Annotated in this window: 53 protein-coding genes (2 of these 53 only partly in view); 18 read left to right on the plus strand and 35 right to left on the minus strand. The window is 62.2% G+C overall.

What is annotated here, in order from left to right; translation table 11 throughout:
- The 7 genes from IGB42_RS01010 to IGB42_RS01040 all read right to left on the minus strand — a co-directional run.
- Window positions 1-617: the 5' portion of an ABC transporter substrate-binding protein gene (locus IGB42_RS01010; RefSeq protein ID WP_159665285.1), read on the minus strand. 481 nt of this gene lie to the left of the window's left edge; the window shows 617 of its 1,098 coding nt (coding positions 1-617); it begins with the start codon at window positions 615-617; its stop codon lies beyond the left edge, outside the window.
- 31 nt (window positions 618-648) lie between these two features.
- Window positions 649-1,464 carry an ABC transporter permease gene (locus IGB42_RS01015; protein WP_159665288.1) on the minus strand — a complete coding sequence of 272 codons (816 nt, stop codon included), beginning with the start codon at window positions 1,462-1,464 and terminating at the stop codon, window positions 649-651.
- Between the two features lie 12 nt (window positions 1,465-1,476).
- The gene (locus tag IGB42_RS01020; protein WP_159665291.1) at window positions 1,477-2,334 is read right to left on the minus strand and encodes an ABC transporter permease; all 858 of its coding nucleotides are present in this window, start codon (window positions 2,332-2,334) and stop codon (window positions 1,477-1,479) included.
- Window positions 2,331-3,581: an MFS transporter gene (locus IGB42_RS01025; protein WP_159665294.1), complete on the minus strand. Its 1,251-nt coding sequence runs from the start codon at window positions 3,579-3,581 to the stop codon at window positions 2,331-2,333. Before IGB42_RS01025 ends, IGB42_RS01020 begins: the two co-directional genes overlap by 4 nt.
- A 3-nt stretch (window positions 3,582-3,584) precedes the next feature.
- A complete protein-coding gene (locus IGB42_RS01030; RefSeq protein ID WP_159665297.1) occupies window positions 3,585-4,646 on the minus strand; it encodes an ABC transporter substrate-binding protein in 1,062 nt (353 codons plus the stop codon).
- A gap of 71 nt (window positions 4,647-4,717) precedes the next feature.
- Window positions 4,718-5,788 (minus strand): ABC transporter substrate-binding protein, encoded by a 1,071-nt coding sequence (locus IGB42_RS01035; protein WP_159665300.1) that lies wholly within the window; start codon window positions 5,786-5,788, stop codon window positions 4,718-4,720.
- 78 nt (window positions 5,789-5,866) lie between these two features.
- Window positions 5,867-7,357, minus strand: a complete 1,491-nt coding sequence (locus IGB42_RS01040) for a DUF3138 domain-containing protein (protein ID WP_159665303.1) — start codon at window positions 7,355-7,357, stop codon at window positions 5,867-5,869.
- A 488-nt stretch (window positions 7,358-7,845) separates the two neighbouring features.
- On the opposite strand from IGB42_RS01040, the gene IGB42_RS01045 reads away from it, so the two are divergent.
- The 12 genes from IGB42_RS01045 (at window position 7,846) to IGB42_RS01100 (ending at window position 19,652) form a co-directional block, all read left to right on the plus strand.
- Window positions 7,846-8,817: a D-2-hydroxyacid dehydrogenase gene (locus IGB42_RS01045; RefSeq protein WP_159665306.1), complete on the plus strand. Its 972-nt coding sequence runs from the start codon at window positions 7,846-7,848 to the stop codon at window positions 8,815-8,817.
- Between the two features lie 100 nt (window positions 8,818-8,917).
- Window positions 8,918-9,844, plus strand: coding sequence for a TauD/TfdA family dioxygenase (locus IGB42_RS01050; RefSeq protein ID WP_159665309.1), 927 nt, complete (start codon window positions 8,918-8,920; stop codon window positions 9,842-9,844).
- 245 nt (window positions 9,845-10,089) lie between these two features.
- Complete coding sequence (locus tag IGB42_RS01055; RefSeq protein WP_159665313.1) at window positions 10,090-11,451, plus strand: LLM class flavin-dependent oxidoreductase; 1,362 nt, start codon at window positions 10,090-10,092, stop codon at window positions 11,449-11,451.
- Between the two features lie 73 nt (window positions 11,452-11,524).
- Window positions 11,525-12,091 carry an NADPH-dependent FMN reductase gene (locus IGB42_RS01060; RefSeq protein ID WP_159665315.1) on the plus strand — a complete coding sequence of 189 codons (567 nt, stop codon included), beginning with the start codon at window positions 11,525-11,527 and terminating at the stop codon, window positions 12,089-12,091.
- 68 nt (window positions 12,092-12,159) lie between these two features.
- A complete protein-coding gene (gene mdtD, locus IGB42_RS01065) occupies window positions 12,160-13,566 on the plus strand; it encodes a multidrug transporter subunit MdtD (RefSeq protein WP_159665317.1) in 1,407 nt (468 codons plus the stop codon).
- Window positions 13,567-13,600: 34 nt separating this feature from the next.
- Window positions 13,601-14,029, plus strand: coding sequence for an OsmC family protein (locus tag IGB42_RS01070; protein WP_159665319.1), 429 nt, complete (start codon window positions 13,601-13,603; stop codon window positions 14,027-14,029).
- A complete protein-coding gene (locus tag IGB42_RS01075) occupies window positions 14,026-14,727 on the plus strand; it encodes an HAD family hydrolase (protein WP_159665321.1) in 702 nt (233 codons plus the stop codon). The genes IGB42_RS01070 and IGB42_RS01075 overlap by 4 nt, the downstream gene beginning before the upstream one ends.
- Window positions 14,728-14,777: 50 nt before the next feature.
- Window positions 14,778-15,380: a nucleotidyltransferase family protein gene (locus tag IGB42_RS01080; protein ID WP_201799783.1), complete on the plus strand. Its 603-nt coding sequence runs from the start codon at window positions 14,778-14,780 to the stop codon at window positions 15,378-15,380.
- Between the two features lie 190 nt (window positions 15,381-15,570).
- Window positions 15,571-16,368 (plus strand): dienelactone hydrolase family protein, encoded by a 798-nt coding sequence (locus IGB42_RS01085; protein ID WP_159665323.1) that lies wholly within the window; start codon window positions 15,571-15,573, stop codon window positions 16,366-16,368.
- Between the two features lie 129 nt (window positions 16,369-16,497).
- Entirely contained in the window at window positions 16,498-17,298 is an 801-nt protein-coding gene (locus IGB42_RS01090; RefSeq protein ID WP_159665325.1) for an inositol monophosphatase, read from the plus strand.
- 239 nt (window positions 17,299-17,537) lie between these two features.
- Entirely contained in the window at window positions 17,538-18,911 is a 1,374-nt protein-coding gene (locus IGB42_RS01095) for an LLM class flavin-dependent oxidoreductase (RefSeq protein WP_159665327.1), read from the plus strand.
- A 120-nt stretch (window positions 18,912-19,031) separates the two neighbouring features.
- Window positions 19,032-19,652, plus strand: coding sequence for a hypothetical protein (locus tag IGB42_RS01100; RefSeq protein ID WP_159665329.1), 621 nt, complete (start codon window positions 19,032-19,034; stop codon window positions 19,650-19,652).
- 129 nt (window positions 19,653-19,781) lie between these two features.
- Here the strand turns inward: IGB42_RS01100 and IGB42_RS01105 are convergent, their stop codons facing one another.
- The 4 genes from IGB42_RS01105 to IGB42_RS01120 are packed head-to-tail and all read right to left on the minus strand — an operon-like array spanning window position 19,782 to window position 24,097.
- Window positions 19,782-20,297 carry a transporter suffix domain-containing protein gene (locus IGB42_RS01105; protein ID WP_159665332.1) on the minus strand — a complete coding sequence of 172 codons (516 nt, stop codon included), beginning with the start codon at window positions 20,295-20,297 and terminating at the stop codon, window positions 19,782-19,784.
- Window positions 20,298-20,328: 31 nt separating this feature from the next.
- The gene (locus tag IGB42_RS01110; RefSeq protein ID WP_159665335.1) at window positions 20,329-21,366 is read right to left on the minus strand and encodes a DUF2955 domain-containing protein; all 1,038 of its coding nucleotides are present in this window, start codon (window positions 21,364-21,366) and stop codon (window positions 20,329-20,331) included.
- Window positions 21,356-22,561: an HlyD family secretion protein gene (locus IGB42_RS01115; protein ID WP_159665338.1), complete on the minus strand. Its 1,206-nt coding sequence runs from the start codon at window positions 22,559-22,561 to the stop codon at window positions 21,356-21,358. The genes IGB42_RS01110 and IGB42_RS01115 overlap by 11 nt, the downstream gene beginning before the upstream one ends.
- A 6-nt stretch (window positions 22,562-22,567) precedes the next feature.
- Window positions 22,568-24,097 carry an efflux transporter outer membrane subunit gene (locus IGB42_RS01120; protein ID WP_159665341.1) on the minus strand — a complete coding sequence of 510 codons (1,530 nt, stop codon included), beginning with the start codon at window positions 24,095-24,097 and terminating at the stop codon, window positions 22,568-22,570.
- 380 nt (window positions 24,098-24,477) lie between these two features.
- Here IGB42_RS01120 and IGB42_RS01125 point away from each other — a divergent pair, with 380 nt between their 5' ends.
- Window positions 24,478-25,611, plus strand: a complete 1,134-nt coding sequence (locus IGB42_RS01125) for an AI-2E family transporter (protein ID WP_201799784.1) — start codon at window positions 24,478-24,480, stop codon at window positions 25,609-25,611.
- 80 nt (window positions 25,612-25,691) lie between these two features.
- Here the strand turns inward: IGB42_RS01125 and IGB42_RS01130 are convergent, their stop codons facing one another.
- From IGB42_RS01130 to IGB42_RS01155, 6 genes are all read right to left on the minus strand, one after another.
- Entirely contained in the window at window positions 25,692-27,344 is a 1,653-nt protein-coding gene (locus IGB42_RS01130) for an arylsulfatase (protein ID WP_159665344.1), read from the minus strand.
- A 233-nt stretch (window positions 27,345-27,577) separates the two neighbouring features.
- Window positions 27,578-28,546 carry a TauD/TfdA family dioxygenase gene (locus tag IGB42_RS01135; RefSeq protein WP_159665347.1) on the minus strand — a complete coding sequence of 323 codons (969 nt, stop codon included), beginning with the start codon at window positions 28,544-28,546 and terminating at the stop codon, window positions 27,578-27,580.
- A 380-nt stretch (window positions 28,547-28,926) separates the two neighbouring features.
- Window positions 28,927-29,574 carry a dihydrofolate reductase family protein gene (locus tag IGB42_RS01140; protein WP_159665351.1) on the minus strand — a complete coding sequence of 216 codons (648 nt, stop codon included), beginning with the start codon at window positions 29,572-29,574 and terminating at the stop codon, window positions 28,927-28,929.
- A gap of 351 nt (window positions 29,575-29,925) precedes the next feature.
- Entirely contained in the window at window positions 29,926-30,630 is a 705-nt protein-coding gene (locus IGB42_RS01145; RefSeq protein ID WP_159665354.1) for a glutathione binding-like protein, read from the minus strand.
- Window positions 30,631-30,761: 131 nt separating this feature from the next.
- Entirely contained in the window at window positions 30,762-31,736 is a 975-nt protein-coding gene (locus IGB42_RS01150; RefSeq protein WP_159665357.1) for a TauD/TfdA family dioxygenase, read from the minus strand.
- Between the two features lie 110 nt (window positions 31,737-31,846).
- Window positions 31,847-33,364 carry an amidohydrolase family protein gene (locus IGB42_RS01155; RefSeq protein ID WP_159665360.1) on the minus strand — a complete coding sequence of 506 codons (1,518 nt, stop codon included), beginning with the start codon at window positions 33,362-33,364 and terminating at the stop codon, window positions 31,847-31,849.
- 353 nt (window positions 33,365-33,717) lie between these two features.
- Between IGB42_RS01155 and IGB42_RS01160 the strand changes: the two genes are divergently transcribed.
- A complete protein-coding gene (locus IGB42_RS01160) occupies window positions 33,718-34,266 on the plus strand; it encodes a glutathione peroxidase (RefSeq protein ID WP_159665363.1) in 549 nt (182 codons plus the stop codon).
- Between the two features lie 125 nt (window positions 34,267-34,391).
- On the opposite strand, the gene IGB42_RS01165 is transcribed toward IGB42_RS01160, so the two are convergent.
- The 8 genes from IGB42_RS01165 to IGB42_RS01200 form a co-directional block, all read right to left on the minus strand.
- Window positions 34,392-35,486 (minus strand): aliphatic sulfonate ABC transporter substrate-binding protein, encoded by a 1,095-nt coding sequence (locus tag IGB42_RS01165; RefSeq protein ID WP_159665366.1) that lies wholly within the window; start codon window positions 35,484-35,486, stop codon window positions 34,392-34,394.
- 158 nt (window positions 35,487-35,644) lie between these two features.
- Window positions 35,645-37,030: an LLM class flavin-dependent oxidoreductase gene (locus IGB42_RS01170; protein WP_159665369.1), complete on the minus strand. Its 1,386-nt coding sequence runs from the start codon at window positions 37,028-37,030 to the stop codon at window positions 35,645-35,647.
- Between the two features lie 190 nt (window positions 37,031-37,220).
- Window positions 37,221-38,309, minus strand: coding sequence for an aliphatic sulfonate ABC transporter substrate-binding protein (locus IGB42_RS01175; RefSeq protein ID WP_201799785.1), 1,089 nt, complete (start codon window positions 38,307-38,309; stop codon window positions 37,221-37,223).
- A 22-nt stretch (window positions 38,310-38,331) separates the two neighbouring features.
- Window positions 38,332-39,429 (minus strand): ABC transporter substrate-binding protein, encoded by a 1,098-nt coding sequence (locus IGB42_RS01180; protein WP_159665372.1) that lies wholly within the window; start codon window positions 39,427-39,429, stop codon window positions 38,332-38,334.
- Between the two features lie 25 nt (window positions 39,430-39,454).
- Window positions 39,455-39,598, minus strand: coding sequence for a hypothetical protein (locus IGB42_RS01185; RefSeq protein WP_159665375.1), 144 nt, complete (start codon window positions 39,596-39,598; stop codon window positions 39,455-39,457).
- 50 nt (window positions 39,599-39,648) lie between these two features.
- A complete protein-coding gene (locus IGB42_RS01190) occupies window positions 39,649-40,254 on the minus strand; it encodes a histidine phosphatase family protein (protein ID WP_159665378.1) in 606 nt (201 codons plus the stop codon).
- 99 nt (window positions 40,255-40,353) lie between these two features.
- The gene (locus IGB42_RS01195) at window positions 40,354-41,307 is read right to left on the minus strand and encodes an aldo/keto reductase (protein ID WP_159665381.1); all 954 of its coding nucleotides are present in this window, start codon (window positions 41,305-41,307) and stop codon (window positions 40,354-40,356) included.
- Between the two features lie 99 nt (window positions 41,308-41,406).
- Window positions 41,407-42,810, minus strand: a complete 1,404-nt coding sequence (locus IGB42_RS01200; protein WP_159665384.1) for an LLM class flavin-dependent oxidoreductase — start codon at window positions 42,808-42,810, stop codon at window positions 41,407-41,409.
- Between the two features lie 613 nt (window positions 42,811-43,423).
- Between IGB42_RS01200 and IGB42_RS01205 the strand changes: the two genes are divergently transcribed.
- Window positions 43,424-45,622, plus strand: coding sequence for a glycosyl hydrolase family 18 protein (locus IGB42_RS01205; RefSeq protein ID WP_374705041.1), 2,199 nt, complete (start codon window positions 43,424-43,426; stop codon window positions 45,620-45,622).
- A gap of 127 nt (window positions 45,623-45,749) precedes the next feature.
- Here IGB42_RS01205 and IGB42_RS01210 read toward each other — a convergent pair whose 3' ends face one another.
- From IGB42_RS01210 to IGB42_RS01240, 7 genes are all read right to left on the minus strand, one after another.
- Window positions 45,750-46,337 carry a nitroreductase family protein gene (locus IGB42_RS01210; RefSeq protein WP_159665387.1) on the minus strand — a complete coding sequence of 196 codons (588 nt, stop codon included), beginning with the start codon at window positions 46,335-46,337 and terminating at the stop codon, window positions 45,750-45,752.
- Between the two features lie 15 nt (window positions 46,338-46,352).
- On the minus strand, window positions 46,353-47,348 hold the full coding sequence (locus IGB42_RS01215; protein ID WP_159665390.1) for an aldo/keto reductase: 996 nt from the start codon (window positions 47,346-47,348) through the stop codon (window positions 46,353-46,355).
- Window positions 47,349-47,373: 25 nt separating this feature from the next.
- On the minus strand, window positions 47,374-48,525 hold the full coding sequence (locus tag IGB42_RS01220) for a GFA family protein (RefSeq protein ID WP_159665393.1): 1,152 nt from the start codon (window positions 48,523-48,525) through the stop codon (window positions 47,374-47,376).
- Window positions 48,473-49,231 (minus strand): SDR family NAD(P)-dependent oxidoreductase, encoded by a 759-nt coding sequence (locus IGB42_RS01225; RefSeq protein WP_159665396.1) that lies wholly within the window; start codon window positions 49,229-49,231, stop codon window positions 48,473-48,475. Before IGB42_RS01225 ends, IGB42_RS01220 begins: the two co-directional genes overlap by 53 nt.
- Window positions 49,232-49,332: 101 nt before the next feature.
- Window positions 49,333-50,307, minus strand: a complete 975-nt coding sequence (locus tag IGB42_RS01230; protein ID WP_159665399.1) for a TauD/TfdA family dioxygenase — start codon at window positions 50,305-50,307, stop codon at window positions 49,333-49,335.
- 237 nt (window positions 50,308-50,544) lie between these two features.
- On the minus strand, window positions 50,545-51,135 hold the full coding sequence (locus IGB42_RS01235) for a malonic semialdehyde reductase (RefSeq protein WP_159665402.1): 591 nt from the start codon (window positions 51,133-51,135) through the stop codon (window positions 50,545-50,547).
- Window positions 51,136-51,261: 126 nt separating this feature from the next.
- Window positions 51,262-52,623 (minus strand): LLM class flavin-dependent oxidoreductase, encoded by a 1,362-nt coding sequence (locus tag IGB42_RS01240; protein ID WP_159665404.1) that lies wholly within the window; start codon window positions 52,621-52,623, stop codon window positions 51,262-51,264.
- Between the two features lie 386 nt (window positions 52,624-53,009).
- On the opposite strand from IGB42_RS01240, the gene IGB42_RS01245 reads away from it, so the two are divergent.
- Window positions 53,010-53,402, plus strand: coding sequence for a DUF3224 domain-containing protein (locus IGB42_RS01245; RefSeq protein ID WP_159665407.1), 393 nt, complete (start codon window positions 53,010-53,012; stop codon window positions 53,400-53,402).
- Between the two features lie 94 nt (window positions 53,403-53,496).
- On the opposite strand, the gene IGB42_RS01250 is transcribed toward IGB42_RS01245, so the two are convergent.
- The 3 genes from IGB42_RS01250 to IGB42_RS01260 all read right to left on the minus strand — a co-directional run bounded on the left by IGB42_RS01250 (window position 53,497) and on the right by IGB42_RS01260 (window position 55,481).
- On the minus strand, window positions 53,497-53,913 hold the full coding sequence (locus IGB42_RS01250) for a YdeI family protein (protein ID WP_201799787.1): 417 nt from the start codon (window positions 53,911-53,913) through the stop codon (window positions 53,497-53,499).
- Window positions 53,914-54,099: 186 nt separating this feature from the next.
- A complete protein-coding gene (locus IGB42_RS01255; RefSeq protein WP_159665410.1) occupies window positions 54,100-54,465 on the minus strand; it encodes a hypothetical protein in 366 nt (121 codons plus the stop codon).
- Between the two features lie 101 nt (window positions 54,466-54,566).
- A complete protein-coding gene (locus IGB42_RS01260; RefSeq protein ID WP_159665413.1) occupies window positions 54,567-55,481 on the minus strand; it encodes a polysaccharide deacetylase family protein in 915 nt (304 codons plus the stop codon).
- A 168-nt stretch (window positions 55,482-55,649) separates the two neighbouring features.
- Between IGB42_RS01260 and IGB42_RS01265 the strand changes: the two genes are divergently transcribed.
- Together IGB42_RS01265 and IGB42_RS01270 are read left to right on the plus strand one after the other, a co-directional pair.
- Window positions 55,650-56,537, plus strand: a complete 888-nt coding sequence (locus IGB42_RS01265; protein WP_159665416.1) for a LysR family transcriptional regulator — start codon at window positions 55,650-55,652, stop codon at window positions 56,535-56,537.
- 146 nt (window positions 56,538-56,683) lie between these two features.
- Window positions 56,684-57,026, plus strand: partial view of an alpha/beta fold hydrolase gene (locus tag IGB42_RS01270; RefSeq protein ID WP_159665419.1) — the 5' portion only. Its footprint extends 74 nt past the window's final position; only the first 343 of its 417 coding nucleotides appear in the window; the start codon lies at window positions 56,684-56,686; its stop codon lies off the right edge, out of view.

Raw genomic sequence — 57,026 nt, forward strand, 5'->3', positions numbered from 1 at the left:
TCGAGGTCCTTGGTGCTCAGCGCTGCCTGCGATGTGGCGGTATCCAGGTTGATGCCACGGATGTCGCGTTCGGTCAGGTTATTGGCCTTGAGCACGCGGTTGATCGGCAGTTGCGAATTGGTGCCCTTGAAGATCGACACCCGCTTGCCACGCAGGTCCGCCACCGATTTGATGGTGGAATCCGGCGGCACCGCCAGGTAAATGTTGGCGCGCACGCTTACCGGCAGGATCAAGCGGGTTTTCAGCCCGGCAGAGCGCCCCACCAGCGATGGCAAATCACCCTGGAACACGAAATCGAGCTGCTTGTTGGTCAGCGCCTCGTTCACCGCCGGGCCGGCACCCTTGAAGAAAAACCATTCAACTTTGGTGCCGGACGCCTTGAATGCGTCGTCGATCCAGCCTTTCTGGCGTGCCACGCCGATGGTGCCCACCGAATACACCGGTGGGCTACCCACGGCTGGCGAAGCAATGCCGATACGGATGACAGGCGGCGGCGCTTCTGCCCGCGCCGGTGCGGCGATCAGGCCCAGCAGCGCGGTGATGGCAAGCAGGCCATGCTGCAGGCGCTTGAGTGGTGTAGATGTAACGGGTGTGGATATGAAGGAATTGTTTTGCATGGTCAGCCCTTTGGTTTGCTTGCAGGAGCGCTCAACGGCGCACATCACGCCAGCGCAGCAAACGCGCTTCGATACGGGCGGCAATCTGGTTGAAGAAAGCGCCGACAAACCCGATGATCAGCATGCCGAACACCACCAGCGGCACGTTGAACGCTGCCTTGCCCTGGATCACCGCATCACCCAGGCCCGGGCCGGATTTGGCCAGCAGGTATTCGGCACCGATGGTAGCCAGCCACGCGTAGATCAGCGCCAGGTGGAGCCCCGCCAGGATTTGCGGCGATGCCGCCGGCAGCACCAGCTTGAACAGCAGTTGCCAGCGGTTGAACGCATACACCCGGGCCACCTCCAGCTGCGCACGCGCAATCCCCTTCACGCCTTCCAGCGTGCCCAGTGCCACCGGGTAGAAAGCGGACAACGCCACGAACAGGATCTTGGCCACATCGCCCTGCCCCAGCCAAGTGGAAATCAGCGGCAGCCAGGCAAACAGCGAGATGTGCTTGAAGGTATGGAAAGTGGGGCCGACGATGCGGTTGGCCCAGCGCGATACCCCCACCAGCGCGCCGAATGCCACGCCGGCAAGGCTGCCGATCACGAAGCCGGCACCATCGCGCCACAGGCTGGCACCCAGGCCATCAAAGAACGTACCGCCAGTGATGAAGCGGTATGCAGTGGTGACCACATCCGCCGGTGGAACGATCAGTTTGGTGTTGACCAGGCCCAGCGTGGTGACTGCCCACCACACCAGCACGAAAGCCAGCGGCAGAACCAGCCCGCGCCAATCCTTGCGCAGCAGTGTTTGAATCGTGCCTGCAGGTGCTGGCGCTTGAAATGTCGATTGCTCACTCATGATGGCCTCCGGTCAGAATGCGCCACGGCGCCAGGTTTGCAAGCGGGATTCGATCAGGCGCAGGCTCAGGTCCAGCACCACACCCACCGCGCCGATCACGATCATCCCGACGATGACGAGATCGAGCTGCAGCAGCTGGCGGCCCCATACCATCAGGTAGCCGATGCCCTCGCTGGACGCGAGCAGCTCGACGAACACCAGCGACAGCCACGCCTGCATCACACCCTGGCGGATGCCGCTGAACAGGCTGGGCAATGCTGAGGGCAGTACCACGCGCCATACCACCTGGGCAAAGCTGTAGCGATACACGCGCGCCACATCGAGCAGCGAGCGCGGAATGTTGGCAATGCCCTTGTAGGTGTGCACGGTGACCGGCACGATCACCGCCAGCGAAATCGCCGAAATCTTCAGCGCTTCATCAATGCCGACAAAAATGATCAGCAGCGGAATCCAGCCCACCACCGGAAACTGCGATACCACTTCGAAGGTGGGGTACACATAGGCCTTCACCGTACGTGACAGCCCGATGGACAGCCCCAGCACCAGCCCGCCGCCGATGCCGATCAGGCAACTCCAGCCTATGCGTGACAGGCTGATGGCCAGGTGGCTTTGCAAGTCACCCGCTTGCCACAGATCCAGCAAGGACTCCCACACCAGCTTGGGCGGCGGCAGGATCTGTACCGCCAGCCAGTGCTTGTCGACCGCGTGTTGCCACAGCGCCAGCAGCGCCAGTGGCAGCAGCAAGCCCACCGCTGCCAGCGTCAGTTTCGTTCCCGCGTTGGCCAGCCAGTTGCCCAGTGCGGCAGAGGGCTGCGTAGCAGGCAATGGGCGCGGCAGAACCGCCGTATTCTCAGAACTTGCAATGCTCATGTTTCACTCTCTAATTGCACCGCCGGCAAGCCGGCGGGAACCGGCAGCGGCGACATTGCGCGTGTCACCAACCGCCAGCCAAACACGATAAACAGGGGCACAAACATCAGAAACACCGCTTGCAGGCCCAACCAGCTACCCAGCACCCCACCGACGATGCTGCCGGCAAGGCTGCCGGACGGGCCGACAAAGGCATTGATGCCGGCGATGCTGCCACGGCCCGCCCGCGCACCGATTGCGGCAAAGCGCGAGATATTCACCGTCTGCAGCATGCCCAGCCCCAACCCCAGACAGAGCCCGCCCACCCACAGCAGTGCCGGCACGCGGCTGAGCCCCAGCACCAGCAGCGCCACGGCGGTGGTGGCAAAGCTCGCCAGGTAGAAGCGCTGCTGTCCCAGCCGTGGCACCAGCGCCCCCAGGGTAAACAGCGCCAGCACGAACGCCGCGCCCTGCGCGGAAACCAGCCCCGCCGCGGTGCCGGAGGCAAAGCCGTATTCCTTGATGGCAATTGCCACGATGAAAAAGGTGTAGAACTGGTTGATGGCCTGCGTGGCGAACTCGATCACGCATACACCGCGCAGCTCCCTGTCCTGCCACATCAGCGCAAACTGCGCGGCCAGCTCCGCCACCGTGAGCTTGCGGCCGGGCCCGGCCGGGCGCTGGTAATGGTTCATCACCACCGGGCCCAGCGCTGCCGTGGCCACGAAGCTCAGCGCAATCAGCCAGTAGGTGCCGGTAAAGCCCGCCTGCGCCAGGATGGCCACCGCAGCCACCGGGCCCAGCAGGAAAAAGCCGATCATGTGGGTGCCGCGGAACCAGCCGGCCCGCGCCACGCCCACCTTGTCGAGCTGCTGCATGAACACCGCATTCATCGAAACGAAGCGGCAAGGCATGCAGAAGCTCACCAGCATCGAGCACACCGCCAGGTACACCGGCGAGTGCACCGCCGGCACCAGGATGTAGCCGAGGCCGGCCAGGAAAGAGCCGATCATGAACAGCCGCTTGGGGCCGAACTGATCCACCAGCACGCCGATGGGCATGCTCATCGCCAGCACGCCCACGCTCTGCGCACCGGCAATCAGGCTCAGTTGCGTTGCCGTGGCATTCAGGGCCAGCGCGTAGAGCGAAGTGGTGATCTTGGCCACCCCCACGCTCAACCCTGCCAGCGCGTTGAGCAGCACGAAGCAGACGATGAAGCGGTTGCGTTCCAGAAAGGATGCGGCCTTCCCGGCCGTGGCTGATGTCATCGCTTATTTCTTGACGTTGCCGTCGGCATCGTTAGCCTGCCAGTAGTTCTCCAGCTTGAGGTCCTTCAGCGCCTGGTTCAGGTACTTGGGCTCAAGCCAGCCGTTGATGTCCACGTTGCTGCGGGTCAGGCGGAAGCGTTTGGCTTCGTCCACGGCCTTTTTCAGCGATGCCACGTAGTAGTCGTCCAGCAGCGGGCTGTTGCGCTCTTTCAGCGTGTAGCCGGCCCAGGTCTTCACGTAATCGCTGTATGGCGTGCTGCCTGCCTGGCCCCACAATTTGAACAGCGCATCGCGGTTCTTTTCATCCGAATCCCACTGCGCTTCCTTCACGAGGGTAGTCACCACGCGCTGCACGATCTGCGGGTATTTGGCTTCGAATTCTTCGGATACCCAGAATGTGCCCACGCTGGTCACTTTCGGGTCGCGCTTGATTTCCAGCAGGCGCTTGGCGATGCCACGGGCTTCCAGATCGAACGGCGTGGTGATGTAGCCATCGATATCCTTGGTGGCCAGCGCGGCCTTGGCGGTGTCACCGTCCATGCTGATCACCTTGAAATCCTTCTCGGTGAAGCCGTATTTCTCCAGCACGCGGTTCAGCGTGAGCTGGCCGGCGGTGCCCTTGAAGGTAGCGATGCGCTTGCCCTTCAGGTCTGCAAGGGTTTTGGCTTCCGAGTCCGACGGCACCATGAAATAGGTATTGCCGAAGCGCCCCAGGCTGAGCAGGATCTTGTGCTTGAGGCCGGTTGCGCGGCCCACGACCAGCGGCAAGTCGCCGTGGTAGGCAAAGTCCACCAGCTTGTTGGCGAATGCTTCATTGGTGGCAGGGCCGGCGCCGGGGAAGAAACTCCACTTCACCTTGATGCCATCCGCCTTGAACTCTTGCTCCAGCAGGCCCCGCAGGTGTGCGGTAGCCACGATGGTGCCGCTGGAGAGCGGGCGGCCACCGGTACCCGCGCCAGAATAGGCGACGCGGATTTCTACAGGTTTGTCCTCGGCATGTGCCAAGCCAGCCAAACCGGAAAACGCCACGATGGCGCTTGCAAACAAGACAGCTATTTTTTTCATGAGATGCTCTTATGGTTGAAACAATTGCTGCGCCACCGCAGCCATGGCTGCGGTGGCGCCAATCACGGTCATTACGATTTGGGATTCCCGTTCGCGTCGTATTCGGGCCAGAAGCCTTCCAGCTTCAGCTCCTTCAAACCGGCGTTCAGGTACTTGGGTTCGATCCAGCCATTGATGTCCACATCACGACGGATCAGCTTGTAGCGGCGTGATTCATCGATCGCCTTCTTGAGGCTGACCACGTAGTACTCGTCCAGCAGCGGGCTGTTGCGCTCCTTCAGCGTGTAACCTTCCCAGCTCTTCACGTAGTCGGCGTACGGCGTGCTGCCCGATTGCGCCCACAGCTTGAAAATCTGGTCGCGGTTCTTCTCGTCCGCATTCCACACCGCGGATTTCAGCAAGGTGTTCACCACGCGCTGCACGATCTGCGGGTACTTCTTCTCAAACTCTTCCGACACCCAGAATGTGCTCACGCTGGTGATCTTCGGATCGCGCTTGATCTCGAACAGCCGTCTTGCCACGCCACGCGCTTCCAGATCGAAAGGCGAAATCAGCGCGCCATCGATATCACCGGTGGCCAGCGCGGCCTTGGTGGTGTCGGTGTCCATGCTGATCACCTTGAAATCCTTCTCGGTGTAGCCGTACTTCTCCAGCACACGCGCCAGCGACAATTGCCCCGCCGTGCCCTTGAAGGTGGCAATGCGCTTGCCTTTCAGATCCGCCAGGCTTTTGGCCTGCGAGCCTGCCGGCACCACGAAGTAGGTGTTGCCGAAACGGCCGTAGCTCAGAATGATCTTGTGCTTGAGGCCGGTAGAGCGCCCCACGATCAGCGGCAGATCACCATGCCCGGCAAAATCCACCAGGCCGTTGGCATACGCCTCATTCACAGCCGGCCCGGCACCGGGGTAGAAATTCCACTTCACCTTGATACCGTCAGCCTTGAATTCCTGCTCCAGCGCGCCCTTTAGGTGGGCGGTGGCAAAAAAGCTGCCGGTGCCCAGCGGGCGGCCACCGGTGCCGGCACCCGGATAGGCGATGCGGATTTCAGCGGGTTTGTCTTCAGCCCGGGCGGGTGTGCCCAGTACGGCAAACAGCAGCGTGCTGGTCAGCACGATCAAGCTTTTGATGCGGGCAATGCTCATCGGGATCACCTCTGTCGCGTTGTCTATCGGCATGGATCGGTTTGGCGGCTGGCAGGGGCTGCGCCCCCGCAACCTGCTTTAGAAGCCGTACTGGAATTGCGCCAGCAACTCGTTGTTGGTCTTGAGCACCGGGTTGCCGTAGTGGTACTGGTTCAGGTTGACCTGCAGCTTGGTGGTCTCGGCAAAGAACACATTCAGGCCCAGCGTGTAGATGGTGGTGTCATCCTTGCCCACATCGAGATTCGGGTCCCATTTGTCCCAGCGCACGAAAGCCTGGTAGGAAGTCGGCCACCAGTCGTCGTACTTGGCCTGGCCCTTGTAGCTCTTCACCCATTGCTGGCCCCAGGTATAGAAGCCGGTAAAGGTCTGGCCACGGCTGCTCACTTCCCTACCCTTGCGGGTGGTTGCGGCTTGCGTGGTATTGATCAGCAAATCATCGCGGCCTTCCACCTGTTCGTAGGTAAAGCCGATCGGATCGTGGTTGTAGTAGATATCCACGCCATAACGGTCGCTCTTGCCGGTGGCGCGCAGCGTGGCCGTGCCGGCACCCGCGCCGATGGTTGGTGTAGCAACCAGGTTCTTGGTGCCCTTGTAGTAGGACGCGCCAAACTTCAGCTCACGCAGCCAGCTGTTGTAGTCCACCGGCAAGGTGAACGCGAGGCGGGCCAGGTAATCCTGATCGCCGTTATCGTCCAGCTTGTTGGTGGAGCTGCCGTTGACGATGCCCAGTGCGTATTCGATCAGTGGCGCACGGTAGTTGAAGCCGTAGTCCACATACGGGTCGTAGTCGCCACGCAGGATCAGGCCGATCTGCCGGTTACCCACGCCACTGGCATTGACGAACTGGGCCGAGTTGATCACCGGGCGCAGTTCTTCGGCCGCCTGGGCTTCCAGGCCGAACGGAATCTGCTGCTGGCCGAAGGTGGCGGTCAGCTTGGGCTCTTCGAGGCCAGCCACGGTGGGGAAGAAGCTGTAAACCAGGTAGGCATCGGTCAGGTTGAGCTGGCTGCCATTGGGGGCTACTGTTGCCAGCACGCTGCCCGAGTTGACGTTCTTGGCGTACGAGAAACCGATCTTGTAATCGAGGTTCTTGCCTTCCGAATAATCCTTGAACAGGCTGCCGGAGAGGTTGAGCAACACCGACGGCACGTCGAACGTGGTGTGGCGCGGTTCGGCCGTTGCGGTGGTGCCCGATGTGGTCTGCTGGCTTTGCGAGCTGGCACGCACCTGCACGGTACCTGCCAGCGTCAGCGCACGCTTGGTCAGCGCGGTCTTGGTATCGCGGTTGCGCTGCTGGTCATACTTGTAGTTTTCCAGGTCGGCACGGATACCATCGATATCCTGCTTGGTGGCCACTTCAACCGGCTCGGCATCTGTTGCTGCAGCCACGGCAGCAGGTGCTGCAGCAGCTTCGTTCGTCTTGGCTTGCAATTGCTGCTTCAGCGCATCCACAGCCTGTTGCAGCGCCTGGATCTGCTTTTGCAGATCCTCATTGCTGGGCGCCGCAGCACCTGCAGTGCCAGCGAGCGCGATCAGGCCGGCCCCCAGCCAGTGCTTGCTCGTATGCATCGGTAATACTCCCTGTTATATCGACTTGGCCTCTGCGGGCTTTGCCGTTCTGGTCGAACCGGCTGTACCGGCGTTTCGGATCGATATAAGCAGAAGTCATGCCAGTCGTTTTTCATAGATAAATTGAGCATAAAGTGCCGAAGCGCTGCTGCGAGCACAACAAAGCGTCCCTCCGGCTGGTGAAATATCAACAAAGCGTTGCTTGCATCACTGCTTTGCGGCAACCCGCACAGCACCGCAGTGAACCCGCACAGCACCGCAGTGAACCCGGCTGCATTCGCGCGCCATCAAACGCCTCCACATCCACTCGCTAGCCGCCTTGAAGCGGCGGTCTTTCTAGGCGCCGGCCGGCCATGCGGATCAAGCCGGAGCGTTGTGTAACGCGGCCACACAGCCCGTGCAAATCTGCACCAGACCCATGGCAACGCCGGTTGGCACGCTTCCTGCATCGGTAAGCGCATTGACTGCACGCAGGAAGGATTAACCCCATGCCCAAGCTTGACCGTTTTGTGCTTGCCCATCCGCTGGGGGACGCCGCGCTGGCACGCCTGCGCTCGGCCGCACCGGGTATCGAAATCGTGGCGGCAACGCCGGAAGAATTGCCGCAGGCGTTGACTGGTGCGCAGGGCGCGCTGATCGGCCGGCCCGGCGGGCGCATCGACCAGATACTGGAAGCAGCGCCCGAGCTGGCATGGATACACACGGTAGGCGCGGGCGTGGACAAACTGCTGACGCCCAGGCTGATCGCCAGCGATGTCATCGTTACCAACAGCAGTGGCGTGCATGGCAACAACATGGCCGAGCACATCCTTGGCCTGATGCTGAGTTTTGCGCGCCAGTTGCCCACCTTGTGGCGTGCGCAACAGCAGCAACACTGGATCGGCCCGCCACTGGCGGGCACCTTCGAGCTGGCCGGGCAAACGCTGGCCATCGTCGGCCTGGGTTCCATCGGCGAAGCGCTGGCCGAGCGTGCGCATGCGCTGGGTTTGCGCGTGCTGGGCGTCCGCCGCCAGCCCGGCGGCGTGCCGCCATCCGGCGTGGAGCAGGTGTTTACCAGCGCCCAGCTTGATGAGGTATTGGCCCGGGCCGATCACGTCGCCGTGGCGCTGCCACTTACCCCGGATACCACCGGCTTGTTCGATGCCGCGCGTATCGCCGCCATCAAGCCCGGTGCGTATTTCTACAACGTCGGCCGGGGTGAGCTGGTGGATCAGGATGCACTGTTTGCCGCGCTGCAAGCCGGCAAGCTCGGCGGCTTGGGGCTGGATGTGACCACACCCGAACCGCTACCGGCCGCATCCCCGCTGTGGCAGCACCCCAAGGTGCTGATCACTGCGCACACCTCCGGTGGCACGCCGCATTACAACCTGCGCGTGGCTGACCTGCTGGCGGAAAACCTGCAGCGCTACCGAACTGATCAACCGCTGATCAATGTCGTCGACAAGCACGCCGGCTATTAGCCGCTGACGTTCATTCAACGCCCTTTTTATTCAACCTGGCAAAACGAAGCAAACCTCAATGACTGCTTCCCCCCAACACCCTCATCACACAAGGAAAACCATGAGCTACCCGCTGACCACCCAGCTATCCCGCGCCTTGCAACAGGCATCACAACAGCGCACCACCGCGCAAACTCCGGACGATGTCGTCATCACCACCACCGGCGGCGCGCTCGGCGCCGTAGTACGTGGCCTGGATGGCAACCGCCCGCTCTCGCCGGCACTGGTGCGCAAGCTGAAAACCGCGCTGGATGACCACCACATCCTGATCTTCAAGCAGCAGACGCTGAGCGATGAAGCTTTCCTCGCCTTCACCACCTATTTCGGTTCCGTATTCCGTCCGCCGGAAGACATCCCTGTGCTGGCCTCCGCCACCAACGATGGCATTCCGCCCGATGTGGTCCCTGTTGCCAACGTGGAAGGCGGCTATACCGGCCACGGCGAGCTCACCCCGCATATCGACCACCAGTGGACGCCGCTGCCCTCTGCTGGCTCGCTGCTCTATGCACTGGAAGTACCCAACGCCGGTGGCGATACCAGCTGGTACAACATCAATGCTGCATATGAAGCGCTGGATGCCGATACCAAGGCGCGAATCGCCGATTTGCAGCTGATCACCTACAACCCCTTCCTGCGCACCAAGGGCCAGAGCCGTCCACGGTATCGCACCCCGGAAATCGAGCCGCTGGGCCCCGGCTTTCCGCACCCGCTGGTACGCACGCATCCATCGTCCGGCAAGCCGCTGCTGTTCCTGTCCACCCATACAGAGGCCGAACTTGTCGGTGTGGACCCCGCTGAAGGCGCCGCGCTGATCGCCCGCTTGCGCGAGCACATTGCCGAAACGCGCTTCCGCTACGAGCATAAATGGGAAGTGGGCGACATCGTGTACTGGGACAACCAGGCCACGCTGCATTCGCGCACCGCATTTGCCGAAACCGAACGCCGCGTGCTCAAGCGCGTAAGCCTGGCAGGTAGCCGTCCGTTCTGAGCAGTACCGGACCAACGAACCCCGAAGCTACTTCTTCGCCCGCATTTGCGGGCGATGTTGTTTCCACGCGCAGCAGGTCTGTTTGCCGTGCAGCAATCAGCACACTGCTGATAAGCCAACACCGCGCAGCCACTTCTGGGTGAAATCCAACACCGGTTCCAGCATTGGCCGCCGTGGAACGCCCGTTTACGCATGGCATGTTTCCTGCATTGGCTTGCGGCATTCACCGCAACAGGACAACCGCCATGAGCCAACGTCAGCTCCGCCTCAATGCCTTCATCCCCGCCACCGGTCACCACGTTGCCGCGTGGCGTCACCCGGACGCCCAGGCCGACGGCGGCCTCAATTTCAAGCATTACGCCCGCGTGGCGCAAGCTGCCGAAGCGGCCAAGTTCGATGGCGTATTCCTTGCCGACAGCGCTGCAGTGTGGGGCGGCGGCGGCGTGGATGGGCTCGACTCGCTGGCGCGCAGCGCACGCAGTTCCAATTTCGAGCCGATCACCCTGCTCTCCGCGCTCTCCGCCGTCACCAGCAAGATCGGCCTGATCGCCACCGTCACCACCACTTACAACGAGCCCTATCACCTGGCGCGCAAGTTCGCGTCGCTCGATCACCTCTCCAACGGCCGTGCCGGCTGGAACCTCGTCACTTCCGCCAACCAGCACGAAGCACAAAACTTCGGCCTGGATCAGCATGTGCAACATGCAGACCGGTACGCCCGCGCAGAGGAGTTCATCGATGTGGCGAAAGGCCTGTGGGATAGCTGGGAAGACGACGCCTTCCTGCGCGACAAGACTTCCGGCGTGTATTTCGACCAGCACAAGCTGCACACCCTCAACCACAAGGGCACGCATTTCTCGGTCAAGGGCCCCCTCAATGTAGGGCGCCCGCCACAAGGCTACCCGGTGCTGGTACAGGCCGGCTCCAGCGAGCCGGGCAAGGAGCTGGCTGCACGCACTGCCGAAGTCATCTTCACTGCCCAGCAAACGCTGGCCGATGCGCAGGCGTTCTACAGCGATGTGAAGGGCCGGCTGGCCAAATACGGTCGCCACCCGGACAGCCTGAAAATCCTGCCCGGCATCTTCCCGGTAGTGGGCCGCACCGAAGCAGAAGCGCAAGCCAAGTTCCAGCAACTGCAAGACCTGATCGACCCGGTGGTAGGGCTCTCGCTGCTGTCCGGCATGCTGGGCGGCTTCGATCTGACCGGCTACCCCATCGATGGCCCGCTGCCGGACCTGCCCGAAAGCAACGGCGGAAAAAGCCGCCAGGCACTGCTGATCCAGAAAGCCCGGCGCGAGAACCTGACCATCCGCGATCTGTACCTCGGCATTGCCGGTGCACGTGGCCACTGGCAACTGGTGGGCTCGGCCGAGCAGATCGCCGATCAGCTGCAGCTGTGGTTTGAAAATGGCGCGGCGGATGGCTTCAACGTGATGCCGCCGCACCTGCCGGGCGGCCTCGATGATTTCATCGAGCTGGTGGTGCCCATCCTGCAACAGCGCGGCCTGTTCCGTACCGAGTACACGGGCAATACGCTGCGCGAGCACCTGGGCCTGGCCCGCCCGCACAATCACCACCTGGCTGCCAGCCAGGCCGTGGCGGCCTGATTCTCACTGCCATCTCCCAACCACTGGCCTGCCTGCGTGCAGGCCAGTATCCACACCCATCAGGATCAACACCATGAGTTTGCTCGTCCTTTCCGGCAGCGTGCGCCGCGATTCCTTCCACACCAAGCTGGCCAATGCCGCTGCTGAAGAACTGGGCCGCCAGGGTCAGGCGCATACGGTGCTCAATCTGGCGGATTTTCCGCTGCCGCTGTACGACGGCGATCTGGAAACCCAGGGCCTGCCCGCCAATGCCAAGCACCTGCGCAAACTGTTTGCGGAGCACGATGGCTTTGTGATTGCCAACCCGGAATACAACGGCTCGATCACCCCATTGCTGAAAAACGTGCTGGACTGGGTATCGCGCAAGGATGCCGATAGCCAGCAGTTTGAACCGTATGCCGGCAAGACCGCGCTACTGCTGTCCACCTCGCCGGGTAGCCTGGCCGGCCAGCGCGCGCTGCGCCACACGCGCGAAATCCTCACCTCGCTCGGCGCCATCGTACTGCCGCAACATGTGGCGGTGCCGGTCGCCCATCAGGCATTTTCCCCCGAGGGCAAGCTGACCGATGCCAAGCAATTGCAGGCTTTGAGCACACAGGTGGGCGAACTGGGAAAACTCACCGCCAAGCTGGCAGCCTGACGCGCAAGCCGCAGTAAACCGGGGTGCGGTGCGCCCCGTTGTAATAGCTGTATTGGACAAAAGCCAACGTGAATACCACGCCCCCACCTGCCACCCGCCTGCTGTTGTGGGTGGTGGCGATTGCGTTTTTCATGCAATCGCTGGACATGACCATCCTCAACACGGCGCTGCCCGCCATGGCGCGCAGCCTGGGTGCCAGCCCGCTGCACATGCATTCGGTGCTGATTGCCTACATGCTGACCGTGGCGCTGCTGATCCCCGCCTCCGGCTGGATTACCGACCGCTTCGGCACCCGCACCGTGTTCTCGGCCGCCATCATCCTGTTCGTGATCGGCTCGCTATGCTGTGCGGAATCGCAAACGCTGTCGCAACTGGTGGTATCGCGCGTGCTGCAAGGCGTGGGCGGCGCGTTGATGGTGCCGGTGGGCCGCCTGGCCATCCTGCGCACCTGGCCACGCGGCCAGCTGGTGCAAGCGATGAGCTTCGTCACCATGCCCGGCCTGGTCGGCCCGCTGATCGGGCCGGCGCTGGGGGGCTGGCTGGTGGAAGTGGCATCGTGGCACTGGATTTTCCTCATCAACCTGCCAGTGGGCATCATCGGCTGGCTGGCCGCGCAAAAGCTGATGCCCAACCTGCGCAGCACCGAGCGCTACCGCTTCGACTGGGTGGGTTTCATCCTGTTCGGCAATGCCATGGTGCTGGTGTCCTTCGCGCTGCAGGGCATGGGCGAGCTGAACCTGGGCGGCCCATTGTGTGCACTGCTGCTGGCCTTGGGCGGCGCCAGCCTGCTGGGTTACTGGCTGCACGCCAGCCGCAGCAGCCAGCCCTTGTTCAGCCTGCGGCTGCTGGAAACACACTCGTTCCGGATCGGCATCCTTGGCAACCTGGTAGCACGGCTGGGTGGCGGCTGCATGCCCTTCCTCACCCCGCTGCTGCTGCAGGTGGCGCTGGGTTACCCGCCATCGTTGGCGGGGCTTTCGATGATACCCAGCGCCGTGGCCGCACTCTTTACCAAGCCAATGGTGAAATGGCTGGTGGATCAACTGGGCTTTCGCCGCCTGCTGGTAATGAACACCATCACGCTGGGCGTGCTGATCGGCATTTTCAGCCTGGTGGATCGCCACACGCCCTACCCCTTGCTGCTGGTGTTGTTGGCGATATTTGGTGCCGCCAACTCACTGCAATTTACCGCGATGAACACCGTCACCCTGCACGAGCTGCCCGATCAATACGCCAGCGGCGGCAACAGCATGCTGTCGGTAGTGATGCAGCTATCACGCAGCCTGGGCGTTGCGGTGGCCGGCGCCATCCTCGCCACCTTTGCCGCCGGCAATATCGCCCAGCACCCGGATGCGCTGCTGGTCGCGTTCCACGCCACCTACCTGTGCGTGGGGCTGATCACGCTGGCAGCCGCCGCCATCTTCGTGCGCCTGCCCGAGTTTGCGCTGCCCAAGCCAGCCGCCGCGGCCAGCTGATTCCACCATCAATCACATCCAACCGGAAGCCATCATGAGCACGCAAACCATCCGTACCACCGTCCGCCGCAACGCGGCGGGCAAGCAGGAAATACGCAGCCGCAACGCCATTGCGCTGATGGGCCGCGCGCCCGATGGCAACGATGCCGATGATGCGTTCCGCGCTGGCGAATTGCTGCTGGGCGCACTGGGCGCCTGCACCGCCGGTACCGTCAGTGCGTATGCACGCAACCATGGCATCACCGCGCTGCAGGACGTGATCATCGAAGTGATCGGCGAAGAAGTGGGCAGCCCGTCGCGCATTGCCGGCATCGAGATCGTGCTGACGCTGGTTGGGGATCTCAGCAGCGCAGAGCGCGAAAAACTGCAGCGCGTGGCCACCAGCTGCAAGATCCACAACACGCTCAAGCACCCGCCGCAGATTGCCATCGCTGTTGCCGCGCCGGAAACCGCCAGCGCATGACCACGCTACCGACCGCGCCGCAGGGCCCAACCCCGTGGCGCGCGGTACTGTTCGATCTGGATGGCACGCTGTTCGACAAGCGCAGCACGCTGGCGCAATTTGCCGCAGCCCAGTTCGTGCATTTCGGCCTGGGGCGGCACATTGCCGATGCACGCAGCTGGTCGCAACAGTTCATCAGTTGGCATATGCAGCTGATCCCCAAGACGGAGGTCTACGCGCAACTGGCGCGGGCATTTGCGCTGGCAGAACCGCTGCAGCACGCGCTGCTGGCCGATCTGGACGCCAACTTCCATCGCAGCGGCGTGGCGTATCCCGGCGCGGTGGCGCTGGTGCAGAAGCTCAAGCTGGCCGGGCTGAAAACCGCCGTGGTCACCAACGGGCGCGATTTCTTCCAGCGCAACAAGATCCAGGCGCTGGGCCTGATCCCGTGGCTGGATGTGATCGTTACGTCCGGCGAACTGGGCATCAAGAAGCCGGATCCGGCCATTTTTCTGCACTGCCTACAGCAACTGGACGTGGCGCCAGAAACCGCCATTTTCATCGGCGACAACCTGCACCACGACATCATCCCCGCCCGCAGCCTGGGCCTGTACGGCATACTGAAAGCCGCGCAGCCACAGGCCGCTGCCGATTTCAGCAGCGATGATTTCCACGCCATCGATGCGCATCTGGATCAGCTACTGCAACTGGCGCACTGAACACCTCCCGGCGCAACAACACCTGCCATACTCCCCAGCCAGACACGTGCATGACCATCAACACCACAACAGATCCCACCGCCCGGTATGCAGGACAGCTCATCCAATTGATACAGCAAACGCCATGGCTGATGGCCGCGCTACGCGCGGTGCGTGATCTGGCCTTGCCGGATGGCTGCATCGGTGCGGGCACGCTGCGCAACCTGGTATGGGATCACCTGCATGACTACCCCACATTGCCCTCACCGCTATCCGATGTGGACGTGGTGTACTTCGAGCCCGGCGACCTGAGCAGCGGGCGCGATCATGCGCTGCAGCAGCATTTGCAACAACTGCTGACCGATCTGCAATGGGAAGTAACCAACCAGGCCGGGGTGCACCTGTGGTTTGCCGCGGAATTCGGCCATGCCGTACCGCCATTGCGGTCTATCGAAGACGCCATTGCCAGTTGGCCCGAACCAGCCACCGCAGTGGCCGTGGCGCTGCAGGTCGACGACACGCTGCGCCTGATCGCCCCGCTGGGACTGGATGATTTGTTTGCCATGCGCATCCAGCGCAATCCGGCACGCGTCAGCGTAGCCACCTACCGGCAGCGGCTGGCGCAAAAGCGCTATGCGGCACGCTGGCCGCAAGTCAGCATCCATCATGAGTAGGCCGGCCGGATGAAACGCAACGCACTGCACCAATATCCGCAAACTGGCAACGAAGCTGCTGCGATCTGCGCACCTGCCACCAACCACAACTCCGCCAGCCATGCCGCCCGGTGAAACCGCAGCGTGGAACGGCAATTGCTCTTGTCATGCATTGATTGCAAGCAATGTTCCCCTTTACAGGACACCCCTCATGAGCCAGAACCAGACCCCCGGCTTTGCCGCCGCCACACAGCCGATTACCGCCGATACCCGTATCGAAACCGATGCGTACGAACTTAAAACCGGTGACATCAGCATCGACGCCCCGTTGGGCGCCTTCCCCGCCTATTACGCCGCCCCGGCGCAACCGGGCCCGTACCCGGTGGTGCTGGTGATCCAGGAAATTTTTGGCGTGCATGAATACATCCGCGATACCGCGCGGCGGCTGGCCAAGCTCGGTTACCTCGCCATTGCGCCTGCGCTGTACCATCGCCAGGGCGAGGTGGCAGACCTTGCCATCGAGCAGATCCGCGAAGTTGTCGCCAAGGTGCCGGATGAACAGGTGCTGTCCGATCTGGATGCCACGGTGAGCTGGGCCAACGCACACGGCGGCGACGCAGACCGCCTGGCCATCACCGGCTTTTGCTGGGGTGGCCGCATTACCTGGCTGTACGCGGCACATCAACCGGCACTGAAAGCCGCCGTGGCGTGGTATGGCAAGCTGGAAGGGCCATCCACCCCCAACCAGCCGCGCTTCCCGATCGATGTAGCTGGCAAGCTGCATGCGCCGGTGCTGGGCCTGTATGGCGGTGCCGATGCCGGCATCCCGCTGGAAAGCGTGGAAAAGCTGCAAGCCAAGTTGAAAGCGGCCGGCGGCGACTCCAGCATTCACGTGTATCCGGATGCACCGCATGCCTTCCATGCCGACTACCGCCCCAGCTACCGCGCCGAAGCCGCGCAGGATGGCTGGCAACGGCTGCAGGCGTGGCTGAAGCAACACGGCGTGTAACACGCCCCCACCCGGAACCAGGGCCGCAAGGTCCTGGTTTTTTTCTGCCCTGCGCCCGGCCTGCATTGCTGCCTGAGGCGGCCATTACAATCCGCGCAGCCCTATCTCCATCTCATCGCCAAGCCACCCATGCCCATCAGCCTGCCTCACACCGAAGTAGCCGACGCCCTGCGCGATCTGAACCAGCGCATTGCACTACCCCGCTTCCGCCATCTGCAAGCGGGCGAAGTCGAAGAAAAATCCCCCGGCGAGCTGGTCACCATTGTCGACCGCGAGCTGGAAGCTGCCCTCAGCCCCATACTGGCGAGCCTGATACCCGGCTCCCGCGTGGTGGGGGAAGAAGCGGCAGCGGCCAACCCCGATGTACTGGCCGATATCGATCACGGCTGGGTATGGCTGGTAGACCCGCTGGATGGCACCAGCAACTTTGCCGGCGGCAACGAGGATTTCGCCAGCATGGTGGCGCTGCTGCGCGATGGCATCACCGTAGCCAGCTGGCTTTACGCACCGTTGCATCAGCAACTGGCGCAAGCAGAACTGGGTGCGGGCGCATGGCTGGACAGCCAGCGCTGGCAATTGCCCGAGCAAGCAAGTGCTAGGCCGCTCAATGGCACCATCAAGACCCGCTTCCTGCCCGACGCCTACAAAGTGGAGCTGGCCACCCGGCCAGATCTGGATCGCTTCGGCACCCACCAGGGCGCAGCCGGCATCGAATACCCGCAGTTGGCGCGCGGGGTATGGGATTTCATCCTGTACTGGCGCACGCTGCCATGGGATCACGCGCCCGGCAGCCTGTTCGTGAATGAAAGCGGTGGCCGCGTTGCCAACCTGGCGGGCGAGCCCTACCTGGCTGCCAGCAAACAGCCCGGCCTGCTGGCGGTAGCAGATGCCGCGCACTGGCAGGAAATACGCGCGTTGCTGCCGGGCTGAAACGGGCGACCTGGCTTGGCCGGGGCAGGCATTGCACAGCAATGCGTGGTGTTGTGCAGCAAGCGCTTTGTTGCACTGGCAACAAGCTGCTGCCCACCACTGCACACATCTGCGCAAACTGCTCCGCCGGCAACGCGCAAACCCGCTTCAACCAGTGATCTGCATGTGGCATGGCTCTTGCAAAACAGAGGGCGTCGGCGCGCGTTCGCGCTTGTTTCCATCTTTGCAGAGCCACCCCAATGAGCCAATCCAAAAGTCAGCCCAAACTCAAACTCGGTGCCTTCATCCAGGCCACCGGCCACCATATCGCCGCATGGCGCCACCCCGGCTCGCAAGCCGATTCGGGCGTGAATATCGATCACTACCAGCAAGTGGCGCAAACCGCCGAGCGCGGCAAGTTCGATCTGGTTTTCCTCGCTGACAGCCCCGGCGTGTGGGAGCGTGGCGATAGCGAAGCATTCGGCCGCCAGGGCCGCGTAGCCGTATTCGAACCGGTCACCCTGTTCTCGGCACTGTCGGCCACCACCAGGCACATCGGCTTTGTTTCCACCGCCAGCACCACCTACGAAGAGCCGTATACCCTCGCCCGCAAGTTTGCCTCGCTCGACCATATCTCCAAAGGCCGCGCTGCCTGGAACGTGGTCACCACCGGCAACGAATCTGCCGCCGGCAACTTCGGCAAGGAAGAGCACCTGGCCCATTCGCTGCGCTACGAGCGCGCCGAAGAATTCCTTGATGTGGTCAAAGGCCTGTGGGACAGCTTTGATGACGACGCCTTCCAGCGCAACAAGGAAAGCGGCGTGTACTTCGATACGCAAAAGGTGCACAAGCTCAACTACAAGGGCAAGTATTTCTCGGTCACCGGCCCGCTCAATATTTCCCGCCCGCCGCAGGGCTACCCGGTGATCGTGCAGGCCGGCGCATCGGATGCCGGGCGCGAGCTGGCCGCCCGCACTGCCGAGGTGATTTTCACCGCCTGGCAAACACTCGAAGAAGCGCAGGCGTTCTACAGCGATATCAAGGGCCGCCTTGCCAAGTACGGCCGCCACGCGGATGAACTCAAGATCATGCCGGGCCTGTCGCCAGTGATCGGCCGCACGCAGGAAGAAGCGGATGCCAAATTCCGTCAACTGCAAGACCTGATCCACCCTTCCGTGGGCTACGGCATCCTGCAGCGCTTCTTCCCGGGCGTGGACCTCAGCCAGTACGACCTGGATGGCCCGCCACCGCCGTTTGCCGAATCTACCAACGGCAACACCAGCCGCCTGGCCCTCGTCACCGAGTTGGCCCAGCGCGACAAGCTCACGCTGCGCCAGCTTTACGAACGCCTGGCCGGCGCCCGCGGCCACCGCGTGGTGGTAGGCACCCCGGAAAAGGTCGCCGATGAGATCCAGCTGTGGTTCGAAAACGGCGCCGCAGACGGCTTCAACATCATGCCGCCCATCCTGCCTGAATCGCTCGATACCTTCGTGGAGCTGGTCATCCCCATCCTGCAGCAACGCGGTCTGTTCCGCACCGAATACGAAGGCGCCACGCTGCGCGAAAACCTGGGCCTGCGCCGGCCGGAAAGCCAGTATGTGGTGGGGGATGAGGAAGAGAGCAAAGCGGCCTAACGTTTGAACAAGTCGCCAATACTCATGGTATTGGCGACTTTGCAGCCCAAACCACATGTAAAAAGAGCGGTGCTATGCAAGCGGGCTTGATAGCACCCGCTACACCCCATCGAGAAGTTCTTGGTCGCCACGCTTGCCTGCATTGCCACCGATCCTCAGAATGCTTTCTTCACGCATCGAATTCTGCCAAGCCCACTTTTACCGAGCTCAAGCGTCGATAGCGGTTCCAAAATGGATAGGTGCATGGCGGTCACTCAACTACTTGCCCGTGTTGATCCCGATACGGCTGCCGCTGCGGCCTCTTCTGAACAGGCGCTGGCTGCATTGCTATCCTTCGAGCTCCTTGAGCACGACGCGTTTATCGACTTCGACTGGTCACCAAAGCTTCTGAAGCTGGCCGCGCAATGTTCGGAGCACACCGCGTTGGTGACGGTGCTCTCCCGAGCTTTTGGGGGAGAAGCATTGCTGAATGCAGCATTCGCGGATGGCCCAAGCAGCGATCAAGTGTATTCCGAGGTGCGATTCAACTGCCGCGAAACGGTACGCATATTGGCATTGGAGCTTGAAGCGCTATCAATCACGGCACTCAGCTTGGCAAAGCCGGGCGTTCAAGCGTTGATGCCCGATGAGGAGCTGCCCGAACGGTATGAAGCGTATGTCACCAACCATGCACTGGCGCTCAAGGCTTTTTATGCAGATGCTGCGGCACATGAACAGGTAGTTGTTAGCTGGTGGGATTGACTCCCTGCTCCTCAAGTCTCGTGGCGCTCCCACCACCTTGCGCAACACAAGGTAAAATGCCCCACCAACCCCGGCAGGGCATCCAGATCCACCTGCTCTGGCAGTTAACCCACCAATCCCGATGCGGCCTCAGGCCCCCACATCCACCACCTTGGCAGTACGCACGAACAGCGAGCGGAATTTGTTCCAGAATTCGCCGCCCAGCACAAAGAAGCTGGCAATCAGCATGATGTCGCCGGATATCTGCAGCTGCCAGATATTGGGCCGCAGGCCCGGCCAGATATTGTCCACGTAGGTTTCAAGCATGGCCGAAACCAGTGGCAGCCAGAACATCACCAGCCCGATCACATGGCGCACTGGCCCCACGGTTGCAGGCGGGGCCAGGTTCTTGGCATAGCCGAACACCATCCCCTTGAGCTGCTGGAAGCCGGATTTACCCATCACCGCAATGCAGGTCAGCAACAGCAGCTTGTTGGCAACAAAAATGCCACCCGTCAGCGCCGCAATGCGTGATGCTTCCACGCCGGAAGACGCTGCCAGCGGAATCAACAGCCACAGCGCAAAGGCAAAGATGAAAATGCCGATGCCCAGCTTGAAGCGCCAGGCAGCTGCGGGGGCTTCGGTTTTAACGTCTGAAGTGCTCATTTGCTTCTTCCTTTACGATCGGGTTAACGGTCTACGATTGCCGCAACTGGCGGCGGGGTTCCAGCAACTGCAATACCAGGCATGCATACAGGCTGACGATAATGAACAAGCCCATGCGCACTGCAAACGCGGTGTAGACATCCTTGCCGGCCAGGCTGTCCTGCACCGATTGGCCCAGCAGGATGATCAACGTCACGATCGTATTCAGCCAGAAGCCGGGGGTATAGCGCGTGGGGCTGAGCGCATACAGTTTGCGCGCCAGCAGCAGGCTGAACAGCAGCATCCACAGAAAGAACATCCATACGTGCACGAACAGGCCCAGCGCAAACCAGAAGGCGATGGCCAGCGCGCCACCCAGCAAGGTGGAGCCGATCAGCTCTCGCGCGGCATTATTGGCACTGGTGGTGCAGCTCTGCCGGCCCAGCGTGACCGCCTTCATGATGATGGGCAGATAAAATGTCGGGTTGGTCAGCGTCAGCAAAAAGGCCGGCATCACCACCAGCGTGGCGCGTAGCGCAAGCTGGCTGGCCCGCGCGGGGGGCAGCGCAGCCGGCGCGGGTGGCGGAGCCGCACCGGCAGGATCGGGAAACAGCCAGTGGCTCAGCGCCAGCACCAGCACGGCCAGCAGCAGGCCCTTGGCCAGCGCCTCGATCACCAGCACCGCCAGGCCAAAATCGGTGGTGCCGGCGGCAGAGATCATGGTCAGGCCCACGATCAGGAATGTTGTCACCAGGTTGTTGCCACCCAGCATGCCCTTGCGGAACACCAGGAACAGGCTCAATGCAATCAGCGCCACCCCGGTGAACGGGTAATAGCGCAGCAGCGGAATCAATAGCAGGCCGATACCGGTAGTCAGCACCACCACCACAACCAGCCCCAGCCCCGCCTTGAGCGGAAGCGGCCGGTTCAGCATGGCCAGCAGGAATGCCGCCAGTGCCGGCGCCACCATGGGCACAGGCAATGCCAGCCCGAAGCTCAGCGCCAGGCACAGTGCAGTGCCACTGGCCATGCGCACCGCGCGCTGGCCGCGCGGGTCGATCCGGGTAGCCGGGGCGCCATCAGTAGGCATAAGAGAGCCAGCTCATCACACGCAAGAACACGCGGCCCAGCGGGTTGAGCACATTGCCGTCACGTGGGAACGCCATCACCTCGGCCTGCCCGCCCACACGCACATTGCGCAGGTTGGCCAGCTCGCCGGGCTCAAACTCCACGATGACCGGAAAGCGCTGCGCGGGCCGCAGCCAGTCGCGGCTGTTCTGCACCGACGGCAAGCTGCCCGGCGGGGTTTTCTGGCCCACGCTCACGCCATAGCCCACGCTGCGCACCCGGCCGGCAAAAATGTGGCCCGGCAATGCATCCAGCACGATGCCCACCCGCGTGCCGGCTTCCATATGGCCCAGATTGTTTTCGGTCATCTCAGCGCTGATCCACACATCGTGGATGGTAACCAGCGTCATCACCGGGTTACCTGCGGCGGCAAACTGGCCCACATCGGTACGCAGGTCGGTAATCAGGCCGTCAGAGCGTGCGCGCACCTGCGCGTTGGCCAGATCCAGCTGGGCTTTTTCCAGCGTGGTGGCTGCGCTGCGCAGCTTGGCATTGTCATCCGCGCTGCCGCCTTCCTGCTCGCGCGCACGCTGCACTTCGGCATTGGCAGCGGCAACCTGGCTGGTTGCCTGCTCCAGCGTGGCGCGGGCCACTTCCAGCCGCCGCAGCGAGATCGTGCCGGAATCATCCCGGTACAGGCGTTCCAGCCGTTCGCTGTCCTGCCGGGCTTTCAGTTCATTGGCCTGGGCCGCGCGCAGCGATGCAAGCGCGGATTTGATGCCGGCGGTGCTCGCGCCCACCTGCCTGCGCATGGATTCCAGATCTGCCCGCGCGCGGTCTACCGCAATGCGGTAATGCTCGGCATCCACTTCAAACAGCACCGTGCCGGCTTTCACATCCTGGTTGTTGCGCACCAGCACCTTGCTCACCCGCCCGGATACTTCCGGCGCCACCGGCACCACAAACGCCTCTACCCGCGCTTGCTGCGTGTACGGCGTGATGCGGTCGGCCAGCAGATACCAGACCAGGCTGACCAGGATCACGATCAGCACCCACTTCACGCCTTTCTTTGCCGGGTCTGCGGGCGGTGGCGGCGTTTTTTCCGGGGCTGCTTTGGCGGCTGTTTCCGGGGTTTTCTCCGGATCGGCGCCTGCTGCCGGGCCGGGGGTGGGAACCGGCACGGATGCGGCTTGTGCTGTTTGCGGGACTTCACTCATTGAAACTTACCTCGAGGCAGTCGGTGGGGTGCCGGCGGAATTGGCACCCGGTTCATTCAGCAACTCACCCCAGTTGGTACGTTGCTGCATCTGTTGCCGGTTGGCTGCATCAATCATCGGCTGCGCGCTATACCAGCCGCCGCCCAATGCCTTGTACAGCGCGATCAGGTCGCTGACGGCATTGCTGCGGTTCACCACATAGGTATCCTGCTGCACGGCCAGCGCCCGCTGCGCATCCAGCACATGCTGGAAATCGGAATAACCTTCCCGGTACAGCGCATTGGCCAGTGTGAGCGAGCGCTTGGCAGACAGTGCGGCATCGCGCAGGATGACTTCGCGCTCCAGTGCCTTGGCCAGGCTGCTGGCGGCATCGTCTGCCTCGCGCGCGGCCTGGCGTACGTCGTCCTGATAGGCCACGATCAGCTGCTGCAAACGCGCATCCTGCACGCGCACATTGTTTTCGATGCGCCCGTGATCAAACACATTCCAGGTCAGGCTGGGGCCACCCACCAGCGCCAGCGTATCGGCTGCGCCAGCCATCGAGCTGGCCGACCATACGATGCTGCCCACCAGCGTGATCGATGGATAAAGGTCTGCCTTGGCCACGCCGATGCGTGCCGACTGTGCAGCTACCTGCAGCTCGGCAGCGCGGATATCCGGGCGGCGCACCAGCAGGCTGGCGGGTACATCCTGCAGCACCACCCGGTCGATCAGCGGCACCTCTGCCGTGCTTTGCTGCAGTTCCGGCATCAGGCCTGGCGGGCGGCCGATCAATACCGCCAGCGCATTGCGGGTACGCATGATCTGGCTTTCAAATTCGGGAATGCTGCTCAGCGTACCAAGGTATTGGGTTTTGGCCTGCTGCAGGTCCAGCTCATCGGTCTGGCCGCTTTTGAACAGTTTTTCGGTGATTTCGAAGCTGCGTTTTTGCAAGGCCGCGTTATCGCGGGCAATGCGCAGCCGGGCTTCTGCGGTGCGTAGCGTGAAATAGGTTTGCGCCATCTGCGCATGCAGCAACACCAGCGCATCCTGGTGATTGGCCTCTGCGGCAAAATAGGCGGCATCCGCCGATTCGATGGCGCGGCTGAAGCGCCCCCAGAAATCCAGCTCCCAGCCGATATCGAAGCCGGCACTGTATTGCCAGAAATGGCTGTTCTGCGCCGCAGCGCTGCCCGATTGCCGGCGCCCGCTGTAGAGCGCATCCGCGCTGGCCTGTTGCACTTGCGGGTAGCGCCCGCCCAGTGCGATACCCAACTGCGCGCGCGCTTCCATCACGCGCAGGCCGGCAATCTGCAGGCTCGCGTTATGGGCATCTGCCTCGGCAATCAGTTGCTCCAGCACCGGATCTTTGAATACCTGCCACCACTGGCGGATATCCGGCGCTGCAGCGGGTTGCGCAAGCTGATCAATGGCGCTGCTGCGCCACTTTTCGATATCGGTATTGCCCGGGGGCTGGAAATCCGGCCCAACCTGAACGCAGCTGCTGAGTACAGGCACAACAACTAGCAGCAAGATCAGACGAAGCAAACCAGGCATTCATGCTCCCTGTGCGGAAAATACATTTGGCATACCGCGTTGATCATGCCAGCATTGGATGGCACGGCACAGCATTTGTAAGCACTGTGTCGTCAAAGACGCACATGATTTTCACAACCAGTTTCTCAAGGCTTGCGCACCTGGAAATCAATGATCGCCAGCAGCCATGCCATGCCATGCGGTAGTCACTGGAAGTCTAGTGCATGCCCCGCGCCTATACCGGCCACTTTGCTGCACTGTACGTCGCTTGGCACCAGCAACACCTGGACGGGATGACGGAAACGACGCCGGCAAAGCGGCATCCGCGCCACCATCCTTGCAAGCAGATCGAGCCCGCTATCCCGGCTGGCAGATCCGCGCTTTTTACCCGGCAGGAGACCATGATGTCGCCCATCGTTACCCCGAGAAAGGCCCTTTCAGGCGGATTGCTCGATGTGCTGATCCGCGCCGGGCTGGTCGCCGTGCTGGTGATTTTCTGCATGCGGATCGCCTCGCCCTTCCTCAACCTGCTGGTATGGTCGCTGATCCTGGCCATTACCCTGTACCCGCTGCAACTGCGCCTGAGCCGCAAGCTGGGTAACAAGGATGGCCGCGCTGCGCTGCTGATCGTGCTGGTTGCGGTCGGCATCATCATCGTGCCCACCTATCTGCTTAGCGTTGCGGTGGTCGATTCGGTGGAAAACGCCATGACCATCGTCAAGACCCGCGGCTTTCATATTCCTCCACCGGCTGAATCGATTGCCGGCTGGCCGCTGATCGGCCAGCGCATATACGATTTCTGGTTGCAGGCAGCCACCGATATCACCGGCCTGTTGCAGAAGATCACCCCGCAGTTGAAGGAGGCCACCCGCGCACTGATGGGCGTCGCTGCCGGTGTGGGCAAGGGCATGTTGCTGTTCGTTGTTGCGCTGCTGCTGGCCGGCGTGTTCATGGCTTACGGTGAAGCAGGCAGCCGCAGCGCGTTGCCGATTGCCAGCCGCCTGTTCGGCCCGGAAAAAGGCCTGCGTGTGGTTGCGCTGTGCGTGGCCACCGTACGCGCGGTGGCGCAAGGCGTGATCGGCATCGCCTTCATCCAGATGCTGCTGGTTGGCGTGGCCTTCGTGCTCAATGGCGTACCTGCCGCCGGCCTGCTGGCCTTGGGGGTGCTGCTGCTTGGCATCATGCAACTGCCGGCCACGCTGATCACCATACCGGTGATCATCTACGTGCTGTCCACTCAGGGCGCCACTGCAGGCAATATCGTCTTTGCCATCTACGTGTTCGTTGCCGGGCTGGCAGATAACGTGCTCAAGCCACTGCTGCTGGGGCGCGGGGTGGATGTGCCCATGCCGGTGATATTGCTGGGCGCGCTGGGCGGCATGATCAGCGGTGGCATCATCGGGCTTTTCATCGGCCCGGTGGCGCTGGCGGTGGGCTACCAGTTGTTCTGGCAGTGGGTGGAAGACCAGCCGCCGCATCCTGCCGCAGGTACGCTAGTACAGATATCCGATACGCCAATATCCGATACACCATGAGCGGGATGCTGCCAGCGCCGCCCCCGGCCATCTGATCGCTGCAAGCCGCCACCGATATGACGGCTTGCGCCTTACTAGTTTTACCGCGGCACCGCCGGCAATACCACGCCGTTCCGCGCCACATAGCGATCCCAGCCCACTTTCAGCTCGGCCACAATCTGCGGGTTGGCAGCGGCCACGTCGGTGGTTTCACCACGGTCTGTCGCCAAGTCGTACAGCGCCCATTCCGCCGTACCCAGCGGCTTGCTGATCCACACCAGCTTCCAGTTGCCGCGCCGCACATAGCGGCTGCCGAACAACTCCTCGGCAAACTCGAAATCCTCCGCCCGCACGCGGGTGGCGCGGTCGGTCAGCAGCGGCAGTGCCGATACGCCGGTAATGGGGTTCACTTCGCGGTTACGGTAGCTGCTGCCCGGGTTCCTGATCTGCGCCAGCTCCAGCACCGTGGGCAACACATCCTGCACGGAGACGAATTCACGCAACGCCTGGCGCTGCACGCCCTGCCCCGGCAGCTTGGCAATGGCAGGCGTAGTCACACCACCTTCGGCCGCAGTGGCTTTCCACAGGCGGAATGGCGCCGCGCCCGCCTCTGCCCAGCGGCGGCCGTATTGCACATTGGATAGCTGCTTGCCCAGGTTGGCATCGCTGTTGTCGATGAATTTGCTGCCCTGGTATTGGCCGGTCCCGGCTTCCGCACCGTTATCGGACATGAAAAAGATGAAGGTATTGTCGTACTGGCCGCTGCGTTTGAGTTCGCTCACCAGCCGGCCGATATTGGCATCCAGGTTTTCCACCATCGCCGCATAGATTTCCATCTTGCGCGCTTCGGTCTTTTGCTGGGCGGGCGTCAGTTGCTCCCAGCGCGGCGCCAGGTCGTCGGCAATGCCGGCACTGGGTTTGAAATCCGCGGCGATCAGGCTCAGTTTTTTCTGCCGTTCGATACGCGCATTGCGCACCGCCTCGTAACCGGCATCGTACTTGCCCTGGTAGCGGTCGATGTAATCAGGCGGTGCCTGCAGCGGCCAGTGCGGCGCGGTATATGCGGCATAGGCAAAGAACGGCTTGCGGTCTTTCTGCTGCTGCAGGTAGCCGATCAGCTTGTCGGTATAGAAATTGGTCGAGTAGAAGTCCGCCGGTATGCTGGTGATCTTGCCGTTTTCACGGTAGGTCACCAGATCGTATTCGTTCTCTTTGCCTTTGACCGGTGCAAAGTGGCTGCCAGCCCCCTGCAGCAAGGCAAAAGATTGCTCGAAGCCGCGTGCCTGCGGGCCTTTTTCCCGAGTCAGGCCCAAGTGCCACTTGCCCGCCATATAGGTATGGTAACCGGCATCACGCAGCAGTTCGGGCAGCGATAGCGAGCGCTCGTTCAGATAGCCCTCGTAGCCATCGTGGCCGATCTGGTTGGGCTGGATCGCCTCGATCATGGTACCGATGCCCGCCAGATGGTGATCGGTGCCGGACAGCAGCATCGAGCGCGTGGGCGAGCAAGTGGGCGCAGTGTGGAAGTTGGTCAGCAGCCGGCCATTACCGGCCAGTGCATCCAGATTCGGGGTGCTGATTTCCCCGCCGAATGCACTCAGGTCTGCGTAACCCAGGTCATCGGCAACGATCACCAGCACATTGGGCCGGGCGCTGCGGGCTTTGCCGGCGGGCGCGGCAAGCGCGGCCTGGCCGAGGCTGATGGCAACAAGCGCACCGGCAACGGTGGCGGCGGACAGGCGGTGGCGGAACATGGTTATTCCCTTGCGGATAAGTTTGGCGATGAGTCGGGACAGAACGGCTGGCGCTGCCCCCGTGCTAAAGCAGGGGTCGGAGCCGACATGCGCCATGGGGCGGCACACGCAACAACGCGGGGCTTGCACCCCGCGCTGTCGTTCCCCTTGCTGGCTGATCAGGCCCGCTCCGCCCCCGGAGCGTTATGGCCTGTATCAGCCCACGGCGTATTTCAAGCAGCGTTCAAACGCCATCAGGCAACGGCAGTCTCGGTGCGTGCCGAGCTTTCGTTAGCGGCGCTGCTGGCGGCCGGATTGCGGGCTACCTTGCTGCGCGTCTGGCTGCGGCGGCCGTCCACGGCAACCGGCACGGTGCCATCCACAGTCACGCGGCGTACCACGCGGTGCGCATCGCCATAATCGTCCACTGCGTAATGCTGAGTGGCACGGTTATCCCACACCGCCACATCGCCTTCCTGCCAGCGCCAGCGCACGGTGTTTTCCAGCTTGGTCACATGGCTTTGCAGCAGGTTGAACAGATGCTGGCTATCGCTGGTGGACAAGCCAACGATGCGCTTCACGAAGTGGCCCAGCAGCAGGTGGCGCTCGCCGGTTTCCGGATGCACGTGCACCACCGGGTGCTCGGTTTCGTACACGGTGGAGGTAAACACTTCCTGGTAGCGCTTCAGCGCTTCCTGATCGGCATTGGGCTTGCGCGCCGCGTAGTCGTATTCGTTGCTGTGCACTGCCCACAGCTTTTCGGCCAGCTCGCGCAGCTCCGGCGCCAGGTCGTTGTACGCGGCATGGGTATTGGCCCAGACGGTATCGCCACCGGCTTCCGGAATGGTCACGCCACGCAAGATCGATGCCTGCGGATAGGCATCCACGAAGGTCACATCGGTATGCCAGCTGTTGGCACGGCCGCCACGGTGCGAATCAAGCTCCAGCACGTAGCTGGTCCCTTCCTTGGTGTGCGCGGTGGGGTGCTGCACGGCCTTGTCACCAAACAGGCCGACCAGTGTTTCCTGGCTGGCATCGTCCAGATGCGTCTGGCCGCGGAAGAACACCACCTTGTACTTGAGCCAGGCAGCGCGGATTGCATCGCGCACATCGGCCGGCAGATCGGCAGAGAGTTTCACGCCGCGGATTTCGGCGCCGATACGGCCGGCAACCGGGTGGATGCTCACGCCAGCTGGCAATTGGATGGATTCGGTATGGCTCACTGCAACACTCCTTGGCTTGGGCCGCCTGTTGGGCGGCTGGCTGGGAAACGAGTGCGGTCGTTCCGCACGCTGCCCGTCGATCGGGCGTGCTCACATATAAGCAATGTGCGTGCCAAACAAAATCAATAGTAGATATGGGAATAAAATGGCAATACACCCACTTGGAATGTGGGTTTGGCAACAGGTGCAAAACAAAGCGCGCAGATTTCAACAGCAACGGGCCTCGCCATAGGCAGCGGCCCGCTATGACCATCAGGAAGAGACGGCACTGATAAACCCGGCCAGACGGGGCAGAACGCTCAAATCAAAGCGGGTGATAAGCGCGCGCTGCGGCCACATCAGTGGCGGTAACCGCATCACACGGTCAGCCACCAGCGTGATCAGCGCCGCGACAGAATGATATGCGTAGCCCGTGATGACGCTGCGTGGCTGGTACAGACATAGCCCAGCGCAGGCAGATCGATGCCCTCGAATAGCCGCTCGCCCGAACCGAGCAATACCGGCGAGATGGCGATATGCAATTCATCGATCAGGCCTTCGCGCAGGTACTGCTGGATGACATTGACCCCGCCACCGATCCGTACATCCTTGCCTGCTGCAGCCTCACGGGCGCGCTCGAGCGCAACATGGATGCCCTCGGTCACGAAGTGGAATGTGGTTCCGCCCTCCATGATCAGTGGAGCACGTGGATGATTGGTCAACACGAACACCGGCATGTGATAGACCGGGTTTTCGCCCCACCAGCCGCGCCAGCTTTCATCCGGCCATGGCCCGCGCACTGGCCCGAACATGTTCCTGCCCATGATCCAGGCACCGATGTTCTCGAAGCCGCGTGCGGCGTAATCCTCGTCGAGCCCGTCTTCCCCGCCAGCGCCGCCGAACACGCGCTGCTGAAACGTTTTGGTTGCCATCGCCCAGCCATGCAGCGACGTCCCGCCGACGCCCAGCGGGTTGTTCAGGTTCTGGGCCGGGCCGGCACCGAAGCCGTCCAGTGAAATGGTGAAGCTCTCTACACGAAGCTTGGACATTGCGATTCTCCTGGCTGCAAGCAAAAGCGGTTCCGGATCATGGCGCCTGACCGCTACGGGCAATGGCGTCAGTCCATGGAAACGACTCGGCCATTGCAACTGCATCCCCATCAATGCGCCCATGATGCATTTGCGTGGCGATGACCTTATACGCGAGGCAATCATACTGACACTCCGGATCAGATGACCAGCAGCCCATGCCAGTATGAACAACAAGGTGGTCAAGCCTCATCCGCGACGGCGAGCACGCCGCAGCACCCGCAGTTGCCGGCCCGGAATGGCAAGAACCCGGCCTGGCCGGGTTCCTGATGCCGCTTGGCTAGCGGGCGCATACGGAATGCATGTGGTGCGCTAGCGTACGGTGCTGGCATCCTGCCCGTACAGGATCTTGCGCTCGGCATCGCTGAGCGTGGCCGGCTTGCCCTTGGGGTTGATCTGCTCCACCAGCGCATACGCACGCTGCACCGCAGGCCGCGCGGCGATGCGGTCAAACCAGCGTTTCAGGTGCGGAAAATCTTCCAGCTTCTGCTGGTGGCGCGCGTGGCCGACGATCCACGGATAGCTGGCAATGTCGGCAATCGAGTATTCGCCGGCGATGTAATCGCGGTCGGCCAGATGCTTGTTCAGCACTGCGTACAGGCGGCCGGTTTCCTTTACATAACGCTCGATTGCATAGGGGATTTTCTCCGGCGCGGCGTGGGCAAAGTGGCCGTTCTGCCCGGCCATAGGCCCCAAACCCGCCATCTGCCAGAACAGCCATTGCAGCGCCTCGTTACGGCCGCGCAAATCCTTGGGCAACAGCTCGCCGGTCTTGTCGGCCAGATATAGCAAGATGGCGCCCGATTCGAACAGGCTGATCGGCGCAGCACCATCAGCCGGCGCATGGTCGACAATCGCCGGGATGCGGTTATTGGGGGCAATCTTCAGGAAATCGGCGGTGAACTGCTCACCCTGGCCGATATTCACCGGAATGATCCGGTACGGCAGGCCCAGCTCTTCCAGGAAGATGCTGACCTTGTGGCCGTTGGGTGTGGTCCAGTAATGCAGGTCTATCATGTTGCGCTCTCGTAGGTTGCGGGCCACGCAGATGCGTGGCCCAAAAGTAGTTACAGAAGAAACACCGCTGCCCGGGTCAAGCCCGGGCAGCGCGCGCGATCAGATAGCGTGGTCAAAACAGCCGCGGCAGATCAGACCTGTGCTGCGGCGATGGCGGCCTTGGCTTCTTTCAGCGCCGTAGGTACTGCGGTACCGAATGCTTCGCCTTCCACGCTTTGCGAGCGGAAGCCATCCACGCCCACCGGCACATCACCGGTGATGGTAGTGCGGTAAAGCACGCGCTCCACATCCAGGTGATCCAGGTCTTGCGGTGCCAGGTGCGCGGTGGCGCGGTTGTCCCAGAAGGCGATATCGCCGTTGTTCCAGTGGAAGCGCACCGTGTACGCCGGGCGGGTGATCTGCTCGAAAAACAGCTCCAGCAGCTTGTCGCTCTCCGCCTGCGATACATCCAGGATGTGCGAGGTAAAGCCGGGGTTGACGAACAGTGCACGCTCGCCGGTTTCCGGGTGCACGCGCACCACCGGGTGAATGGAAACCAGCGGGTTATCGGCAAAGCGTTGCGCCAGCTTGCTGCCAGCCGGCAGCCGGTAACGGGCAGCAAAGCGGTGCTCGGCGCGCAAGGTATCGGCCAGCGCACGCAGTGGCGCAGACAAGCCCTCGTACGCAGCCACCAGGTTGGTCCACTGCGTATCACCCCCAAACGACGGCACATTCACCGCGCGCAGGATGGAGCCGGCCGGCGGGTTCACCACCGCGGTCACATCGGTATGCCAGCGGCTTTCATAGCTGGAGCGGCGCAGGCCGTTGCGCTTTTCATAGCGGCTGCGGTCGATGGGCAGCAACTGCGGGAAGCCATCGATCGGCTCATCCTCGTGCGGGTGCGCATAGGTCACTTCGCCAAAGCGGCCGGTAAACGCTACCTGTGCGGCGTGGTCGATGTTCTGGCCACGGAAGAACACCACCTTCCACTTCAGCAACGCCTGGCGGATATCGTGGATGGCGGCGTCACTGACGGGGCCGGCGAGATTCACGCCGCCGATTTCAGCGCCGATATGGCCAGCCAGTTGGGTAACGGTAACGCCAGAACCATGGATAACGGTTGTCATGATGCAATTCCTTTATTTGAACAGTGCCGGCCAGCGGGTGCATTACCCGCGTCGAGCCAGCCATCACGGAGCCCACCCGGCCGCCCGGCCAGGTGGTGCGTTGCTGCAACTTATTGCTGGCCTTTGGCCTTGAGCTTGGCTTCCACCTCGGTACCCTTGAAGAAATCGGCGTTGGCCTCGGTGTAGAGCTTGTACGGGTTGCTGAATACCAGCGATTTGAAGTCCGCTTCGGAAATCACACCCTCTTCCACCAGATCCCAGCTTTCCGCCAATGCCTCGGTCAGGTCCGGCACATCCCAGTGGCCCACGTCGGACGAATAGATGGCATTGATCTTCACGCCCAGCGGGTTGGCCTTGTCGTTGAACGCATGCGCCACCGTGCGGTCGTCCGCTTCGGAGCCGAAGAAGAAGTTGTCTACCCAGCGCGATTTGATGTCTTCCGGGCTTTGGATGCCGGCAGCGGCAAAATCGTTCTGCTGATCCGGGCTGGGCTGGCTGGCATCGGCGGTGTAGCGCTTGCCCAGCGTATCGGCCACCAGCGTTTGCGGGTCCAGCGAGCGGGGGGTGACCAGATCCTTGCCGTACTGCTCGAACAGGCGCACCAGCAGGTCCGGGTCCAGCGCGGCCGGGTCGTAGTTGCGCAGGCCCTCGGGGCCGCGTTTCTCCCAGCGGTCCACCAGGTGGGTAAATACGCGTGCCCCCCAGTCCGCACCGCCTTCCAGCAAGCCGAAGCGCAGCTTGGGAAAGCGCCGCGTCACGCCGCCAAAGAACAGCGCCTTGGCAAAGGCCTCGGATGCATCGGCAAAATGGCCGATATGGTTGTACATGTAGTTGCTGGTGGAGTTGCGCCCCACCCAGCCCTGGCTGCCGTAATGCGTGGTGATGGGCACGCCCAGCTCCACCGCCTTGGCCCAGAACGGGTCGTAATCGTGTTCGCTATCGATGCCGTAAAAATCCACATACGATGCGTACTTGGCGATTTTCTTGAAGTCTTCCGGCGAAAACTGATCCTGCACCGCCTTGATCGGCCGGCGCACGCCGCCGGAGATATTGATCACCTTGAGCCCCAGCGTGTTGATGGCGAACTCCAGCTCTTCGATGCCTTCCTGCGGGTCATGCAGCGGAATGCCGGCTACCGGCGTCAGCCGGTCGCTGTATTTGCGGTACAGGTCGGCGTGGTAATGGTTCACCGCACGGTGCAGCGCGCGGCGCGCATCGTCATCCTTGGCAGCCAGCGGCGACAGCACGTTGTTGGGAAACAGGATCGAGTAATCGGAGCCCTGCTCATCCTGGCGCTCGTACAAAAGCTCTGGCAGGTGGTAGGTAGCCACGTCGAGCGTATTGCTGGTTACGCGCGCCCACCACGGGTTGCGGCGGGTGCGGTGGTAGTGGCGCTCTTCGGGGGTTTGCTGATACCAGTCGAGGCCATTGCTCTCGCTGCGGCTGCGCTCGTTTCCGGCGCGGCGGAATTCGTCCACCAGCTTGGCGCCACCGTACTGCGCCACGTAATCCTCGATGGCCGGGGTGTAATCATTGGAGTGGACGTCGGTATCGATTACCGGGAAATCAAGTTTGGCTTTGACATCTGCAGAGCGTGAAACACGGTTGTGTGGCAAACGGGCAGTCATGGCTAACTCCTGGGGCAAACACAGAGATAGCTGGCGCAAATCACACTTACACCAGCGGCAATGTGGATGTATGCAGAAACCATGCCATGCGCCAAGCGGCTGATCTGGCTGGGATTTTCAGCCGGGCTGCCGCATTTGCAACGCACGTCACTGCAACTTGCACCGATTGCAGCATCTCCGTTGCAGCACACCGCACTGCGCCATCAGCCGCCACGTGGCTCAATGCCATTGATGGGCTGCTTGCCAGCTGGAATACCTATTGCTCCAGCTTTATCCGCACGCCGGGGCTTGAAACATTGCCACGGCACACTCACGTCTGCCTGCAGACACCCGTCCACCAGAAGGAAAGCACCATGAGCCAGAATATCCAGTCCATCCCGGTCAAGAAAATCGACGGCAGCCCCGCTACGCTGCAAAACTATCAAGGCAAAGTGCTGCTGGTGGTGAACGTGGCATCGCAATGCGGGCTGACCAAGCAGTACGCGGGGCTGGAACAGCTGTACCGCGACAAGAAAGCCGAAGGCTTTGAAGTGCTTGGCTTCCCGGCCAACAACTTCAAGCAGCAGGAACCGGGCAGCAATGAAGAAATCGCCAGTTTCTGCAGCACCGAATACGATGTCACCTTCCCGCTGTTCGAAAAGATTTCCGTATCCGGCGCAGACCAGCATCCGTTGTACGCGGCGCTGACCGATGCACAACCGAACGCGCTCGACACCGCAGCATTCCGTGAAAAACTGGCCGGCAAGGGCCTGGCGCCGGACAACGAAAAAGACGTATTGTGGAATTTCGAGAAATTCCTGATCGACCGCAACGGCAAGGTCGTCGGCCGTTTCTCGCCGGATATCGTGGCGGACGACAGCCGCCTGCTGCAGGCAGTGGAAGCCGAACTGGCCAAGCACTGATTCCGGCCTGCAGCGCACCTGCGCTGTAGCCAGATCAGGTAGCCAAGGAAAAGGCGCAGCAAAGCTGCGCCTTTTTCATTGCCGGCCGGCAGATCACCGGCGGCCGGGTTTGCAGAATGCAGCGATCAACCCGCCTTGCCGAGCACCTTGCCATTGGCATCGAACTGCGGCCAGTAACCTTCCAGCTTCAAATCCTTCAGGGCGGCATCCAGGTAGCTACGGTCTATCCACGCATCCACATTCACCGACTTGCGGATCAGCTTGTACTTGTATGCATCGGCGGCGGATTGCCGTGCCCGTGCCACGATGAACGGATCGAACACCGGCGACAAGCGCTGCGCCAGCGGGATATCCTTGTACTCTTCGCGGTACACCGGTTCCGGGATGGCACCGGCAGCGCCCCACAGCTTGAATACTTCATCGCGGTTGGCATCGTCGCTGGCCCACCGCGCCGCACGCACCAGCGCTTTCACCACGCGTTTCGATGCATCCGGGTAGGCGCTGGCAAATTTCTGGTTCACCAGCACATAGCCTTGCGACGTAGCCGCCGGAAGATCACGCGTGGTATAGATGATACGGGCCTTGCCCTCGTTCTGCAGCCGCACGAAATCGAGCGTGGCAAACACCGCGTCCACATCGCCGCCCAGGAAGGCCGCCTTGGCGGTGGCCGGCTCCATATTGACGATCTTCACATCCCGCTCGTTCAGGCCAGCCCCCGCCAGGATACGGTTCACTGCCAGCTGCGTGGCCGTGCCCTTGTTGAAGGCGATACGCTTGCCACGCAGATCGGCAATGGTCTTGATGCTGCTGCCCGGCGGCACCGCCACGAAGATGTTGGCACGCGTACCGGTCACCAGCACCAGCCGAGTATCGAGCCCCACCGAACGGCCGATGGTGGCCGGCAGATCACCCAAGGTGGTGAAATCGAGCTGGTTGTTGGAAATGGCCTCGTTCACCGCCGGGCCCTGCCCCTTGAAGAACACCCATTCCACCTTGATGCCATCCTTGGCGAACTCGTTTTCCACCTCGTGATGTACCTGCGCAACCGATGTCCAGCCGCCCACCGAACGTGGCGGGTTACCCACGCCGGCACTGGAAACACCAATGCGGATCACCCCCGGCTGGGCAGCGGCCACCGCCAGCGTGGGCAATGCAGCCAACGCGGCAAACAACACGACGCGCACGGCACCCTGGCCCGCGCGCAACAAGCGTAACGACATGATTCTTTCCTTTGGGCGCGCGCGATTTCAATTACCGCACGGCGCCAGATGATGAGGTTGAGGAGGTATCAGCTTGATGGGGGTGATGGCCTGCGCGAGGCCGCAGCCATGCACAGTCGGCATTGCACCCGCCCCATCGATCAGGTCAAGCCAGCCAGTCAGGCTGTCTCTGCGGCCGGCTCCGGCGCGCGTTCCGACGGGGCTGCAGACGCATGCGTAAAGCGGTTCTGTGGCCGCGCCAGCCCCAGGTTCTCGCGCAGCGTGTTGCCCTCGTACTCGGTGCGGAACAGGCCACGGCGCTGCAGTTCGGGGATCACCAGGTCGACAAAATCATCCAGCCCGCCCGGCAACCACGGCGGCATCACGTTGAAGCCGTCTGCGGCGCCGTTTTCAAACCAGCTTTGCAACTGGTCGGCGATCTGCTGCACCGAACCGACGATGGTCCAGTGGCCGCGCGCACCGGCAATCCACAGGTAGAGCTGGCGGATGGTGAAGTTGTGCTTGCGCGCGATATCCAGCATCAGCGCCTGGCGGCTCTTCATGCCCTCGGTTTCCGGCAACGCCGGTACCGGGCCATCGAGCGGGTATTGCGCCAGATCCACACCACCACTCAGGCCGGACAGCAGATTCAAGCCCACTTCGGGCAGGATCAGATCCTGCAATTCCTGATATTTCTGCTGCGCTTCTTCCTCGGTGCGCCCCACCACCGGGAACACCCCAGGCATGATCTTGAGCTGATCCGCCGTGCGTCCGTATTTACCCAGGCGGCCCTTCACATCCGCATAGAACGCCTGCGCCTCTTCCAGCGTCTGCTGCGCGGTGAAGATCACTTCGGCGGTTTCCGCTGCCAGCTCCTTGCCTGCTTCGGATGACCCCGCCTGCACGATCACCGGGTAGCCCTGCGGCGGGCGTGGCACATTCAGCGGGCCGCGCACCGAGAAGAACTCGCCTTCATGGTTCAGCTCGTGCCGGCGCGCCGGTTCGTAGAATTGGCCGCTTTCCTTGTTGCGCACGAAGGCATCATCATCCCAGCTGTCCCAAAGCCCTTTCACCACATCGACAAACTCATGCGCACGCTGGTAGCGGTTGGCATGCTCGGGATGCTTGTCGAGACCGAAGTTGGCAGCAGCAGCGGGCGAGCCCGTCGTCACCACGTTCCAGCCGGCACGGCCGGCAGAGATGTGATCGAGCGACGCAAACTTGCGCGCCAGGATATACGGGTCTTCATAGGTGGTGCTGGCGGTGGCAATGAAGCCGATATGCTCGGTCACCACGGACAATGCGGAGAACAAGGTCACCGGCTCGAAGCTGCCACCCCACGCGTTCTTGCCTTGCGGGCCACCATTGCCGATGCCTGCCGCCAGACCATCGGCCAGGAATACCGCATCGAACAGGCCGCGTTCGGCCGTTTGCGTAACGCGGATGAAGTGCTTGAGGTTGATATTGCCATCGGCCTGCGCATCCGGGTGGCGCCAGGCAGCCACGTGATGACCGGCACCGGGGATGAACGCGCCAAGGCGCAATTTGGGTTTGGAATTACTCATGGTTCAGCTCTGACTCATTCATCGGCCACGCGGCCATCAACGATGAATTGAGCAAGAGCCATGCCATGCTCCAGGCAAAGCCCAAACCGCAACAAAGCGCGCAATACCCGGCGCTTTTGCACCAATCTGCCCAGCCCGTCCGCACAAGCTGTTGATTTTCGCACAGCAGCCGCAAGCGCCTGTTGCCAGATCAGGCCTTGCCGATCTGGTTCCCGTTCGCGTCGTACTTCGGCCAGTAATTTTCCAGCTTCAGTTCTTTCAGCGCTGCATCCAGATAGCGGCTGTCTATCCACTGGTCGACATCGAACTTCTTGCGGATCAGCTTGAAGCGGTATGCATCCTCCACCGCCTGCTTATCCCGCGCCACGATGAACGGATCAAACTGCGGTGACTGACGCTGCCGCAGCGATACCCCCTGGTATTCTTCCTGGTACATCGCCTCGGTGATACTGCCGGCAGACGCCCACAGCTTGAACGCGGTATCGCGGTTCTGCTCTTCGGATACCCAGTGCGCGGCGCGTGCCAGCACCTTCACCACACGCTTGGTGGCTTCCGGATAGGCCTGCGCAAACGGCTGCACCACCAGCAGGTGCGATGGCGTGGTTGCAGTAGGCATCTGCTTGCTGGAAAACACCAGCCTGGCGAGGCCCTGATCGCGGTAACGCAGCAGGCCGATGCCGCCAAAAATCGCATCCAGATCACCGGATTTGAACGCCGCCAATGAGGCCGCCGGGTCCAGGTTCACCACGCGCACATCGCGCTCGCTCAGGCCGGCCGTGGCCAGGATGCGGTTTACCGCCAACTGCGTGGCGGTGCCCTTGTGAAAGGCAATGCGCTTGCCGCGCAAATCCGCCACCGAGTTGATGCCCGCATCCGGCCGGGCTGCCAGGTAGATGGTGGCACGGCTACCCGCCACCAGCACCAGCCGCGTATCCAGCCCCACCGAGCGCCCCACCACCGCCGGCAAGTCGCCCTGCAATGCAAAATCGAGCTGCTTGTTGGACAGTGCCTCATTCACCGCCGGGCCTTCGCCCTTGAAGAACACCCACTCGATTTGCGTGCCGTCTTTCTCGAACTCTTTTTCCAGTTCCCGATTGGCCTGTACCTGCGCCAGTGCACCGGCGGTAATGCGTGGCGGCTGGCCTACGCCCGCGGTGGCAATGCCGATGCGGATCAATTTCGGATTGGGGGTAGCAGCCGGGCTGTTCGCAGCGAGTGCCAGCCCCAGCAAGATCACCAGCAGCAGGGCCGGCAAGGTCAATAACAGGCGTGGATGCACAGTCAGTCTCCTGTGGGTGCGGTCAGCGCTGGGCCAGCACGGTGCCGGCGGCGTTGTAACGGGGCCAGAAGTGCTCCAGTTGCAGCTCCTTCAGCGCAGCATCCAGATAGCTGCGGTCCACCCATGCATCCACATCGAATTTCTTGCGGATCAGCTTGAAGCGGTATGCGTCCTCCACCGATTGCTTGTCGCGCGCCAATGCAAACGGGTCGAACAATGGCGACAGGCGCTGGCTCAGCGGCACGCCCTGCAGTTCCTCGCGATACATCGCCTCGGTAATGCCGCCCACCGACCACAGCCGGATCACCTCATCGCGGTTTTTCTCGTCCGAGCCCCACGCCGCCGAGCGCACGATGGCCTTGACCACACGCCGCACCAGCTCCGGGTTGGCACGGGCAAAAGGCTGGTAAACCAGCACATGGCCCTGGCCGGTTTGTACCGGCGCCTTGCGGGTATCGTAGATCACGCGGGCATTGCCCGAATCACGGTGCTTGAGCAGGCTGATGCCGCCGAAAATCGCGTCGATATCCCCGCCCAGAAAGGCCGCCTGTGCTGCGCCCGGTTCCAGGTTCACCACGCGGATATCCCGCTCCGCCAAGCCGACGGAATCGAGGATGCGGTTGGCAGAGAGCTGCCCCTGCGTACCCTTGTTGAAAGACACCCGCTTGCCGCGCAGGTCTTTGAGCGATCTGGCCGGCGAATCGGGCGGCACCAGGATATAGCTGTTGGCGCGTCCGCCATTGGTGAGAATGATGCGTGTATCCAGCCCAACTGACCGGCCGATGATGGATGGCAGATCACCTTGCGTGGCGATATCCACCTGCTGGTTGGATATCGCCTCGTTCAGCGCCGGGCCCTGCCCCTTGAAATAGATCCATTCGATGCGGATGCCGTCGCGCTCGAATTCCTTCTCGATTTCCTTGCGTGCCTGGGTAATGGCCAGCGCACCGCCCTGGATACGCGGCGGGTTGCCTACCCCGGCATTGGATACACCAAAGCGGATCACTTTCACCTGATTGGCGGCGAGCGTCGCCGCGCTTGTTGCAATCAACCCGGCTACCAGCACAACCATCTGTACGGAACGGCCAGACCGCCCCACCCATTGCCTGAAAACCTGCATACGCTGTTGCTCCCTGTTGCATGCTTCACCCCGGTTGCGACATCGCAAACAACGGGATCAAGCCCATCAACAGAAGAGCAAGCGCCGTGCCAGCCTGCAAGCCAATAAAATCGGCAAAAATCAATTCAAAATGCAGGATATGCAGCAACCATGCATGCATCTTGTTCAATTCAGCACTACGCCTATCAAAGCAGCAAATAGCCTTGCCGCAATACTGGCTCAATCCGCGCGGGCCAGAAAACGCTGCCGGTATCCGGCCACATCCGGCACCCGGTCAGTACGCTGGTAGCTGGCCCATTGCGCGTTTTCCAGTGCAAAGGCAAAGAAGCCTTCCGCATCCACCGGGTGATGCAACGCCTGTACCACGCGGCCGACAAACGCATGCGCAACCAGCAATACCGTCTTGCCTTCGTACCGCGCCAGCAGGCGGTTGATGCCATCGCTCACCCGCACGAATACCTGCTCGATATTCTCGCCCCCGGCCGGTGCCAGATCCCACTGGCGCGCCACTTTGCGCTCCCACTCCTGCGGATAGCGTTCCAGGATCTCCGGCAAGGTCAGCCCCTCGAACACGCCCACATTGCGCTCGCCGAATGCCGCATCGGTCAGCACCGGCAAATGCAATACCTCTGCAGCGTAGCCTGCGGTCTGTGCCGCACGCAGCAGTGGTGATGAAACGATCACGTCGATCCCTGCCGGCAAGGCCGTGGCCAGCGCCTTGGCCTGCTTCACGCCTTCGTCATTGAGCCCCAGATCGGTGGTACCCAGGAAACGCCGCTCGATATTCCAGTCTGTCTGTCCGTGGCGGGCGAGTATCAAATGCATGCGTGGCGTTTCCTTGGAGGCTTGGGAGGTTGGGCTTGCGGGGTATCGCCGGCACGCAGCATTGCGCTGCGGTGCCAGCGTTGTGGCAAAGGGCTGCCTTTACGAGGTAGAGGTCAAACGGTCAACTTCTGCCAGTTCTTCAGCACTCAACTTCCAGCTGGCGGCCTGGATATTCTGCGCCAGTTGCTCGGCACGTGTCGCGCCGGCAATGATGCTCGATACCACTGGCTGCGCCGCCAGCCAGCTGAACGCCAGTTCCAGCAGCGTGTGCCCGCGTGTGGCGGCAAAATCCTGCAGCTGGCTGGCAACATGGTAATTGCGTTCGGTCAGCGTGCGTTCGGCCAGGCCGGATGCGCTTGCCAGGCGTGCACCCTGCGGCAATGGCGCACCCTGTTGGTACTTGCCACTCAAAAAGCCACCCGCCAGCGGGAAGAACGGCAACAGACCCAGGCCATACTGCTGAAGCACGGGAATACGCTCCGCTTCCGCCTGGCGGCTGAGCAGGCTGTACTCATCCTGGCTGGCAATGAAGGCTGCCGCGCCCAGCTCGCGCGCCACCCACTGCGCTTCAACCACTTGCCATGGCGCATAGTTGGATAAACCCACATAACGCACCTTGCCCGAGCGCACCAGATCATCCAGCGCGCGCACGGTTTCCTCGATCGGCGTTGCCGGGTCTGGACGGTGCACCTGGTAAAGGTCGATCCAGTCGGTGCGCAGCCGTTGCAGGCTGGCCTCCACCGCGCTGAAGATATAACGGCGCGATGCCCCCTTCAGGCCAGCCGCTTCATCGAATGGCGAGGCAAACTTGGTGGCCAGGATCACCTCCTTGCGCCTGTCGCCCAGCACCTCGCCGATGATGGTTTCAGAACCGCCCTTGTTACCGTACACATCGGCGGTATCAAAGAAGTTGATGCCCAGATCCAGCGCCTTGTGGATGACCGGACGCGATGCGGCCAGATCCAGCCGGCCACCGAAGTTGTTGGTGCCGAGGCCCACCAGCGATACTTTCAGGCCGGAATGGCCCAGTTGACGATATTCAGGGGTAGACATGCTTGCTCCTTGAAGCGCAGACCGTCATGGCAATCCGCACGTTGAAAAACGGGCCGGACACCGGGCATCGCTCAGGGCAAAGCACGGTGCGGCAGCCATCTAGGCAACTGCGGATGCGGTTTCAGGCTGCGCAGCGGCGGCTGCGGTAGCCGCCGCGTCACCCTTGGCAAAACGGTTATGTGGATACGGCAAGCCCAGGTTCTCGCGCAACGTGCTGCCTTCGTATTCGGTACGGAACAAGCCCCGCTGCTGCAGGATGGGCACCACGTGCTCGACGAACTCCTCCAGGCCACCCGGCAGCCATGGCGGCATCACGTTGAAGCCGTCGGCAGCGCCGTTTTCAAACCACAGCTGCAACTGGTCGGCAATGTGTTCGGGTGTGCCCACTACTGTCCAGTGACCGCGCGCACCGGCAATGCGCTCGTACAGCTGGCGCAAGGTCAGACCTTCGCGCTCGGCCAGATCGCGCACCAGCTTCAGCCGGCTCTTGCTGCCATTGGTATCGTCGGGGAACGGCGGGGGCGGTGCATCCAGTTCGAATGACGAGAGATCCTTGCCGCCATACACGCCACCCAGCAACGCCAGCCCCACGGATGGGTGGATCAGTTGCTGCAGCAGCTGGTACTTGGCCTCCGCCTCTTCCTGCGTCTTGCCGATCACCGGGAACACACCCGGCATCACTTTCAACTGGTCCGGCGTGCGGCCGAACTTGGTCAGCCGCCCTTTCACGTCGGCATAAAACGCCTGCGCCTCTTCCAGTGTTTGCCAGGCGGTGAAAATCACCTCGGCGGTGCGCGCCGCCAGCTCCTTGCCAGGCTCGCTGGCACCCGCCTGCACAATCACCGGGTGCCCCTGCGGAGTTCGCGCCACGTTCAGCGGCCCCTTCACGGAGAAATGCGTGCCCTTGTGGTTGAGCACATGCAGCTTGTCCTGATCGAAGAACACGCCCGATTCCTTGTCGATCTTGAAGGCATCGTCTTCCCAGCTATCCCACAGCCCACCCACCACGTCGACAAACTCGTCCGCCCGCTCGTAACGGTTGGCGTGTTCGAAGTGCTTTTCGCGGTTGAAGTTGAGCGCCTCGGCTTCGGTGCCGGAAGTCACCACGTTCCAGCCGGCACGCCCGTCCGACAACCAGTCCAGCGAGGCAAACTGCCGCGCCAAGTGATAAGGCTCGTTGTAGCTGGTGGATGCGGTGGCAATGAAGCCGATATGCTCGGTCACCGCAGACAGCGCAGAGAACAAGGTCAGCGGCTCGAAGGTAGCCAGCTTGCCGTTGCGGCTGAGCGCCTCGACGCTGGTAGAGCGATCACGCACCCCCACGCCATCGGCCAGGAAGATCGCATCGAACTTGGCGCGTTCCGCCAGTTGCGTCACCGCCTTATAGTGCTCGAAGTTGAGCCCCGCGTCGGCATCGGCCTGCGGGTGGCGCCACGATGCCACGTGGTGCCCGGTTGCCTGCAGGAACGCCCCCAGGCGGATCTGTTCTTTACGCTTGCTCATGCTGTTGTCCCGTCACGCGCCGCGCGAGTGCAGCGGCAAACCTGTGACACAGCAAGGAGCGTTCCACGCCGACAGCGCAGCGATCCCATGCGGCAACGCAGCGATGTGTGCCAAAACGTGCAGCGGTGGCAGCAGCGTGTTGATTTGCGAACAGGCAGCGTGGTCCGCATCGCGCCACCATTCAGCACGGGATGTATATAAATACACGCAATCCAGAACCCGGAATGCTTGTCAGCCAGCTGCTTCACTGTTGCTTGGATGCAACGTGAAAATTCACCATTTCTGAATAATCCCAGTAAGTTTTGCATGAAAACATACCGACGATCATGGACAAAACTATCTGCAAGCCATTGAATTTAAATGATCGATAAGGACAAACAAAAAAAAGACAGCTTTTTTGCAGAAGTAGCAAAATTACTGGATTATTTTGTAAGCATTTTCTGATTCGCTGATGTGATTTGTGTACCTGCCCAAATTGACACCCCCGTCACACAAGGCTGCTAATTGGCACACGGCACCCAGGCCTGCGCTCTGAAGATGGGCCAGATGCCCGCCGCACAGCACCGTGATTACCGTGCGGCCTTATACAAATCACAAGAAGGAAATGTCGAAAATGTCCATGCTTCGTTACAGCATGGCGGCTTTGCCCATGGCGCTGGTCGCCGTGTTCGCACATGCTGCCTATCCGGCCTGGCAAGAAGGCCAGACCTACGCTGCTGGCACTCTGGTCAGCTACAACGGCCACGATTACCAGTCCCTCGTTACCCACACCGCTTATGCCGGTGCAGGCTGGAACCCGGCCTCCACCCCGACCCTGTGGAAAGATCTGGGTGTAAGCAGCGGCAATACGCCGGTGCCTACACCGACTACCGCACCGACGCCGACTGCTGTGCCTACCCCTGTAGCCACACCGACCACGGCGCCTACCGCCAAGCCGACAGCAGCACCGACTGCAACCCCGGCACCATCCGCAGGTTGCTACCAGGCCTGGGACAGCACCACCGCGTATAACGGTGGCGCACAAGTCACCTACGCTGGCCGCAACTACCGCGCGCAGTGGTGGACACAGGGCGACACGCCTTCCAGCAACACGGGGAGCGGCAAGCCATGGGTGGACCTGGGCGCCTGCGGCGTAACCGGTACACCGACCATCGCACCGACCGTGGCACCGACGGCCACACCGGTCCCGACGGCCAAGCCGACCGTTGCACCGACCCCGACCGCAACGCCGACTGTCGCACCGACACCGACTGCCAAGCCCACGGTTGCACCGACACCGACAGCCACACCGACTGTCGCGCCGACGCCGACTGCCAAGCCGACCGTCGCACCAACCCCGACAGCCACACCGACTGTCGCGCCGACGCCGACAACAGCGCCGACACCGACCACCAAGCCGACTGTCACCCCGACACCGACCGCAACGCCGACCACCCAGCCGACACCGACCAGCGTGCCGAACCCGGGTGCCAAGCAAGTGGGTGCGTACTTCTCGCAGTGGGGCATCTATGATCGCGCCTACTTCCCGAAGAACATCGACACCAGCGGTGCAGCAGCCAAACTGACGTTCCTGAACTACTCGTTCGGCAATATCTACAAACAGGCTGACGGTACCTTCACCTGCGGCATGATCACCAAGCTGGAACCGGGTGCAACCAACCCGAATGATCCGCAAGCCGGTACCGGTGGTGATGCCTACGCCGACTACGGCATGGGCTATGCAGGCAAGGATTCCGTCGACGGCAAGGCCGACGCATGGGGTACCGATGGCCAGCAAACCTACCTGAAGGGCAACTTCAACCAGATCAAGAAGCTGAAGGCCAAGTACCCGAACCTGAAGGTGGTGATCTCGCTGGGCGGCTGGACCTGGTCCAAGTGGTTCTCCAACGCGGCAGCAACGGACGCACTGCGCAAGAAGCTGGTTTCCTCGTGCATCGACATCTACCTGAAGGGCAATCTGCCGTTCGACGCAGGTGACAATGCAGGTGGCCCGGGCGTGGCAGCAGGCGTGTTTGACGGTATCGATATCGACTGGGAATACCCGGGCGGTGGCGGCCAGCCGTACAACAACTTCAGCGCGGCTGACAAGCAGAACTACACGCTGTTCTTCAAGGAGCTGCGTACACAGCTGGATGCCTACGGTGCAACCACCGGCAAGCATTACCTGCTGACTGCCGCCATCGGCGCGGGTTCGGACAAGATCATCAATACCGAACCGGGCCAGTACAGCCAGTACCTCGACTGGGTCAACCTGATGACGTACGACTACCACGGCGCGTGGGAACTCGGTACCACCATCGGCGCAGGCACAGTGACGGACTTCCATTCCAACCTGTACAAGGACCCGGCCAGCCCGAACGTCCAGGCAGGCGGTACGCTGGCTACGTACAACACTGACGATGCGATCAACGCATTGATTGCAGCCGGCATGCCGGCCAGCAAGATCAACCTCGGCATTCCGTTCTACGGCCGTGGCTGGACTGGTGTGGCAGCAGGCCCGAATGGCAATGGTCTGTACCAGGCTGCGCCGAAGGCGGGTGCGTGCACCGGTGCCGATTGCGAAGCCGGTTACGAGGACTACCGTAACCTGGTGAATGCAGCCGGTAACGTGTACTACAATGCCGCCACCAAGCAGATGTGGAAGTTCAACCCGGCCAACGGCACCTTCTACAGCTACGACGATCCGACCGTGATCCAGACCAAGATCGACTACGCCAAGGCCAAGGGTCTGGCAGGTCTGTTCAGCTGGTCGCTCGATGGTGACGACGCGAATGCGACGTTGACCAAGGCTACCGCGAAGATCAATCAGTAACCGTTCGCATCCTTCTCTGCAGCAATGAAAAACCCCGGCCACAAGCCGGGGTTTTTTACATCGTAATACGGTAAATCAAACAGCGCGCTGTCTGACCTGCCTGGCTAGCAAGCGATGGCCCTCAGCATCAGAACGCAAAATGCCCATCCGCCACCAGCTCGGCCAGCGGCTTGCGCGGCGTGGGCTGTTCTTTCTCACGCAGCGCATCAGGCAGGATTGCTGCATCGGCCTGGCGGCCAATGGCAATCACCACTTCCAGATGGTAATCATCCGGAATGCCCAGCACGGCGCGTGCCGCATCCTTGTCGAAACCGCCCATCGCCCGTGTGCGCCAGCCCAGCTGCGCGCCCTGCAACGACAGGCTGGCCCATGCCGCGCCAGCATCGAAGCTGTGGTTGCGCGCCGGGCGTGCTTCCGTCTCGCCGGCCGGCACATGCGTTTTCTTCGACAGCAGCAGCACCAGTGCGGCCGCCTTCGGCGCCCACAGCTGGTTATTGCCGGACAGGAAAGACACAAAGGTGTCCCACTGCGCCGAGCCCTGCTTCACGTAAATGAAGCGCCACGGTTGCGAGTTGCTGCCTGATGGCGCCCAGCGGGCCGCTTCGAACAGGGTGAACAGCTCATCATCGCTGATGGCCTCGCCGGTATACGCACGGGGCGACCAGCGCGCGGCAAACTGGCTGTCTATCGGGTATGCGGGGGTACGTTGGCTCATGGCGGTTTCCTTCGCTCAGCGTGCTGCATCGCCGTGGCGATATTCGGCAGTGATTTCGTCAAAGCGCGCTTTCAAAGCCGGGTCCAGCGTGTAGCTGGCGGCGGCCAGGGTTTCATCCAGCTGTTCCGGACGGCTGGCGCCAATCAGCGGCGAGGTAATCGCCGGGTTGCTCAGCACCCATGCCAGCGCTGCGGTGGTCAACGATACGCCTGCATCCGCACTGGCAGCCTGCAACGCAGTCACGGTCTGGAATTCACGCTCGTGCCAGTAACGCTCCTGGTAGCGGCCGGCAGCCGACCCCAGTGTGAAGCGCGTGCCTTCGGTCGGCGCGCCCGGCTTGTGCTTGCCGGTAAGCAGGCCACCTGCCAGCGGGTTGTACGGAATAACCGCCAGGCCTTCTTCCTGCGCCAGCGGCAGCAGTTCACGCTCGATCTCCCGGAACAGCAAGCTGTAGCGCGGCTGCACCGAAACGAAACGCGCCAGCCTGCGCGCATCCTGCTTGCCCAGCGCGCGGGCCAGCCGGTATGCCAGGAAATTGGATACGCCGATGTAACGCACCTTGCCGCTACGCACCAGATCATCCAGCGCGGCAATGGTTTCATCCAGCGGGGTATTCGCGTCATCCGAATGCAGTTGGTAAAGATCGATGTAATCGGTGCCCAGGCGCTTGAGCGATGCCTCGGCCGCCTCGACCAGATGCTTGCGCGATGCGCCCTGATCCCATGGCTTGGGGCCGGTCTTGCCCACGGCCTTGGTGGCCACGATGAACTGGTCGCGCTTGCCCTTCAGCCAGCGGCCGACAATTTCCTCGGTCTTGCCCACGGTTTCGAAGTTGCCGCCCAGCGGGTATACATCGGCGGTATCGATCAGGTTGATGCCGGCGGCGGTGGCCTTGTCCAGAATGCGGTGCGAGGTGGCTTCGTCGGTCTGCAGGCCAAAGGTCATCGTGCCCAGCGTAAGACGGGATACCTGCAGGCCGGTATTGCCAAAACGGGTAGTAGGAATGCTCATGATCGTATCGTCCTGATGGGTTGGTTCATTGCCGGTTCCGGGAATAGCGGATCAGATCCGCAGAAGGGTGTGCCCAGGGCACTTTGCTGCTTGTCCAGGCCTCGTAGGCGGGCCGGACCAGATCGGGGTTGTCGAGCGTGCCCGCGCGCAGCCAGATCGATTCGGGCCGTGCCGGGTGCAAGGTAAACAACGGTGAACCACAGTCACCGCAAAACTGCCGCGTTACAGGCTGGCCGCTGCCGCCGGCGTGCACGAACGCGCTGGGGCTGCCTGCCACCTGCAGGTTGGCCACATCCACGCGGATGCCGATATTGAATGCGCTGCCGGTTACCCGGCGGCAATCGGCGCAGTGGCAATAGTTGGCCGGCCCCAGCGGGCTGGCGCAGGTATAGCGGATGGCGCCGCACAGGCAGCCACCGGTAACGGGCAACAGCGCACTCATGCCTGCCCCTGCGGGCTGGCCAGGTGCGGCATCACGCAGCGCCTGCAAAAACTGCTGCGCCTCTCGCGGATGCCTGAATTCGATCCAGCGCAGCTGGGCAAATTCACCCGCGGCCCGCAGCGCCGCGTAATTGCGCCTGCGCCGTGCATACGTGGTCAGCACCCACAGCAGGATGGAATCGCGGGAGAAAAAAGAGCGGCGAAATGATTCTGCATTGCCGTGCCACAGCGGCTTTCTGGTACTGGCACGGTAGAGCGTGCGCTTGAGTGAGCGCCACAGCACTACAGTGAAGCTGTAATTGAGCCAGATCACGCAGCTTGCCCGTGACCAGATCAGCCCCCGCACGTCGGCATAGTTGCCTGCAACCACCCAGCGCTCGCCCGCGATAGCCTGCGCCACCAGTTGGCGGAATACCTGTGCCGGTTTGGGCGTCCAGTCCGGCCCCCAGAACAGCGGATCCAGATCCTGCGCGGTGCCACCCAGCACGGCAGCCAGTGCTTCTGCAAAGGTGGTCTTGCCGGCACCGCTGGTGCCGACAATCACCACCCGCGCCAGATCGGCAGGCTGTGCCGGCACGGCATGATCACGACCGGCGCCACACGCATCAGCCGCGCCCACACGCGCAAGCGTAATAGCGGCGAGCTGCGTCGCGGAAGAGAAAGCCGGCAACAAGCCCCCTGCCTCAGTAATGGATGCTGCCGGGGCTGCCGCCACCAGCGGCAATCGCATCGCCATTGATGGCCGCCGTACGCGGCGACGCCAGGAAGGCCACCAGATCGGCAATCTCGGCTGCATCCACAATCCGGCCTATGGTGTTGGCCTTGCCGGCGCGCAGTGCAGATTCTTCATCGGTGCGCTCGGTGCGCGTGGCGCCCGGGTGGATGGCCACCACGTTGATGCCCTGCGGGCCTAGCTCATCCGCCAGATTCTTGGTGATGGCCGCCACGCCCACATTGCGCAGCGTGGCCACCGGGCGGCCGGTCTTGTGGATGGCGAGGCCGCCGATATTGATGATGCGCCCCCACCCATTGCGGATCAGGTGCGGCGCCAGCGCTCGTGCGGTTCGCAGATAGCCCACCACCTTGATATCCACATCCAGCAGCAGCTCGTCATCGATGATTTCCGCCAGCGCGGTAGCGGTGGAAATGCCGCCCGGCTGCGCGGCAGCGTTCACCAGGATATCGATGCCGCCCAGCGCCTCGATCGCATGCGCCACCAGCGCATCAGCCGCATCCTTATTGCCGGTATCGGCCACCACCGGCACGATGCGGCGGCCGGTTTCGTCAGCCAGCTCGCGCGCGGTGGCTTCCAGCGCTGTGCGGTTGCGCGCGGCAATCACCACATCCACGCCTTCCAGCGCCAGTTGGCGCGCAATGGCCTTGCCGATGCCGCGGCTGCCGCCGGTCACGATCGCACGTTTGCCTTTCAGTTGCAGATCCATGGGTGTGTCCTTTCCAGGTTGAACGACAGCGCCGCCCGGCTTCATCCGAAGCAGGCTCAGGCGCGGGTAATCGGGATGCAGTGGGATGCAGGAGCTGGTTATCAGCCAATCACCCCGAACAGTTCGCCTTCCAGCGGCTGCGAGCGGAAACCATCCGGCCCCTGCGGCAAGTCGCCGGCCACGGTGATGCGGCGCACGGTACGCGGCAGATCGAAGTGTGCGTAATCAATGGGGCCGGCATGCGCGGTGGCCTGGTTGTCCCAGATCACCAGTGCGTCGGGTGTCCAGCGAAAGCGCACCTGGTATTCGGGGCGGGTGACTTCTTCGCTCAGCAAATCGAGCAGCGCCTGGCTTTCCCGCTCGCGCAGGCCGATGATGTGGCTGGTGGTGCCCGGGTTCACGAACAGGATTTTTTCGCCGGTCACCGGATGGATGCGTACCAGCGGGTGCAGCGATACAAACGGCCCTGCCGCCTTGCCATCGCGGCGGATTTTTGGTGCTGTGCCGGCGTCGTAGCTGCTGGTGCGGTGCACCGCCTGCAATTCATCCACCAGCGCCTTGATCCTGGGCGACAGCCCCGCATACGCCAGCGCCAGGTTGCTCCACAACGTATCGCCGCCATAGGCAGGTATCTCGATCCCGCGCAGGATGGAATAGCTGTTGGGGTTGGCCACGAACGTGATGTCGATATGCCAACCCTTGTAATCACGCGGCGGCCGCGCGCTGGGTATCGCCACATCCGGCCGGTGCTTCTTGTACTCGGATGCATGCCGCTCCCAGATTTCCGGGTGATCCAGCAAGCCCTCCGAGATCGGGTGCGCCGGTGTCAATGGTCCGAAATAACGGCCAAAGCGCAGTTGGTCTTCATCGGAAATCGGCTGGTCGCGGAAGAACAGCACCTTCCATTGGTGTAGCGCCGCCTTGATCGCCACCACGGTATCGGGCGGCAGCGGCTGGCGCAGATCCACGCCGTAAATCTCTGCGCCGATCACTGGCGTGACCGGGCGGATATCCAGCGTGCTCACGTCTGCGTCGGCATCGGCAGTAAAGGCTGTGGTTGGGGCGGTGCTGGGCATGGGTGCTCCTTGGCTGGTTGCGCCGATCGGGCTGATCCGGGTTAGGGATGGGCCGCGTGACCTGCCGCGCATTGCGGCTACACCTTGGCTACAGCAAGCAGTGTTCCAGCCTGCAACGCACGGTTTTGCTCGATCAAACCGGCCACTTTGCGCAATACCCAGCAGCCTTGGCAGCAAGCTGCACCGATCAGCACAGCGCTACCGCACGTGCGCCATCCCCTTGCCCCTCCTGCACCCTCACAGGATTTGAGCTACTTCCTCGAAACTGAGGCGCGGCGCGCGTTCCACCAGGCTGGCCGGGTCGCCATAGCCCAGGTTCACCACCATGAATGCATGCGCGGTGCCATCGGGGAAGAACTCGGCATCCACCAGCGCCGGCTTGAAGCCGCTCATCGGCCCTGCATCCAGCCCCAGCGCCCGTGCCGCAATCAGCAGGTACGCCGCCTGCAAGGTAGCATTGGTACGCGCCGCCGGCTCGATCTGGCCGGGGTCCGCATCGAAGAACGCCTTGGCGTCATAAGCAGGGAACAGCCTGGGCAGATGCTCGTGAAAACGCTGATCCCACGCCACCACCACCGTCACCGGTGCGGCCAGTGTCTTTTCCCGGTTGGAGCTCGACAACGCCGGCGCCAGCCGCGCCTTGGCCTCGGGCGAGGTAATGAACAGATAGCGCGCCGGCTGCGCATTGAAGCCGGTCGGCCCATGCTTGAGCAGCGCATACAGCTCGCGCAACAAGCGCTCGCTCACCGCCACCGGGCGGAAAACATTGTAGGTACGCGCCTTGCGGAACAGCTGATCCAGCGCATGAAAATCCAGTGTGGCCTTCATCGGTTTCCCCGGGGCTGCCCAGCGGGCCAGCCCATCAAAGCACAAAGCCGATACCCCGCAGTGGCAAGGTATCGGCTGCAACATCCGCTTGAGGCCGCCACTATTGCGGCCCGGCGCGGTTGGCGGTTACGCCTGCTTGGCGTCGCGGTAGCCCGCGTAGCGGTTTTGCGGGATCGGCAAACCCAGGTTGCCACGCAAGGTCGATGCCTCGTACTCGGTACGGAACAAGCCACGCTTTTGCAGGATGGGGATCACCAGCTCGGAGAACTCCACCAGCCCGGTCGGGTAGGTCGGCGCCAACAGGTTGAAGCCGTCGGCCGCTTCATTCAGGAACCACTCTTCCAGCTGGTCGGCAATGCTGTCCGGCGTGCCATGGATCACGCGGTGGCCACGTGCGCCTGCCACCCATTCGTACAGCTCGCGGATACTCAGGTTTTCACGCGCGGCCAGCTCCAGCAGCAACTGACGACGGCTCTTGTTGTTGTTGGTGTCCGGCAGGTCTTGCGGCACCGGGCCATCCAGATCGTAATCGCGCAGCACTTCCAGCCCGCCCAGGCTGGCCAGCAACGACAGACCGATCTGCGGGTGGATCAGCGCACGCAGCTGTTCTTTCTTGTCCAGCGCCTCTTGCTCGGTACGGCCGATCACCGGGTACACGCCCGGCAGGATCTTGATATGGTCCGGATCGCGCCCATACTGCTCGGCGCGGCTCTTCACATCGCGGTAGAACGATTGCGCATCGCCCAGCGTCTGCCACGCCGCAAAGATCGCCTCTGCAGTACGCGCGGCCAGCACGCGGCCGGGCTCGGATGCCCCCGCCTGCACCAGCACCGGGTGCCCCTGCGGCGAGCGCGCCACGTTCAGCGGCCCTTTCACCCTGAAGAATTCACCCACATGGTTCAATTCGTGCAGCTTGGCCGGGTCGCTGAATACGCCATTCTCCTTGTCGTACAGCAGCGCATCGTCTTCCCAGCTATCCCACAGGCCTTTCACCACCTCCACAAACTCGGTGGCGCGGCGATAGCGGTCACCATGGTCCGGGTGGCCATCCAGGCCAAAGTTGAACGCTGCCTGCGCATTGCCGGACGTCACCACGTTCCACGCCGCGCGCCCGCCGCTGATCTGGTCCAGCGATGCAAACTTGCGGGCAATATGCCAGGGCTCGTTGTAGGTGGTGGACGCCGTTGCCACAAAGCCGATATTTTTGGTGACGGAAGATAGTGCCGAATACAGCGTAATCGGCTCGAAGCCCGCACCCTGCGCACGCCGGCTACGCACTTCTGCATCACCGGTGCCGCCCCAGAAGCCATCGCTGTCTGCAGTAAATATGGTATCGAACTTGGCCTTCTCCGCCAGTTGCGCCAATTTCTTGAAATGCTCGAAGTCCGTCGCTCCGCCCGGATTGGTATCCGGGTGACGCCATGCGGCTTCGTGGTGGCCGGAGGGCGACAGGAATACGCCCAGCTTGATTTGTCGTTTGCTGCTCATCGGTAAAGTCCTTGCTGCAATGGTCGTCGAAACGCAGGCTGTCTTTGCCTGCTGCACGCACCTGTTGAGCAAACACCGTTCCAGCGCCCACCGGTAACGCCCCAAGCTACGATCAGCACTGGCGGCAAACCCCGCCCGATCAGCCCCGGCGCCACGCAAAGCCGCACTCTGCCGGCAATCAGGCAGGGGCAACCCCACACCTTTCAGGCACCAGTCCCCCCAATAGAACCTTGCGCACTGCGCCGCAACCCACACACTGCGCAGCAGCATGCTGTATTTTCAACAACACGCACACAAACCAGCACTTGGTAGCCCCGAACTCTTTGATGCCGGGAAGACATGGATTAGGCTGTCGTTCACAGCGATATTCCGGACAGGAGATGGTCATGCCCCAGATCAACGGCAAGTTCGACGTTACGCTCGCCAACCAGCCACATGAAGAAAACGTCGGCGACCCCAGCATAGGCAGGCGCTCGATCAGCAAGCAGTTCCATGGCGAGCTCAACGCCACCAGCCAGGGCCAGATGCTGGCCATTGGCGGCAGCGTGCCCGGCTCTGCCGGCTACGTCGCCATCGAAAAAGTAAGCGGCATCCTCGCCGGCCGTAGCGGCAGCTTTGCGCTGCAGCACAGTGGCATCATGAACTGCGGTACACCGTCCCTGACCATCACCGTTGTGCCGGATTCAGGCACAGATGAGCTGACAGGGCTGACGGGAACGATGGGGATCAATATCGTCGAAGGCGCACACTTCTATGAATTCGAGTATGCGCTGGGGTAGATGCATGCGCTGATGCTGCGTGATTCAATGCGACCGCCATCGGCAAACGGGGCGCTGCGGCCTTGATGCGCCTTCCCTCCGGCGTGTGCAGGCCTTATGGATGAAGTGTCTCACCCCGCGCCAGCATGGCAATGAACTCGTCCAGCTTGCGCGCGCGGGTTTCCGGCTTCTTGGCATTTTGCAACCGGAACAGGATGGCGTAGCGGTTGGCACTGTTGAGGGTGGCAAAGCACGCAGCTGCGGCGGGCATGCCATCGAGTGCCCGTTGCAGGTCATCTGGCACCGCCGAATTACGCGCGGACGTGTAGGCCGCCGCCCAACGGCCATCCTGTTGTGCCAATTCGATCTCGCGCCGGCCCGCCGCGCGCATCCGGCCAGCATCCAGCAATGCCAAGGCCTTGTCCTTGTTGATCTGCAACCAGATGCTGCGCGCTCGACGCGGGGTAAAGCGCTGTAGCCAGTAATGGGCGTCATCCGCCTGCTTCTGGCCATCGATCCAGCCAAAGCACAATGCACTTCCAGTGCCTGCCCGTAGCTCAACGTCGGTTGCGGTGCGCCCTTCTTGGCCAAGCGCAACCACACCCCGCTGGTGCCTGCACCATGCGTATCCAGCCAATTTTCCCAATCCTGCTGGGTGATGAAAGTACATTGCAGATCGCTCATGGCCTGCATTCTGTCATCATTTTCAAACCGGCAATCACCGCTTGGCGGCACCGTCCTCCGAACGCAGTGCAAACTCGACCGGCGGCAGCGCAATATCCAGCTCCACCCTGCCCGGCTCCTGTTCGGTCAATACCGGTTCTGCCGGCTGGTAATCGGCCCCGGTATTGAATTGCGCCAGCGCGATCCGCGCCAGCAGCTCGGATGGCCAGGCATCATCGTCCCGCCCCACTTTGTCGGTAAAAAATGAGGTTGTCGCTTCCAGTTCGGCGCGCTTCACGCGGATTTCCACCCGGGTTTCGTCATCCCGTGTGCGGTCCACCATCACGCTTACCCGTTGCACACCTTCTTGCCCGAGCAAGGCCGGGTCCAGACCGAATACCGTTTTTGCTGCAGCTGTCATGGCGCTCTCCCAGGTTGTTCACCCCAGCTTAGGCGCATGCCCGCACCGGCCCTGACCATGCGCGGCTGAAAACCATGCAGGAATACAGGCTTGCACTACAGTCAGTCGTTGGCGGTCTGTACCTGCCGATACCAATCGGCAATTTCGCTGCCGGTCGCCAACCACACATCCTGGCGCGCGGTGATATCCGCCAGCGCCCGGTCAAAATGCTTGCTGCGGTGTGGATGACCAATCAGGAACGGGTGCAGGCAGATCGCCATTACCCGCCCAGTTGTCGCACCATCCTCGTACAGCACGTCAAACTGATCGCAGATGCGTTGCGCAAATGCTTCGCCACTCTGCCCCTGTTCCAGGAAAGCTGTGTAGTCATTCAGCTCCACCGAATACGGCAGCGACAGCATCGCCCCGCTTTTCACCCGCATCGGGTACGGTTGTTCATCGTTCACCCAGTTGGCTACGTAATCGATGCCCGCTTCAGCCAGCAGATCCAGCGTGTGATGTGTTTCGCTCAGGGCGGGGCTCAGCCAGCCACGCGGCGGCTTGCCGGTGCTGCGCATGATGGTATCGATCACCGTGCTGATGATCTGCCGCTCTTCCGCTTCGGGCTGGCTGTTGAGCATGATGGAATTGCTGCTGCCATGCCCCATCCATTCCCAACCCAGTGCATTGCCGGCCTCGATAATGCGCGGGTAATGTTCGCATACATCGGCATTGAGCGCCGCCGTGCCGCGTATACCGTATTTCTCCAGCACCTCCATCAACCGCCACACGCCCACCCGCACGCCGTAATCGCGCCAGGAATAATTGAGCACGTCCGGCACAAAACTGCTGGTGGCCGGGATGATGGCGGCACCAGGACGGTCAAACAGGAAATGCTCGATATTGGGTATCACCCATACCGCTACCCTGGCGCCATTCGGCCAATGCAGTGGTGGCCGGTCGACGATGGCCGAATAGGCAAAACGGTCGTGCCGTTGCGGTGCGCTGGCGTGCAGCGGGGTTGTGGTCTGTGGCATTGCAGACTCCTGAACAAGAACGTGATCTGGTCACTGCAAACGCCCGCTGTACCGATGCAGGGCCAGCAGCAACCACCGGCAACCAGCTTAATGCCGTTCCCCACCAGTGATAATCCGGCTACAGTACCTCACACATCGGACCTTTTTGTCCGCAATGAGAGGGATGCAATGGACAGCCTCAGCGCCCTCAATGCTTTTGTGCAGGCTGCAGAAGCACGCAGTTTCACCGCTGCCGGGCGACAACTGGGTGTGTCGTCCTCGGCCATCGGCAAGGCCATTGCCCGGCTGGAAGCGCGGCTTGGGGTGCGCCTATTCCACCGCTCCACCCGCACCATCGCACTCACGCCCGAGGGCGCCACCTTCCTGGAGCGTTGCCGGCGCATCTTCAGCGAGGTGGAAGCGGCCGAGCAGGAGCTGGCGCAAACGCAAGGCGCGCCATGTGGCAGGCTGCGCGTGAGCCTGCCCATCGTCGGCATGCTGATGATGCCGGCGCTCGGCAGCTTCATGCGGACCTACCCGCAGATCGAACTGGAGCTCGATTTCACCGACCGGCTGGTCAACGTGATCGACGAAGGCCTCGATGTAGTCATCCGTGCCGGCGAGGTCCACGATTCACGGCTGATGAGCCGCACCCTTGGCTCTTTCGCGCTCAAGCTCGTAGCCGCTCCCGCCTATCTGGCACAGCACGGCACGCCCCGGCAGCCGGCGGACCTCGCGCAGCACGCGTGCCTGCAGCATCGCTACGCTACATCCGGCAAGCTGGAGCGCTGGCCGCTATGTGATGGGGAAAAGGATATCGACATCGATCTACCAACAACCGCAGTCGCCAACACCATCGAGCCGCTGATCCATCTGGCCGAACAGGGCCTTGGGATCGCCTGCCTGCCCGACTTCGCCATCCGCCGCCAGTTGGCAGATGGCACGCTATGCACGGTGCTGGATCAGCACACCCGGCATGCCGGCACCTTCCGCCTGTTGTGGCCATCCAGCCGCTATTTGTCGCCCAAACTGCGGGTGTTTGTCGATTTCATGGCGCAAAACCTGTTTGCCGCATGAGCATGCGGCATGCACAGGCACGGAAAAAGTTACATCCCAAGTGCCAGCATCGCTGGCAATCTATCCCATTGCAGACCCATACCCCTGCGCTGGCAAGACAGTGCCCGGCGTCGCCCGGCCATCCTTCATCAGCCCGAAACCCGACAATGCAAAGCAGCAGCAAAACAACCATCGTCCTGATGCCCGGCCTGAATGGCACCGCAGGCTCTTTCCAGGATTTCGCGACCATCGCGCCAGCAGCGCATGAAGTAATCGCCTTCACCTACCCGACCGATACCGCGCTCAACTACGAGGAACTGACCGACTGGGTGCTTGAACGCCTGTCTTGCCTGGAAGGCCCCATCGTACTGATCGGCGAATCGTTTTCGGGGCCGTTATCGCTATTCGTCGCCAGCCGTCTGCAGCAAAACGTGGTTGCAGTCATCCTGGTGGCCAGTTTCGTCCAGCCGCCCAAATCCGCCTTGTTCAAGCTGTTGCCATGGCAAACCG

This window comes from Andreprevotia sp. IGB-42 (assembly GCF_009848685.1).
Taxonomy (GTDB): Bacteria; Pseudomonadota; Gammaproteobacteria; order Burkholderiales; family Chitinibacteraceae; genus Andreprevotia.

Bases quoted from the DNA above. Each gene is read 5' to 3' on its own strand.
- IGB42_RS01015 (WP_159665288.1), bottom strand. From the start codon at position 1,464: ATGAGTGAGCAATCGACATTTCAAGCGCCAGCACCTGCAGGCACGATT.
- IGB42_RS01020 (WP_159665291.1), bottom strand. From the start codon at position 2,334: ATGAGCATTGCAAGTTCTGAGAATACGGCGGTTCTGCCGCGCCCATTG.
- IGB42_RS01025 (WP_159665294.1), bottom strand. From the start codon at position 3,581: ATGACATCAGCCACGGCCGGGAAGGCCGCATCCTTTCTGGAACGCAAC.
- IGB42_RS01030 (WP_159665297.1), bottom strand. From the start codon at position 4,646: ATGAAAAAAATAGCTGTCTTGTTTGCAAGCGCCATCGTGGCGTTTTCC.
- IGB42_RS01035 (WP_159665300.1), bottom strand. From the start codon at position 5,788: ATGAGCATTGCCCGCATCAAAAGCTTGATCGTGCTGACCAGCACGCTG.
- IGB42_RS01040 (WP_159665303.1), bottom strand. From the start codon at position 7,357: ATGCATACGAGCAAGCACTGGCTGGGGGCCGGCCTGATCGCGCTCGCT.
- IGB42_RS01045 (WP_159665306.1), top strand. From the start codon at position 7,846: ATGCCCAAGCTTGACCGTTTTGTGCTTGCCCATCCGCTGGGGGACGCC.
- IGB42_RS01050 (WP_159665309.1), top strand. From the start codon at position 8,918: ATGAGCTACCCGCTGACCACCCAGCTATCCCGCGCCTTGCAACAGGCA.
- IGB42_RS01055 (WP_159665313.1), top strand. From the start codon at position 10,090: ATGAGCCAACGTCAGCTCCGCCTCAATGCCTTCATCCCCGCCACCGGT.
- IGB42_RS01060 (WP_159665315.1), top strand. From the start codon at position 11,525: ATGAGTTTGCTCGTCCTTTCCGGCAGCGTGCGCCGCGATTCCTTCCAC.
- IGB42_RS01070 (WP_159665319.1), top strand. From the start codon at position 13,601: ATGAGCACGCAAACCATCCGTACCACCGTCCGCCGCAACGCGGCGGGC.
- IGB42_RS01075 (WP_159665321.1), top strand. From the start codon at position 14,026: ATGACCACGCTACCGACCGCGCCGCAGGGCCCAACCCCGTGGCGCGCG.
- IGB42_RS01080 (WP_201799783.1), top strand. From the start codon at position 14,778: ATGACCATCAACACCACAACAGATCCCACCGCCCGGTATGCAGGACAG.
- IGB42_RS01085 (WP_159665323.1), top strand. From the start codon at position 15,571: ATGAGCCAGAACCAGACCCCCGGCTTTGCCGCCGCCACACAGCCGATT.
- IGB42_RS01090 (WP_159665325.1), top strand. From the start codon at position 16,498: ATGCCCATCAGCCTGCCTCACACCGAAGTAGCCGACGCCCTGCGCGAT.
- IGB42_RS01095 (WP_159665327.1), top strand. From the start codon at position 17,538: ATGAGCCAATCCAAAAGTCAGCCCAAACTCAAACTCGGTGCCTTCATC.
- IGB42_RS01105 (WP_159665332.1), bottom strand. From the start codon at position 20,297: ATGAGCACTTCAGACGTTAAAACCGAAGCCCCCGCAGCTGCCTGGCGC.
- IGB42_RS01110 (WP_159665335.1), bottom strand. From the start codon at position 21,366: ATGCCTACTGATGGCGCCCCGGCTACCCGGATCGACCCGCGCGGCCAG.
- IGB42_RS01115 (WP_159665338.1), bottom strand. From the start codon at position 22,561: ATGAGTGAAGTCCCGCAAACAGCACAAGCCGCATCCGTGCCGGTTCCC.
- IGB42_RS01120 (WP_159665341.1), bottom strand. From the start codon at position 24,097: ATGCCTGGTTTGCTTCGTCTGATCTTGCTGCTAGTTGTTGTGCCTGTA.
- IGB42_RS01125 (WP_201799784.1), top strand. From the start codon at position 24,478: ATGATGTCGCCCATCGTTACCCCGAGAAAGGCCCTTTCAGGCGGATTG.
- IGB42_RS01130 (WP_159665344.1), bottom strand. From the start codon at position 27,344: ATGTTCCGCCACCGCCTGTCCGCCGCCACCGTTGCCGGTGCGCTTGTT.
- IGB42_RS01140 (WP_159665351.1), bottom strand. From the start codon at position 29,574: ATGTCCAAGCTTCGTGTAGAGAGCTTCACCATTTCACTGGACGGCTTC.
- IGB42_RS01145 (WP_159665354.1), bottom strand. From the start codon at position 30,630: ATGATAGACCTGCATTACTGGACCACACCCAACGGCCACAAGGTCAGC.
- IGB42_RS01150 (WP_159665357.1), bottom strand. From the start codon at position 31,736: ATGACAACCGTTATCCATGGTTCTGGCGTTACCGTTACCCAACTGGCT.
- IGB42_RS01155 (WP_159665360.1), bottom strand. From the start codon at position 33,364: ATGACTGCCCGTTTGCCACACAACCGTGTTTCACGCTCTGCAGATGTC.
- IGB42_RS01160 (WP_159665363.1), top strand. From the start codon at position 33,718: ATGAGCCAGAATATCCAGTCCATCCCGGTCAAGAAAATCGACGGCAGC.
- IGB42_RS01165 (WP_159665366.1), bottom strand. From the start codon at position 35,486: ATGTCGTTACGCTTGTTGCGCGCGGGCCAGGGTGCCGTGCGCGTCGTG.
- IGB42_RS01170 (WP_159665369.1), bottom strand. From the start codon at position 37,030: ATGAGTAATTCCAAACCCAAATTGCGCCTTGGCGCGTTCATCCCCGGT.
- IGB42_RS01180 (WP_159665372.1), bottom strand. From the start codon at position 39,429: ATGCAGGTTTTCAGGCAATGGGTGGGGCGGTCTGGCCGTTCCGTACAG.
- IGB42_RS01190 (WP_159665378.1), bottom strand. From the start codon at position 40,254: ATGCATTTGATACTCGCCCGCCACGGACAGACAGACTGGAATATCGAG.
- IGB42_RS01195 (WP_159665381.1), bottom strand. From the start codon at position 41,307: ATGTCTACCCCTGAATATCGTCAACTGGGCCATTCCGGCCTGAAAGTA.
- IGB42_RS01200 (WP_159665384.1), bottom strand. From the start codon at position 42,810: ATGAGCAAGCGTAAAGAACAGATCCGCCTGGGGGCGTTCCTGCAGGCA.
- IGB42_RS01205 (WP_374705041.1), top strand. From the start codon at position 43,424: ATGTCCATGCTTCGTTACAGCATGGCGGCTTTGCCCATGGCGCTGGTC.
- IGB42_RS01210 (WP_159665387.1), bottom strand. From the start codon at position 46,337: ATGAGCCAACGTACCCCCGCATACCCGATAGACAGCCAGTTTGCCGCG.
- IGB42_RS01215 (WP_159665390.1), bottom strand. From the start codon at position 47,348: ATGAGCATTCCTACTACCCGTTTTGGCAATACCGGCCTGCAGGTATCC.
- IGB42_RS01220 (WP_159665393.1), bottom strand. From the start codon at position 48,525: ATGGCGATGCGATTGCCGCTGGTGGCGGCAGCCCCGGCAGCATCCATT.
- IGB42_RS01225 (WP_159665396.1), bottom strand. From the start codon at position 49,231: ATGGATCTGCAACTGAAAGGCAAACGTGCGATCGTGACCGGCGGCAGC.
- IGB42_RS01230 (WP_159665399.1), bottom strand. From the start codon at position 50,307: ATGCCCAGCACCGCCCCAACCACAGCCTTTACTGCCGATGCCGACGCA.
- IGB42_RS01235 (WP_159665402.1), bottom strand. From the start codon at position 51,135: ATGAAGGCCACACTGGATTTTCATGCGCTGGATCAGCTGTTCCGCAAG.
- IGB42_RS01240 (WP_159665404.1), bottom strand. From the start codon at position 52,623: ATGAGCAGCAAACGACAAATCAAGCTGGGCGTATTCCTGTCGCCCTCC.
- IGB42_RS01245 (WP_159665407.1), top strand. From the start codon at position 53,010: ATGCCCCAGATCAACGGCAAGTTCGACGTTACGCTCGCCAACCAGCCA.
- IGB42_RS01255 (WP_159665410.1), bottom strand. From the start codon at position 54,465: ATGACAGCTGCAGCAAAAACGGTATTCGGTCTGGACCCGGCCTTGCTC.
- IGB42_RS01260 (WP_159665413.1), bottom strand. From the start codon at position 55,481: ATGCCACAGACCACAACCCCGCTGCACGCCAGCGCACCGCAACGGCAC.
- IGB42_RS01265 (WP_159665416.1), top strand. From the start codon at position 55,650: ATGGACAGCCTCAGCGCCCTCAATGCTTTTGTGCAGGCTGCAGAAGCA.